Origin of the sequence: Mariniphaga sp. (assembly GCF_041687215.1) — a bacterium.
Classification (GTDB): Bacteria; Bacteroidota; Bacteroidia; order Bacteroidales; family Prolixibacteraceae; genus Mariniphaga.
Map to the genome: position 1 here is coordinate 1 of NZ_JAWLCI010000041.1, position 45,325 is coordinate 45,325.

Annotated in this window: 29 protein-coding genes; 13 read left to right on the forward strand and 16 right to left on the reverse strand. The window is 41.7% G+C overall.

All coding sequences use genetic code 11. From position 1 onward, the window contains the following. From ACESMA_RS14040 to ACESMA_RS14115, 16 genes are all read right to left on the reverse strand, one after another. A partial coding sequence (locus ACESMA_RS14040; protein ID WP_372949475.1) for a sulfatase-like hydrolase/transferase occupies positions 1–693 on the reverse strand: 693 nt, incomplete at its 3' end. 31 nt (positions 694–724) lie between these two features. Further along, positions 725–2,113 carry a sulfatase gene (locus tag ACESMA_RS14045; RefSeq protein WP_372949476.1) on the reverse strand — a complete coding sequence of 463 codons (1,389 nt, stop codon included), beginning with the start codon at positions 2,111–2,113 and terminating at the stop codon, positions 725–727. Between the two features lie 60 nt (positions 2,114–2,173). Further along, positions 2,174–4,015, reverse strand: a complete 1,842-nt coding sequence (locus tag ACESMA_RS14050) for an OmpA family protein (protein WP_372949477.1) — start codon at positions 4,013–4,015, stop codon at positions 2,174–2,176. Between the two features lie 26 nt (positions 4,016–4,041). After that, the gene (locus ACESMA_RS14055) at positions 4,042–4,974 is read right to left on the reverse strand and encodes a type IX secretion system membrane protein PorP/SprF (protein ID WP_372949478.1); all 933 of its coding nucleotides are present in this window, start codon (positions 4,972–4,974) and stop codon (positions 4,042–4,044) included. 30 nt (positions 4,975–5,004) lie between these two features. Continuing rightward, positions 5,005–13,080 (reverse strand): gliding motility-associated C-terminal domain-containing protein, encoded by an 8,076-nt coding sequence (locus tag ACESMA_RS14060; protein ID WP_372949479.1) that lies wholly within the window; start codon positions 13,078–13,080, stop codon positions 5,005–5,007. A 238-nt stretch (positions 13,081–13,318) separates the two neighbouring features. Then, positions 13,319–14,806, reverse strand: a complete 1,488-nt coding sequence (locus ACESMA_RS14065) for a sulfatase (protein ID WP_372949480.1) — start codon at positions 14,804–14,806, stop codon at positions 13,319–13,321. Positions 14,807–14,869: 63 nt separating this feature from the next. Beyond that, positions 14,870–17,299: a family 78 glycoside hydrolase catalytic domain gene (locus ACESMA_RS14070; protein WP_372949481.1), complete on the reverse strand. Its 2,430-nt coding sequence runs from the start codon at positions 17,297–17,299 to the stop codon at positions 14,870–14,872. 173 nt (positions 17,300–17,472) lie between these two features. Further along, positions 17,473–19,104: a RagB/SusD family nutrient uptake outer membrane protein gene (locus ACESMA_RS14075; protein WP_372949482.1), complete on the reverse strand. Its 1,632-nt coding sequence runs from the start codon at positions 19,102–19,104 to the stop codon at positions 17,473–17,475. An 18-nt stretch (positions 19,105–19,122) separates the two neighbouring features. Continuing rightward, positions 19,123–22,395: a TonB-dependent receptor gene (locus ACESMA_RS14080; protein WP_372949483.1), complete on the reverse strand. Its 3,273-nt coding sequence runs from the start codon at positions 22,393–22,395 to the stop codon at positions 19,123–19,125. A gap of 264 nt (positions 22,396–22,659) precedes the next feature. Continuing rightward, positions 22,660–23,658 (reverse strand): FecR family protein, encoded by a 999-nt coding sequence (locus ACESMA_RS14085; protein ID WP_372949484.1) that lies wholly within the window; start codon positions 23,656–23,658, stop codon positions 22,660–22,662. A gap of 51 nt (positions 23,659–23,709) precedes the next feature. Then, positions 23,710–24,300 (reverse strand): RNA polymerase sigma-70 factor, encoded by a 591-nt coding sequence (locus ACESMA_RS14090; RefSeq protein WP_372949485.1) that lies wholly within the window; start codon positions 24,298–24,300, stop codon positions 23,710–23,712. 81 nt (positions 24,301–24,381) lie between these two features. After that, positions 24,382–25,107 carry a DUF1080 domain-containing protein gene (locus ACESMA_RS14095; RefSeq protein WP_372949486.1) on the reverse strand — a complete coding sequence of 242 codons (726 nt, stop codon included), beginning with the start codon at positions 25,105–25,107 and terminating at the stop codon, positions 24,382–24,384. Between the two features lie 4 nt (positions 25,108–25,111). Next, positions 25,112–26,542, reverse strand: a complete 1,431-nt coding sequence (locus ACESMA_RS14100) for a Gfo/Idh/MocA family protein (protein ID WP_372949487.1) — start codon at positions 26,540–26,542, stop codon at positions 25,112–25,114. A gap of 14 nt (positions 26,543–26,556) precedes the next feature. Continuing rightward, complete coding sequence (locus ACESMA_RS14105) at positions 26,557–27,627, reverse strand: PmoA family protein (protein ID WP_372949488.1); 1,071 nt, start codon at positions 27,625–27,627, stop codon at positions 26,557–26,559. A gap of 59 nt (positions 27,628–27,686) precedes the next feature. Next, positions 27,687–27,821, reverse strand: a complete 135-nt coding sequence (locus tag ACESMA_RS14110) for a hypothetical protein (protein WP_372949489.1) — start codon at positions 27,819–27,821, stop codon at positions 27,687–27,689. Positions 27,822–27,952: 131 nt separating this feature from the next. Then, positions 27,953–29,227 (reverse strand): MFS transporter, encoded by a 1,275-nt coding sequence (locus ACESMA_RS14115; RefSeq protein ID WP_372949490.1) that lies wholly within the window; start codon positions 29,225–29,227, stop codon positions 27,953–27,955. 228 nt (positions 29,228–29,455) lie between these two features. Between ACESMA_RS14115 and ACESMA_RS14120 the strand changes: the two genes are divergently transcribed. The 13 genes from ACESMA_RS14120 (at position 29,456) to ACESMA_RS14180 (ending at position 45,222) form a co-directional block, all read left to right on the forward strand. Further along, on the forward strand, positions 29,456–30,268 hold the full coding sequence (locus tag ACESMA_RS14120; protein ID WP_372949491.1) for a 2-oxo acid dehydrogenase subunit E2: 813 nt from the start codon (positions 29,456–29,458) through the stop codon (positions 30,266–30,268). A 173-nt stretch (positions 30,269–30,441) separates the two neighbouring features. Beyond that, positions 30,442–31,479 (forward strand): substrate-binding domain-containing protein, encoded by a 1,038-nt coding sequence (locus tag ACESMA_RS14125; RefSeq protein ID WP_372949503.1) that lies wholly within the window; start codon positions 30,442–30,444, stop codon positions 31,477–31,479. Beyond that, the gene (locus ACESMA_RS14130; RefSeq protein WP_372949492.1) at positions 31,476–32,330 is read left to right on the forward strand and encodes an SDR family oxidoreductase; all 855 of its coding nucleotides are present in this window, start codon (positions 31,476–31,478) and stop codon (positions 32,328–32,330) included. Before ACESMA_RS14125 ends, ACESMA_RS14130 begins: the two co-directional genes overlap by 4 nt. Positions 32,331–32,465: 135 nt before the next feature. Beyond that, positions 32,466–33,866: a Gfo/Idh/MocA family protein gene (locus ACESMA_RS14135; protein WP_372949493.1), complete on the forward strand. Its 1,401-nt coding sequence runs from the start codon at positions 32,466–32,468 to the stop codon at positions 33,864–33,866. Between the two features lie 94 nt (positions 33,867–33,960). Further along, entirely contained in the window at positions 33,961–35,040 is a 1,080-nt protein-coding gene (locus ACESMA_RS14140) for a sugar kinase (protein WP_372949494.1), read from the forward strand. Positions 35,041–35,153: 113 nt separating this feature from the next. Next, on the forward strand, positions 35,154–36,440 hold the full coding sequence (locus ACESMA_RS14145; protein ID WP_372949495.1) for a lactate racemase domain-containing protein: 1,287 nt from the start codon (positions 35,154–35,156) through the stop codon (positions 36,438–36,440). 81 nt (positions 36,441–36,521) lie between these two features. Then, complete coding sequence (locus tag ACESMA_RS14150) at positions 36,522–37,577, forward strand: Gfo/Idh/MocA family protein (RefSeq protein ID WP_372949496.1); 1,056 nt, start codon at positions 36,522–36,524, stop codon at positions 37,575–37,577. Positions 37,578–37,607: 30 nt separating this feature from the next. After that, positions 37,608–38,021: a GxxExxY protein gene (locus ACESMA_RS14155; RefSeq protein WP_372949497.1), complete on the forward strand. Its 414-nt coding sequence runs from the start codon at positions 37,608–37,610 to the stop codon at positions 38,019–38,021. Between the two features lie 77 nt (positions 38,022–38,098). After that, positions 38,099–39,229, forward strand: a complete 1,131-nt coding sequence (gene pdxB, locus ACESMA_RS14160; RefSeq protein WP_372949498.1) for a 4-phosphoerythronate dehydrogenase PdxB — start codon at positions 38,099–38,101, stop codon at positions 39,227–39,229. 83 nt (positions 39,230–39,312) lie between these two features. Then, the gene (gene gnd, locus ACESMA_RS14165) at positions 39,313–40,767 is read left to right on the forward strand and encodes a decarboxylating NADP(+)-dependent phosphogluconate dehydrogenase (RefSeq protein ID WP_372949499.1); all 1,455 of its coding nucleotides are present in this window, start codon (positions 39,313–39,315) and stop codon (positions 40,765–40,767) included. 157 nt (positions 40,768–40,924) lie between these two features. Beyond that, entirely contained in the window at positions 40,925–41,542 is a 618-nt protein-coding gene (locus tag ACESMA_RS14170) for a hypothetical protein (protein ID WP_372949500.1), read from the forward strand. Beyond that, positions 41,539–41,844, forward strand: coding sequence for a winged helix-turn-helix domain-containing protein (locus ACESMA_RS14175; protein ID WP_372949501.1), 306 nt, complete (start codon positions 41,539–41,541; stop codon positions 41,842–41,844). The genes ACESMA_RS14170 and ACESMA_RS14175 overlap by 4 nt, the downstream gene beginning before the upstream one ends. Before the next feature lie 96 nt (positions 41,845–41,940). Next, the gene (locus ACESMA_RS14180) at positions 41,941–45,222 is read left to right on the forward strand and encodes a S41 family peptidase (protein WP_372949502.1); all 3,282 of its coding nucleotides are present in this window, start codon (positions 41,941–41,943) and stop codon (positions 45,220–45,222) included. Positions 45,223–45,325 lie beyond the last annotated feature (103 nt).

The window sequence follows — 45,325 nt, forward strand, 5'->3', positions numbered from 1 at the left end:
ATCTGCCCATTCCGGTGAATCGGGTGTGGGAACAAACGGATCGTGCGGCAACAGCATAGGATAGTAAATAAAAAACGGTTTCCCTGCTTTCCGTTCTATATAATCGGTTAAATAATCAGCGACAACCTGCGGGCCATATTCCTGCGGGTTCCGGGGCAAGTCGTTTCCATTTTGCGTCAATAACGGGTTCGCATATCTTTCCCCCTCGGCACGTGTTCTGTTCAATTGCCACAGGCAATATTCATCAAATCCAAAATGATTTGGCCGGGTTACATCCTGGTTTCCGGGATTATTTCTGTTTAAACCGTTCAATTGCCATTTTCCGGCAATAAAAGTCTCGTAACCCGCTTCTTTCATCAAATTTCCGAATGTTTTTTCAGCCGGATTCAGGTATCCAAAATCCTCATAGTTTCTGAAATTGTATTTTCCAGTCATTATTTTTACCCGTGAAGGAGTGCAAAGCGGTTGTGAATAGCAATGTTCAAAACGTATCCCCGAAGCTGCCAACCTGTCAAGATTTGGGGTTTCATATTCTGTATTTCCATTGGCGCCAACACATTCATAGCCCATGTCATCCGCCATAATCAGCACAATATTGGGGCGTACAAATGTTGATTCCTTTTCTCCACATCCTGTTATAAATATGGATGTTACTCCTAAAACAAAAACCAATTTTAAAATTTTGATAACCATTTTATCTATTCTTTTTCTAATTTTCAACGTTTTAATCATTTGGAACCGGCATCTGAGCGCCTACATCTTCCCGCCATTTTTGCAAGTCACCGGCCAGTTCTGTCGTTTTTGCTTTCAGGCTGTCTGCCAGGTTTTTTGTTTCCCCTATATCCGTTTCCAAATCGTACAATTCGTAAGCCGATTCCTGTTCGCCCAACAAACTTTTTTCGTACCATTCAATCAGTTTCCAATTGCCACTTCTGATGGCGCCTGCCGGAACCATTCCCGATCCCTGATGATAATGCGGATAGTGCCAGAAAAGTGTTTGATGAATTTCTGTCTGCGGATTTTTTAATATAGGAACAAAACTTTTTCCATCAGTATTTTCAAAAGCAGGTTCTCCTATTCCAGCCATTTCCCGAAATGTGGGAAAGAAATCGTATGAAATGACTAACGATTCTGATGAAGTACCTGGTTTTACAACATCTTTCCACTTCACAATCAACGGTTCCCTGATGCCGCCTTCATACAACCATCCTTTGCCAGCACGAAAAGGAGTTTGTGCTGCATAGGCATGTTTTCCGCCATTGTCGGCATAATAAATAACAATGGTGTTGTTCTCCAATCCGAGTTCCTTTATCTTTTCGAATATTTTTCCACAACTTTTGTCGAGCCGCTCAACCATAGCTGCAATTATTGGATGATTTTCCGGTTCGCTTGAAGCGGACATGTTTTCATATTTCCGGATTTTTTCTGCACGTTCTTTCAGCGGATCATGAATGGTATTATGCGAAACAAACAGGAAAAACGGATTTTTCCGGTTTCTTTCCATAAAATTAATAGAAAGGCTGGTAATGGTATCCACATTGTGCGCATCCATTTCTGCATCCTGCCAGGTTTGCGCCAAATCTCCGGAAGGTTTGTAGGTAACAAAATGCTCGTCGAAACCCTGTCTATCAGGATTAAATGGCAAACTTTCAGGCGGTGTTTTTTCAGGGCTCAAGTGCCATTTCCCGAAATGTGCTGTTTTGTATCCGTTTTCTTTAAGTACCTCGGCAAAAGTTATTTCTTCGAGCGGTAAAAACTTCTGCCATTCGGGCTGGCTTAACGGATAATCGTCGCGGTTATTTCCGGCAATAAAATCGGTTAAATGCAACCGGGCCGGATATTTTCCGGTCAATATACTGGCTCGCGTTGGAGAACAAACGGCAGCAGCGGCATAGGCGTTTGTAAAAAGTATTCCTTCGCTTGCCAAATGATCAATGTGGGGTGTTTGGTAAAAATTACTGCCATAACAACCGAGTTGTGCGCAACCCATGTCATCGGCCAGAATTAAAACAATATTGGGTGGTTTTTGATTATGGTGCATTTCTTTGTTGCAACCGATAAAAACAGATGTTAAGCCCATTGCAAATACTGAAATGATAGTTTTGTGGTTCATAATAATAAAATTGTAGTTTTTATTTCTCAGGTCCGATTCTTCATTTCCGTTTTATTTTTGCTAATATTCCAAAATTACAAATTCAGTTCGCCGGTTAACCAGATGTTCTTCTTCGGAACAAATAACTCCATTGGCACAACGATTCAACAGCCGGGTTTCGCCATAACCTACTGCATTTATTCGATCCTTGGCAATCCCTTTTTGAACCAGGTATTCCAAAACCGAATCAGCCCGTTTCTGACTAATCCATAAATTGTAATAGTCTTCCAATCTGCTGTCTGTATGCGAACTAATTTCAATTTGCAAGGTTGGATTGTCTTCCATTAGTTTCGCCAATTGGTTCAGTTCTGGTTCTGACTTTGGCATTATCATCCACATATCAATATGAAAATCAATTGATTTCATTAAAAAAGCTCTACCAGTTTCTTTTCTGAAAAGCCAGAGGGTATCTGTAATTTCAGAGCCGGGTACGAATCGTTTCGGATTAAGATCAAATGTATAGTCAAAATAACCTGTTTTACTTACCCGAACCGGGCAATTAAAAATGCTGTCGAATTCAATTTCAATAACACCAGATGAATCCGACTTCCAGTTCGAATCATTGCAGAACAATATCGCATCATTTACAGCATTTCCATTTTCAAAATCTTTTACAACAACCTGGTAATTAAAAATTTGTTGCAAGGTCAATTCAATAAATCCATCTCCTGAAACAGGAACTTTTTCTGACACAAAACCTTCTTTATCAGCATATACCTGATAGCATTTTCCTATTGGAACAGCAAATTCGAAATTGCCATCATTTCCAGATACTATTGATTGTATTCTATTCCCATTACAATCTTCCAGGTAAACCATTGCATCTTCCACTTCTTGTTGATTATGAATTGTAATGACTTTTCCACTTACATGTATAAGTTGGGGAATTAATTCAATAAAATAAATATCATCTTTTCTTCTGAAATCTCGATTGGATGAAAAGTAGCCAAACCTTCCGGAGGGATGAATGGTTAATCCAAAATCATCAGAAGGTGAGTTAACCTTCTCCCCCAGGTTTACTGGTTTATTTTCGTTGGAAATTTTTATATAATAAATATCAAGCTGCCCGAAATTGGGTTCCAACGCATCGGATGAAAACAGTAGCATTCCGCCGGGCCCAAAGGTAGGAAACATTTCATTGCCAGCCGTATTTATTTCTTCACCCAAATTTACCGGCTCACTCCACTGCCCTTCTTCCCGGATTGACATATACAAATCGGATTTTCCAAATCCACCATCCATATCGCTTGAAAAAACCAGGGTATCTCCCGTTATACTTATGGCAGGATGAGCAAAATTATACTCAGGACTATAAAATGGAAAATCCTGTGTCACTACCCATTCTATTTCATTTAAATCATTTACTTCAATATTGGTTCTTGGCCGTCGGAAATGTGTAATCACCCATTCTCCGTTAAACTCTTTCATAATAACCAATCGTAAATTAACTTTACGCCTCGCCGACAAATTTGACCCTTCAGACCTGTTGTTGAGAGTAACAAATAATTCACCTGTTTTTTTACACCACGCAGCGGGCCCTTCGTGAAACAATTCTCCAAAACCGGGAACCAATTCACGTTCAGTTACCGGATTACCTTTATCGTCGATTTCTGCACGATAGATATCATAAAACATGGCATTTTGTTCCTGGCGCTTTTCATCCCCAAAAAACTCTTCCCTTACAGAAGAAAAATACAATTCACCTTCAACAATCAGAGGCGAAATATCACTTTCAACAGAATTTATTGAAGCAAGGGGTGTAATCCGGTAATCAATATAATCGAAAAATCCTGATGACTGACCATTTAAGACATCGGGGAGTCCAATACAAACCAAGAGTATAATTGCAAAAATTCTTATCATATTCTGAAATTCTTTCATTTTCCGGGCTAAAACATTCTGGGCGAACTAAACCTACGACGAGTCGGCAATTCGTATGAAACCATTACTTCGTGCGTGGCGTTATGAAACGATTGCAACGGTGTAGTTGAATAATCAAATCCGTATCCTAGCCTTAAATTCTCGAAAATCCACTGTCCTACAAAACCAAAAGAATCGCCGGTACGGTAATTGGCGCCCAGCCAAACTTTTTCACCCAGTAAAAAATTAGCCGTAAAATCGAAAACTGCTGGTGCGCCCCAAACAGTTCGGGCCAAAAAGGTTGGCTTAAACTGCAGGTAATCCGAAAGTTCAAAAACATAACCGCCAATAAGGAAAAAATGTCGCAATTCAGCCGTTGTGGAAAAGTTGCTGAAATTATTCTGAAAATCTGTTTTTAATATTTTGGGAGAAGAAATCCCCACATAAAATATTTCGTTGGAAAGAAACGCACCAATACCAAAATTGGGCATAAATTTCGTCTCAAAATCCGTCATAAACATCGGATCTTCAGGGTCGCCCGGATAACCAGTGTATTCGGTCAGGTTATTGGTATAAGTTGTTACACCAGCTTTAATTCCCAAACGTAGATTCGTTTTATTTGTAATTCTTAACCGGTAAGAATAATCGAAATTTGCACCCAGTCGTTTTTCAAAACCAACTTTGTCAGCAATAATATTCATACCCAAAGCAAAATTTTGAAATTTTACAGGTGTTTGAAAAGAAAGGGTATATGTTGTTGGAGCCCCCGACATGCCTACCCACTGGTGGCGCCCCAGAACTAAAAACCCTGCATTTTCCCATGTTCCAACATAGGCTGGATTATAGGATTGAATATTGAAATTATACTGTGTAAACATGGGGTCCTGCTGTGCTTCACTTCTGTTTGTAAAAAGCAACAGTAAAAGAAACAGGTTCCATGTAATTTTCCTTATGTAGCTCATATTTTCTCTCGTTTTCATATCGCTCCAAAATTATCTGTTCAGGAACAAGTGACCGGTATGTGGCTCGTTTCCATCTTTCAAATCTAAAATAAAAAAGTAGGTACCGGCTGGCATTTTATCGTTACCGAATGTCCATTTTTTTGAGGAGTACCCGTCCCACCAGGCATCGGTGCCATGCACTTCTGAATTTCCAAAATTGTCTTTTTCAAATACCAGATTTCCCCAGCGGTTGTATATTTCAACTCTTGCATCGGGATAACTTTCCAAACATGTAATTCTCCAGTTATCCTGTATTCCGTCGTCGTTTGGAGAAAAACCTGTTGGAATAACCAACTCACATCGTTCAACCTGAACCGTTACAGTGGATGATGCTTCAACCAGCGAACCGTTGAGCGTACTGGCAGATACCATGGCCACATTATTGAACTGTCCTTCTGTTTCGTCGGCTATCTGAACGGTATATTCTGTTGTAAAACTTAATGATTCGCCCGCAAGAAGTTGCTCTGTTTCCTGTTCAAAACCAGTTAAAGGGTCTTCAACCAAAACATTAAATAAGGTTACATTTCCGGTATTTTCAACACTTATACTGAAACTGACCACATCGCCCAAAGCTACTTCGTCAACAGATAGAACAGCCTCTTTTTCAATATAAACCGATGGATTTTGTTCGAAGGAAGTAACTGTGGGATCGTCATTGTCAGGTTCACTTCCTGAATCATCTTCTACCGAATCTCCTCTCAAATTAAAACTCCTTACTCTCGCAGAATTGGTTACCCCTCCGGCATCAATGTCGGCCTGTGAAATTTTATAGGTAGCGGTTGCGGTTCCCATTGAACCCGGCAAGAGGGTATCGGGAACTACTTCAAGGCCGGTAATTCCAATTCGCTCATCATCAATTTCAACATCCCAAAGTGCTGTTTCACCGGTATTTATGACTTCAAAAGAGTATTGAATTGTTCCGCTGGCGGGATTGTATTGTTCCCTTTTTACCAAACTAACAGATGATGTTAGCATTGATTGATTGATAAAAATGAAAACGGATGCTTCGGCATATAACCCTGGATTTTCCTTTGCAGATAAACGGTAAACCAACGGCGTAGGATCTGAAAAGAAAAATGAAAGCGGTGTAAATGTAATAACGCCGGATACCTCATCAAAAACCCAGCTTCCTTCATCCTCAACCGATATTTCAATCTGAATTCCATCTGTCAATGGATCAATATCAACAATAACCTGCTCAGGTAGTGCGGGTGAGCCATCGCTTAGTTTATCGTTCGACAGAATATTAACGGAAACAGGTTCTCCCGGAGTATTATCGGTACTCGTATCATTAACTGCTTCAGGTGCTTCTTCATTATAACCAAAGGTAATTAATGCATTATCGTTCAAACCGGTAAGATTCTCCGTAAGTGTATATGTTACGGGGTCAGGATCAGTTGTAAAACCATCTTCAGGATTAAATGCAGCAACCCCGGTTAAAGTGTTATAACCCCAGGTTCCCTGTCCTTCCACAATCAATTCATTTTGATTCCCTTCTGTTGTTTGATCGATATCTACGGTTACCAGGGCAGAAATTGCGGGAGTACCGTCGCTTAACCTGTCGTTGCTCAAAATATTGACAGAGGCCCTTGAACCCGGAGAGTTTCCGGGGCTAAAATCATCATTGGCAACAGGTGGTTCTTCGTTGTATGAAACAGTAATATTTGCTGTATCACTTAAACCAGTAAGATTTTCAGTTAAAATATATGAAACTGGCGAAGGAGATACAGTAAATCCTGTTTCAGGGGTAAAAGTTACAAATCCCGATTCAGAATTATAATTCCACGTGCCCTGGTCTGCAACAACAAGTTCAGATTGAATTCCACCATTCTCCGGATTGAGATCAACAGTCACATGTGTGGGCAATGCAGCAATGCCGTCGCTAAGATTGTCATTTGCCAGAATGTTGATATCTACAGTTTCGCCCGGATTCCCTCCCGAAATAATATCATCCGAAGCAACAGGGGGTTCCTTATCGTATTTAATTATTACAATTCCTTCATCGCTAAGTCCAGTCAAAATTTCAGTTAGTAAATAAGTTAGCGGCGTTGGATCGACCGTATAACCAGGTTCGGGGGTAAACGAAATTATTCCGGTTAACGCATTGTAATTCCAGTTTCCTTCACCTTCAACCTTTAGTTCTGCTTGAACTCCTTCTACAAGAGGCTGAATATCAACGGAAACCAAAATAAGCAGAGCCTGTGTACCATCACTTAGCATGTCATTGTCCAAAATATTTAAAGAAGCGCTGCTGCCGGGTTTATTACCTTCACTGGTATCATTGATTGCAAAAGGCTCTCCCTTATTATATTGAACTGTTATTGTTGCATTATCGTTCCTGCCCGTTAAATTTTCTGTTAATCTATATGTAATTGGCGATGGATCGGTAGTAAAACCGGCAACAGGATTAAATATAACCTGCCCGGAAGTTGAATTATATGTCCAGCTTCCTTCACCATCTGCAATTAATTCATTTTGTACGCCAGACTGTCCTGTATCCAGATCAATAGTCACCAAACCGGGTGTTGCATTTCCGCCGTCATGGAGTTTGTCATTGGCCAGGATATTTAGAGTAACACTATTCCCTGAAATATTATCTGAACTGGCATCATTAGCGGCGACAGGAGGTCCCAGCGCATTTATAGTTAACGCAAACTCTGCATTCACCTGTGTATTGTCAGGTGCGGATCCGGAAACCGTAACGGTATTAATAACACTTCCAATGTTATAATCTGATTGAGTAACCTCATAGGTTTCCTTGTAAGTAATAGTGTCTCCGGGAGGTAAAGAAGGGGAAACGTCATTCAAACCAATCAATAAATCGATTACTTCTATATCTGAAACAGTAACATTCCCAGTATTCTCAACTATTATTGTGTATTCAATTTCAGAACCCACATTTGCAAAATTCTCCGGCAAAGCGGTTTTAGTCACAACCAATTCAGGATTTTGTTCTGCCTGAATGGTAATTGAACCATTTCCTTCCACTGTCTCGCCATTCGGATCTTTCCCTGAGCCAGTTGCACTATTGGTTACAAAACCAGTGTCCAAATCTTCCTGTGTAATAGAGTATGAAACAGAATAAGAAACTGATTCTCCCGGCAAAAGAACTGAAATCAACTCATTAAAATCAAGAACAGCATCCACTAATGCGATTTCGGAGATGCTTACATTTCCTGTATTTTCTGCTTCAATATTGTAAGTAATAACATCGCCAACTGCACTGTATGTTAAGGGTTCTGCTGTTTTAGACACAATCAGACCGGGTTGCTGGCTGGCAGTAATAGTTTCCGAATCGCTGGCAGTAACCGTGGAATTGTCCAGTGTGGTTCCCGATGCATTAGCGGTGTTGGTTACACTTCCCGAATTCAAATCAGACTGTGTGATGGTGTAGATTTCAGTAAAAGTCTGTGATGCACCGGGTGCTAAACTGGTTATGGTTGAATTCAAACCTGTTAGCGGATCGGTAACTGAAATGTTGCTAACGGTAACATTTCCGCTGTTTATCACTTCAATGTTATAACTGATTTCCTCCCCCACAGAAGTGAAGGTTTCTGCTGTAGAAGTTTTGATGACAGTCAACCCGGGTTGCTGGCTGGCAGTAATAGTTTCTGAATCGCTGGCAGTAACCGTGGAATTATCAGGAGTAGTTCCCGAAGCATTAGCTGTATTGGTTACACTTCCCGAATTCAAATCAGACTGTGTGATATTGTAGATTTCAGTAAAAGTCTGTGATGCACCGGGTGCTAAACTGGTAATAGGTGAATTCAAACCTGTAAGCGGATCGGAAACTAAAATATCGCTAACGGTAACATTCCCGCTGTTTATCACTTCAATATTATAACTGATTTCCTCTCCCACAGCAGTATAGGTTTTTGGTGTAGCAGTTTTGGTTAAAGTAAGCCCTGGTTCCTGACTGGCAGTAATCGTTTCCGAATCGCTGGCAGTAACCGTTGAATTGTCCGGTGTGGTTCCCGATGCATTAGCTGTGTTGGTTACACTTCCCGAATTCAAATCAGACTGTGTGATATTGTAGATTTCAGTAAAAGTCTGTGATGCACCGGGTGCTAAACTGGTAATAGGTGAATTCAAACCTGTAAGCGGATCGGAAACTAAAATATCGCTAACGGTAACATTCCCGCTGTTTATCACTTCAATATTATAACTGATTTCCTCTCCCACAGCAGTATAGGTTTTTGGTGTAGCAGTTTTGGTTAAAGTAAGCCCTGGTTCCTGACTGGCAGTAATCGTTTCCGAATCGCTGGCAGTAACCGTGGAATTATCAGGCGTGGTTCCCGATGCATTAGCGGTGTTGGTTACACTTCCGGAATTCAAGTTGGATTGGGTGATAGTGTAGGTTTCAGTAAATGTTTGGTCTTCTCCCGGAGCTAAACTGGTTATGGTTGAATTCAAACCTGTTAGCGGGTCAGTCACCTGAACATTTGTGAGGGTTACATTTCCCGTGTTTTCAACTATAATATTATATGTAATTTGCTGACCTGCTGAGCTAAAAGTTGAAGGTGTTGCATTTTTTGCAATGGCTAAACCAGGTTGTTGATTTGCGGTGATGGTTTCAGAATCACTCGCACTTACGGTTTCGTTATCGGGATTGGTTCCTTCAGCAGTTGCAGTGTTGGTAACACTTCCCGAATTCATATCGGTTTGAGTAATGGTGTACGTTTCAGTATATGTCTGTTTTTCATCTGGCGAGAGGCTGGCAATATTTTCAGCCATTCCTGTCAACGGGTCAGTTACTAAAACATCCGAAAGGGTAACGTTTCCAGTGTTTTCCACTTCAATTGTATAAGTGATTTCTTCACCGGCTGAATTATAGGCCGATGATGAAGCATTTTTAGTTACAATTAATCCTGATTGCTGACTGGCGTTTACGGTTTCAGTATCACTGGCATTTATTGTGTTATTTTCCGGGTCGGTGCCCGAAGCACTTGCGGTGTTGGTTAAACTTCCAGCATTTATATCGGATTGCTTAATCTCATAAGTTTCAGTGTAAGTTTGTTTAACTCCGGGTTGCAGGGTGTTGATGCTGGAACTCAAGCCGGTTAAAGGATCACTGATAGTGATATCGGAAATGGTAATATTCCCGGTATTTTCAATCACTATTGTGTAGGTGATAATATCTCCTCTGGCACTGTACGAAGAAGGTGAAGCGTTTTTAGTTAAAGTTAATCCGGGTAGCTGATTGGCAGTAACAGTTTCAGAATCAGATGCTGTTACTGTTACATTGTTGGGATCGGAACCCGAAGCAGTGGCCGTATTGACAACACTTCCCAAATTTAAATCAGCCTGGGTAATTGAATAGGAAACATTGTAAGTCTGTAATTCTCCCGGGGCGAGATTATTTATGGTAGTGTTTAATCCCGTAAGTGGGTCAGATACATTAATACCGGAAATAGTTAAATTTCCTGTGTTTTCCACTTCAATTGAATAGGTAATTTCTTCACCAACTGAACTGTAAGTTGAAGATGTTGCAGTTTTGGTTACAGTTAATTCAGGTTGCTGACTGATAGTTGTGATCGCATTATCCTCATTTGTGTTGGTTTGGTCGGTGTCAACAGATGCAATGTTTCCCAAATCAGTTCCGGCATCAATGTCAGCCTGTGTAACTTCATAATCGGCTGCGTAAATCCACGTTTCATCTGTATCCAGCACTCCGTCGGTATTGGTGTCGCCGCTGTCAAGCGTGGCACCACCGGCAAAAGTATCGGTCAGCACTACATTCGTCAGGTTTACATTTCCTGTATTGACAACTGTAATCGTATAATTAATGGTTTCTCCGGCTGAACTCACACTGGATTTGTCGGCTTCCTTGGTTATCGTTAACGACGCTTCCTGGCTGATGGTTGTTATTGCATCATCTTCTTCCGGGTCGGTCTGGTCGGTATCTACTGAAGCAACGTTAACCAGGTCAGTTCCGGCGTCAATGTCATCCTGAGTGACTTCATAATCGGCTGTGTAAATCCACGTTTCATCTGTATCCAGAACTCCGTCCGTATTGGTGTCGCCGCTGTCAAGCGTGGCACCACCGGCAAAAGTATCGGTCAGCACTACATTCGTCAGATTTACATTTCCTGTATTGACAACTGTAATCGTATAATTAATGGTTTCTCCGGCTGAACTCACACTGGATTTGTCGGCTTCCTTGGTTATCGTTAACGACGCTTCCTGGCTGATGGTTGTTATTGCATCATCTTCTTCCGGGTCGGTCTGGTCGGTATCTACTGAAGCAACGTTAACCAGGTCAGTTCCGGCGTCAATGTCATCCTGAGTGACTTCATAATCGGCTGTGTAAATCCACGTTTCATCTGTATCCAGAACTCCGTCCGTATTGGTGTCGCCGCTGTCAAGCGTGGCACCACCGGCAAAAGTATCGGTCAGCACTACATTCGTCAGATTTACATTTCCTGTATTGACAACCGTAATCGTATAATTAATGGTTTCTCCGGCTGAACTCACACTGGATTTGTCGGCTATCTTCTCTACTGTAAGTGTGGCATCCTGGATGAAAAAAGTAATTGCATCGTCTTGCTGAACATCCGTCTGGTCGGTATCTACTGTTGCTACATTAACCAAATCCGTTCCGGCTTCAATGTCTGCCAGAGTGACTGAATAATCAGCACTGTAAACCCAGGTTTCACCAACATCAAGTACACCTGTATTCGTGTCATCACCACTTTCGAAGGTAGCACCACCTGCAAATTCATCGGTCAGCACCACATTGGTAAGTTCCACTGTGCCTGTGTTTTCTACTTCGATGGTATAGATAATCTGCTGGCCTGCTGAATTGAAATCTGTTGGCGATCCTGTTTTGGTAATTGACAAAGCAGGTTGCTGGCTGCCTGGAATGGCTTCAATGGTTTCTGTGTCGGTTGTACTTATTGTAGAATTGTCAGGGGCAGTGCCTGAAGCTGTTGCCGTATTTTCCACACTGCCTGCATTTAAATCGGCTTGAGTGATGGTGTAGCTTTCTGTGAATGTCTGTTGCTCACCGGAGACAAGACTGGGTATCGTGGTATTTAATCCTGTCAACGGGTCGGTTACTGTAACATTGGTAAGATCAACATTTCCTGAATTTTCTACAACAATGGTGTAAGTAGTTTCCTGCCCTACTGAATTAAAGGTAGTTGGTGATGCAGTTTTGGAAACAGCCAAATTGGGTTGCTGGTTGGCATTTACCGTTTCGGAATCACTATCCGTAACGTCAGTATCGCCAAGACCGTCGCCGTTAGTGTCCGCAGAACCAGAACCTTCAGCAGTATTCGTATAAAAACCGCGATTCAGGTCAGATTGTGTTATTTCATAACTTGCTTCATATACCCAGGTTTCAGTGCGGTTCAATATCCCGTTATTATTTCCGTCACCGCTTTGGTAAGTAGGACCACTGGTTGCTCCAGCATCAATAACCAACGGATTGTAAACCGGGACATTCCCATCATTTAACATGGAAATCCGGTAGGTTATTACATCTTCTACTTCATCAAAAACCTGACCTAAAGGGTTAAGTACTTTTTGTACCTTTATTGAAGGATTTTTTACAACTGCCAAGGCTATGACATCTTCGTCCGAAGGACCCTCAGATACAGAAACTATGGCCTCAATGACAATATCCTCCAAAAAGATATCGTCCTGTTTAACCTCGTAAATAGCATTATATGTCTTTGAGCTATCGGGTTCCAGTAAGTTTTCATCGTACACAACTGTACCTAAAAGGTTATCTGTTATCTCAATTCCTGACAAAGGTTCATCACCGTTGTTGGTAACAGTATAAAATAAGGTAATTGTTTCACCTTCCTGAGTAACCATTGATTTGTCTGAATCCAAAGCAATGGTTACCGAAGCCGCCTGCGCGTAATTTTCGTTTAAGGTCACATTCCTTAATCCTGCAGTTATTGGAAAGATTCCCAAAAAAATAAATAAACTAATCAGCCACAAATTGCCATAACTGATTTTCTTTAAGATGAAAGGTGTATTATGATTTTTATTGCTAAGGAAAAACCGGAAACTTCTGATGAACTTTGAAAAATATTCCCCGAACATATATGGTCTCATAGCGCAGATATTAGTCTTTTTTATAGTATATAGAAATACCAGTGAAACCCTGTAATTGTTTAGAAAAACTCAAAAAGAATTTTCACTTTCTTTTTTCTTGTTGATTGCACCTGGTAAAATTACCTAAAAAATAGTAAGAATTTTTGTCAAACAAACATCTTAAGACGTAATATCTGTGTTCGCCTGTGAAATTCTTTATACACTAATATATTTTAACACAAGACCAATAAACTGAAACCTAATCGAATAAGCCGGTATTCCCCCTCTCCCAAATTGGCAGTAAACTTTCCACAATTTCAGGATATTCTTCTGCAACATTTTTGGTTTCATTAGGATCTTTTTGGTGGTCATACAATTCAATTACCGGTTTCTCATTTCTGAAATATTTGGTAACCCTGTACCGGTCAGTTCGAAGTGATATGCCGTTTCTGAAGTAACCGAAAGAAGCATCTTCCCATTCGGCAACCGGATTAGCGAGCAATGGCATTAAACTTTTCCCATCTGTTTCGTGAGGCATTTCCACATGGCACAAATCCATCAGCGTGGGATAAATATCGACTGCGCTAACAACTTTTTCAACTGATTTCCCTTTTGTTTTTCCGGGAATATTTACTATGAAGGCACTTTTTAACGCCCGCTCGAAAATGGTATGTTTTCCCCACACCAGGTGATCGCCCAAATGCCAGCCGTGGTCGCCCCAGATGACTACAACTGTATTTTCTGCCAACCCTTGTTTTTCCAGTTCATCCAGCAATTTGCCCACCTGAGCGTCGGTGTAACTCACACAGGCAAAATATGCATGGCGCAGTTTCCGGGCATATTCATCAGAGACGGGTCCATCAAGTGTGGCTTCTTCATCGCCCAACTGGTAACCGTTAAATTCGCCACTTCCGTGCAAACTTGCCTTGTTTACATTTTCGGGAATATACGGATTGGGTGACAAAGGAATCTCATCTTCATTGTACATATCCCAGTATTTTTTTGGCGCGTTAAACGGCAGGTGAGGTTTAAAAAAACCAACACCCAAAAAGAATGGTTCCCCTTTTTTAGCCAGTTCGCCCAGTTTGTCCAATGCCTGTTCCGCAATGAGTCCGTCAGGATATCCGGTATCGGGCACATCAGCCATTTCATAGGGTTTCACTTGTTTGTTCATGCTTTGCCGGTTTTCACCGTCGACATACCCGAAAAAGGCATTCCAGCCCGTACCCCATTTGCCTGAGTTCAAAAGCATTTCATCCCAACTGTGTGGCAGTTCGTATTCCGTGCCAACCGGATCAGTATAACCGTACAGCAATCCATCAACATAATGACTGATTTTTCCAATTCCTACCGTGTAGTAACCGTTTCGGCGCAAATGATGAATAAAGGTCTCGGGCGTTTCGGTTTCGGGTTTGCCTGCTATTAAATTGTGGCAGGCTTCGTTGCTCAAATGCCCTTTGGTTTTGGGCAACATACCGGTTAACAAACTGTACCGCGATGCTCCGCAGGTGGGAACCTGCACATAGTGGTTGGTAAACACCGCGCCGGTTTCAGCCAGCCGGTCGATGTTGGGCGATTTAATGTAGTCGTTTCCGTAACAACCCAGTTCAGGTCGCAGGTCGTCGATGGCAATAAAAAGGATATTTGGATTTTCCGGAAGATTTTTATCTGCAGATTCCTCAGTGCCTGTGCAGGCAAATAGCGTGCTAACGAGAAGGAAATACGTGTAAAAATTTTTTAACCTCATAGTTCATTATTTTTCAAATTCATATTAATTTTCTTTTTATTTTTCCTGGCATGGTTTTGCACTTTAACTCCTTTCACCTGCTGAAACTATAATGACGTAGTTCCCTTCATCCAGCTTAAAACTTCCGGACTCCAGACCTTCAATTTCCCCTTCTTCGATAGCCCTGTTGTTTTTCTGAACAGAAATGGATTGAAAATCACCAACCGGCAATTTGACGTTTGCAGTGCTCCCGGCAGGAATTTTCATTTCGTAGTGGTAAGAATTCTCTGCAGTGTTTTGCCAGTTCGATACAATTTCGCCGTGGGGAGATTGATAGGTGCATTTTACAAAATCAAGATCTTCGGGAGTTGCAGGTGCCAAAATGAACTCTTTAAAACCGGGATTTTGCGGGTCGGGCCGGATGCCGCCCAGCCACCGGTAATACCACTCGGTTACCGTCCCAAACATGGGATGGCAGTTTGAATAGGTATTGTCGCTTTCTTTCCAGGTTTCCCAGATGGTTGTGGCACCCCGGTCAATCATAAACCCCCAGCCCGGATAAGTTGTGCTGTTAACAATGTTAAAAACCGTTTCCGGGGAATGATGCTCTGAGAGTGTTTCCAGAATGTATTTCGTGCCAAAAATTCCGGTGCTGAAATGGCCCGATGGACCGTTTTTAACCGCGTTCAACAAAGAATCTTTGGCTGCATCTTTTTCATCTTCAGGTACAATCTCGTGATAAAGAAGGGTTGAAAAAAGTGTTTGCCGGTTTATTTTCCCGGTAACAGGTTTATCCCAGAATTCAGCTTTTATCAGGTTTTTCAATTTTTCGGAAAGCTTTTCATATTTCTGTTCATTTTCTTTGTCACCCACCACCCTGGCAAATGTTTCCATAATCCGGGCACATTGCAGGTAATGTGCTGTCCCTGTTAGTTGCACCGGCACCGGTTCCATCGACTCATGGTCGCTCAGCCCGCTTTCAACCATTCCGTCGGGATGAAGCCGGGCCGCTTTTTCCATCCACTTTTTATTCAATTCGTAAAGTTCCTGTACAATTTCAGTGTCGTTGTAATACAAATAAAGATAGTACTGCGTGATAAGAAAAGCAGACTCCCAGCTTATTCCACAATAGGCGATTCCGGTATAGGGAGCCGTGTCCACAAAGGTCGAGTCGTTCATGGCATCCACCCAGTCATAAACGGTTTTGCGGTAAAATTCCTGCATGTCGAAATTGTAAATAAACGATTCGCTGGTTGCATTAATATCACCTCCGTAACCAAACTTTTCGCGGGCCGGGCAATCCGACTGCACGCTGATAAGGTTGGCCAGAAAGGTTCTTTCGGTGGCTTCCTGTATCGAATTTAATAAATCGGAAGAGCAGGTAAAGCTGTTCAAGTCGGGCACATTGGAGTGAAAAAACAGACCTTTAATGTCTTCCGGTTCAGGCTCAACTTCCAGTCCTGAAATCTCCATGTAGCGGTAGGTATGGTAAGTAAATTCAGGGGAAAACCATTCCTCAACTTCTCCTTTAAAAATATAACTGTCCGTTTGCCAGGCTATATCCGGAGCACCAGGGCCGCCAACTCCTTTTCGTTTAATTTGCCCGGCTACTGTAGTCATAGGGTTTAACGTGCCGTCTTCATATACGCGTTCGCCAAACCGGAACACAACGGTATCGCCTTTTTCACCGGTTAATTTCATTTTAAAAGTGCCGGTAAAATTAACGCCCATATCCACGATATAAATTCCTTTTTCGGGGCTATAGATTTCTACTGGGGTTATCTCCTGTGTTACCTGAACAGGTGGAAAAAAAGCTTTTTGAAGCTGTCCTCCCGGGCTTTTTCCCAATTCAGCCGCACTCCAAGAACTATCATCCAAACCGGGAAGGTTCCAGTCTTTTATTTCTCTCTGGGCATCGTAAACCACCCCCAGGTAAACATCGTTTTTAACAATGGGTCCGTAAGCATATTTCCAGGTTTCATCGGTAACTATCTCTTCTGTTTTTCCATTTTTATAGTTGATAATAAGTTTGGCTATGAAGGTGGGTCTGCCAACTTTTTTTAAGTCGTTTCTCAAATTTCTATGTCCCCATTTACGGAGTGGAAGCGGATTATAAAAACCATTTCCCAATGAAACACCCAAGCAATTATTATTCCCCTCCAGCAGCGGGGTCACATCGTATTCCGAATAATAGATACGTTTGCTGTAATCAGTCCAGGCCGGATCGAGCACATTCAGGCCAACCGGGGCGCCATTCATAGTGGCCTGGTAATATCCGGCAGCGGTAATGTAAAGCGTCGCCTTGTCAATTGGGCCGTTAGCAGTGAATTCCTTTCTGAAAACCGGGGCTGGATCATCCAGATAAAACAGCGAATCGCTCTCAGGCAATTCCCTTCCATCCTGAATCCATTGGGCATTGCTGTTTTCACCAAAGACAACAATATCGGATTGTTCTGAAGTTTGGGTACAGGAAAATATAGTCAACAGCAAAAAAAAGATGGTGGATTTTTTCATTTTTGGTCATTTAAAATCCTTATAATACAGTGATGACTAAACAGAGTTTTACAGAATTCATTTTTTACAGTTTTACTTGAATCACAAAATTAAGAAAAACCGCCTCTTAAAAGAAGCGGTTTTGTCTAACTAAACTAAATATATCATTTAAGAAAAAACAATTCACAAAAAATCTAATAACCAGTATTTTGTTTTAATTCAGCTCCTTGATTGGCATCAATTTCAGTTTGCGGAATCGGCCATAAATTATGAAAATCCTGAATGGTTGGCGCTGAAACAGGATTATACATTTTAACACGTTCATCTAAAAGTCCTAACCGCGCCAATGTCAATCTTCTGGGTTCTTCAATAAGTAGTTCACGCGCCCTTTCATCCAAAATATAATGAATATCAACTTCTGCTGCATTAACCGGTGTAGCACCTGCCCTGCTCCTGACTACATTTATATCTGCTGCTGCTTTATCGGTTTCCCCTTTATTCAGATATGCTTCAGCCCTTAAAAGATAGGTCTCAGCCATACGTATAGCATAAACATCGCTGTATAACCTTCCACTGGTATCGTATCCTTGTGGATGACCGTGTGGGTGATTTGCTTTTTGTACATACACAAAATGCCTTCTAACTGTATCACCTGGTGCAGGATTTACTACATTCCCATAATCTGATGAAGCGGGATTATTTACAAAGAACCTTCGCTGCATATTAAATTCAGAATTACGTATATCGTTATCCCAGTCGCTTTGCCAAATAGTATATTCCATGTAAACAGAAGGCCTTATAAAGCCAATTGGACGACCCAAAAATTCATCTTTCAAAATTGCTGCTTTTCCATCGGCTGCTTTTAATTGTTCCAAAAATGGACCCCACTGACGTTGTAATCTGTTTTCAACCATACCACCCGGTACATTGTATTCAACCTGCCAGGCCCAAATGACCTCTTTATTATTGGCATTATTTTGATTTCCCAAACGGAATAGATCCCAGAAAACGTCTCCCGGTTTATCGGTCATGGTTCCAAAACGTTCAGTCATTAACTGGTATTGGGAATCGTTGATGACCCTTGAGGCAGCTTCAATTGATTTATCATATTCACCTGTAGAGATGTAAATTTCAGCCAGCAAATGATCTGCTGCAGCTTTTGAAAGTTTTCCATCGCGGTTATTTGCTTCAGGCAGGTTTTTGCTTGCAAAATCGAGGTCTGCAATTATGAAACTGAAAACCTCTGATTTTGGGTTTCTCGTAAAATCAAGTTTCGGACTTGTAATTTCTTCTTCAATAATGGGAACATCGCCAAAAAGATGAACAAGGTAACGATAGGCTAAGCCCCTGAAAAAACGTGCCTGTGCCTGAATCAATAATTTATCACTTTCGTTGTCCCAGGTCATTTCTTCTGCTTCAGAGCGAGTAATAATAACATTAGCCCCCTTGATCATCGTGTAAAAAATTATCCAATAGTTTTGTGGGGTGGCATTAAATGAATTTATATTTGTATAATCGCTAAAAAAATCAACTTTATTCCAGTACCAGCACAAATCAGTACCAGCTCCATAAAGAGCGGTCATACTTTTATCCCTTTCTGTACCAACCATTCCCGAAAGATTTTCTGAAGTAACCCCAATATTACGAGAAACACGATACAGATCATTTATTCCACTTTCAAACCCCGCTACATCTGTAAATGTATTCTCAGGACTTAAAAATCCCTGTGGTATCTCCTGCAGATAATCGTCGTTACAGGAAGATAAGGACGTGAGTGTAATTGCTATAAATAAAATCCTGATTGTATTAATTATTATTTTTTTCATTTCGTAAATGCTTTAAAATTAAAATTTCAAATCAACCCCTAAAGTAAAAGTCCTCAACATGGGAAAACTTCCGATTGAAGTACTGTTTTCCGGATCGTATCCTGTCCATTTGGTAAAAGTGTAAAGGTTTTTACCACTTACATATAAACGCAACGATTCCAGGAACGTTTTGGCGCTTATATTATCAAACGTATAAGAAAGATTTGCATCCTGAATACGCACAAAACTTCTGTCTTCCAGGTACGGATGACTTCGGTTTGGCATGTAATTGATTCTGGCATATTCATTTGAAGGATTATCAGGAGTCCAGTAGGGAACATCCTGTACATTGAAACGTTCAGTCCAGGTTGAAAATGGATTATTTACATTATGCATGGCCATATTGTTTCCAACATAATAATTATCTTTTCCACCTCCCTGAACAGAATTAATTAATAAATAAAAAGAAAAGTTTTTATATCGCAATGTATTTGAAATGCTAAAAATAAAATTTGGAAGGGTGGTTCCTAAAATTGTTCTGTCTTCGGGTGTCAGTTCACCATCTTCATCAGTATCAACCAGGCGAAAATCTCCGGGAACAAATCCACTTGGTATATCAGTATCATCCAATTGATATATTCCATCAGTTTTATATCCATAAATAACTCCAAGAGGTTCACCAATAAACCATGCATTGGCCAGGTTGTCATCCTCTTTTCCATCGCCATCCAAATCTTCACCGAGTAATTCATCAATCCGGTTTCTGTTCAGACTAAAAGTAAAACCGCTTTCCCACTGAAAATCCCTTTTCTGGATATTTCTGGAATTCAATGCCATTTCAACACCATGATTATGAACTTTTCCAATATTCGTCCAAACAGAATTGTAACCGGAAGTTGAAGGAATATTCCTTTGTAAAAGGATATTATAAGTATTGGATGAATAAACATCAATACTACCATTTAACCTGTTCTCAAGCAGTCCAAAATCAATTCCAAGGTTTTTTACTTTGGTAGTTTCCCACCCCAATTCAGTATTAGCCATCGATTCCAGAAAAACCGTTGTGGTAGTATTTCCTCCATCGCCAAAAATATATTGGGAATCAGCAATTCTTGCCAAAGTCTGGTAACGACTAATGGCCTGGTTCCCATTTTCACCGTACGACAACCTGATTTTCAGAAGATTTATAATTTCCTGATTGCTCATGAAATCTTCATTGGAGATTGTCCACGCAACTGCAACCGAAGGGAAAACAGCATATTTATTTTCTTTAGAGAAACCTGAGAATCCATCTCTTCTCACTGTTGCTGTAAGAGAATATCTGTAATTAAAAATATAGTTTAATCGTGCCATGTAGGCAACACTGTTTTGATCCTGCAAATCAGAATTGGTTTGCTGTACTTTTCCCAACCCCAGATTATTAAATCCAAGCGCCTGATTAAAAAAATCAGATGCCTGTGCAAAAGTGTATTCATATTTTTGATATTCGCGGCTATAAAGCAAAGTCAAATCAACCGAATGTTTGTCCAGGAAGTTTCTATTGTAATTTACAATGTTGTCAAGAGTCCAGTCATAATTGTCGTAAACTTGCTTACGTGCCAAACCATTCGCAGTACTACCCCCTCCTGTTGTATGTTCATTACTCCAGAAATTATTCAATTTGCGGTTTCTCAGGTTCGTGGCATAATTTAATGTCCATTTCAAACCTCTTACAAATGGAACTTCCAATTCACTTGAAACCAGTCCAAAAAAGCTGTTCCTAACGTCTTCATTATCAACAAAAGTGTTAATCATGGGATGTCTGAAATATGGATCTTCCATCGGGTATTCCTTGTAAATACCTTTAGATTCATCTTCCCAATACGATCCATAAGGACTTAACCCATAATACAATCCGGCAGGTTCTCCTGAATAATCAAGCGATGAGAAGGAGGTTCTTAATGAAACCGAATACCAGTCGGTGATATCATTGGTAAAATTTGCTTTTAACGTCAACCGTTCAAAATTGTCATTTTCAACAATACCTTGCTGATCGTAATAAGTTCCTGATAAAAAATAGTTTGTTTTATCAGTTTTTCCAGAAACATTAAGACTGTAATTTTGGGTGATACTGGTTTTAACAATTTCATCGTACCAATCAATGGTTTTTCCATTCCTGTAATTTTCAGCTTCAGTAGTAGTCAAGTAATCTTCAATTTTTGACGGATCGGCTTCCTGACCAATTGATTCCCGAAAATCGAGAATTTTCTGAATGTACCCTGGACCATCCAAAACCGGAATTAAAGAAACAGGATTTGATACACCAACAAATGAATTAAAATTAAATAACGGTTTTTCAGTTTTACCCATTTTGGTAGTTATTATTATAACCCCATTTGAAGAGCGTGAGCCAAATACTGCAGCGGCACTTGCATCTTTCAGGACATCAATTTTCTCGATGTCGTTTACGTTAAAATCGTTTAAAGAGCCATTATAAATAATTCCATCAACAACGATTAAAGGAGCGTTTCCTGCCGAAAGAGAATTAATACCCCTTACTCTTACAGATGGGCTTTCGCCAGGTCTATCGGGTGTGGTAACACTTAAGCCGGGTACGCTTCCCTGTATTGCCTGAAGTACATTGGTATTTGGAATATCCATTGTTTTTTCGGTAGTCACACTCGATACAGTACCGGTTAAATCACTTTTTTTCATGGTACCATATCCAATTGCAACAACTTCTTCAATACCTATGGTTTCTTCTTCCATTGAAACGTTAATGGTAGTTCGGTTTCCTAATTCAATTTCCATGGTTTTCATACCTACAAATGAAAATGTCAGGATATCTGAACTAACAGGAGTTTCCAAATTAAATATTCCATCCGCATTAGTAACTGTTCCAATAGTCGAACCTTTTACAACCACAGTCACCCCGGGTAAAGGTTGACCGTTTTCGTCGGTTACTGTGCCGGTAATGATTTTGGTTTGCTGCTGAGCAACAATGTTGTTTCCTCTTTGTGAGGAAGACCTCGCTGTTCCTTTCGTCACAACAATATCTGTATTTAAAACCCTGTACACTAAACCAGTACCTTCCAAAACTTCATTTAGAATCTGGTCAACACCGGTATTTTCATAATTTTTAGTAATTACCTTGTTTTGGGGAAGATGTTCGTTCTTGTAAAAGAAATCGAACTCGGTCTGGTCCTGTATGGACTTGAAAACGGTTTCAAGTGAAGCGTCTTTCAAATCCAGGTTCACCTTAACTGACTGCGAGTAAACACTGGCCGTTACATTGAAAAGGGTTGCGAGCGTAAGTATCAGCGATAATCTCATAATCAGTAAAATTTTTTTGCATTTTCTCCCTTTCGGAAGAAAACCGTTCATAAATAAATTTTTCATACTTTTGTTACGATTTTGGTTTAAAAATCAAAGTTTTAACTCGGGACGGGGAATGTGTGGCGCATTTCCCGTTTTTTTTGAGAGCCCCTCCTAACCTCTCCGCCAAATGGAGGAAGGCATAAGAAAAGCATCAATTTTTTAAATTTTTCAACATTTTATCATAGGCAAATTCGTTTTAAGTTCAACAGTTGTATTTAGTTATTTTAATGAAACAGTTACCAAATCTGATTCAATTTTATAATTGAATGGTACCAGTCGTTTTATTACGTCAAAATGCTGGTCCAGGGGTTTATGCCGGCGCAGCGTTCCGGTAATCCGTTCATCCTTCAAATCTTTTTCAGGATAATCAATTTTTACATCCCACCAGCGCTCAATAATTTTGAATACTTTACAAACCGATTCGTTATTAAATTCGTAAAAGCCATCTTTCCAGGTAGTATAAACTTCCAGGTCAGTTTCTCCAATGCGTATTTCGGCAGTTCGGGTATTAAAACTCGATTGCTGACCAGGGTATAAATCTTTGATAAAATTTCCTGTAATAATTTTTACTCTTCCTTCTTCGAGTGTGGTTTCTATAATATTACTTTCAGGGTATTCACTAATGTTAAATCGGGTACCGGTTACTTTAACTATATGATCCTGTGTTTTTACAAGAAAGGGTTCTTCTTCGTTGGCGGTTACTTCAAAAAAAGCTTCGCCGCTTAATTCAACTTCACGATTTTCGGCATTAAAACCAGATGGAAAAGAAAGCTTGGATCCTGAATTTAACCAAACGTGGGTACCGTCGGCAAGAAATATTTCTTTTAGCTGACCATTAAATGATTCAACCTGCTTCATTTCAATTTGCTTATTGGCAAAAACTCCGGATGAAACCAAAGAATGCCCAAGCCAACCGGCGCCAAGAGAAAGAATCACAATGGCTGCAGTTCTAAGGACTTCCTTCAGGCGATTTACCTTTTTATTTTGTTGTATGATTTTATCCTGCAACTCAAACCAGTGATTAAATTCTGCTTCATTTAATTTTTGGGTTCCCAACCGTGAGGCTTCCCAAAAGTCTTTTTCTTGGAAAAGTGTTTTGCGGTTTTCAGGGTTTTCTTTTACCCAGAGGTAAAGAATTTTATCTTCATCGGGAGTACTTTTCCCTTGCAGGAAGTTATGAATTATTGGTTCAATATTTGGCATGTTTATGCTTTCCATTTTTAATAAGAGTATTTTGGAAAGCAATTACCCTACCTCTTCAGAAAAAAATTATAAAATATTCTGAAAGAGGATTGCAAGGAAAACGGTAATTAAATCCTGAAACTCTTCCCTAAACAATTTCAATGCTTTTGAAATGTGCTTTTCAACGGCTTTTAATGAAATGTCATATTTATCCGCAATGTCCTTATTAGAAAGCCCGTTAAACCGGCTTTCGTTAAATACTTGGCTGCATTTAGGCGGCAATTGTTCCAACACATTTTTAATTCTGTCTTTCACTTCAAATTCAAGGATACTTTTTTCGGAGTGAATAAAAAAACTCAATTCCTCTTCTTTTAATTTCTGTTTGAAAGTATTCTGATTGTCAGATTTTTTCGATTCTTCCTTTAAATATTTGTAGCACCTGTTTTTCACAACGGTAAAAAACCACGATGAAAAGGAAGAGTTAATTTCTGTTCTATTACGGTTCATCCAAAGTTCCAGAAAACAATCCTGAACCAAATCTTTTGCAATATCTTCTTCCACAAATTTGCAGGCAAACAGAAACAAACGCTGATAATAATAATAGAACAGCCGACGAAATGCAGCGGTATCGCCTTCCCTCAATTTTAGGATTAAGGTTTTATCAGTTAATTGTTCCATAAGGGCACAAAAATGAGAAATTATTTTTTCCCTGCAAGTTAAACTATTTTTGTATGAAAGGTAAAAACATCAAAGTTTTGTTTATAATCTCCTGATTTTAATATCTTTAAAATAAACTTTATCGTTATGGTCAGTCAGCAAAATATGCCCGCTTTCCAGTTCGCCGTAATTCACATCATTTTTGAATTTGGTTTCTGCTTTTCGTTTAAGAAAATTCTTGCTGCCGCGTTTGTATTTCACTACCCTCACTCCATTCAGCCAGTGCTCCACGCTGCCGTTTTTGGCCACAATGCGCCCGGTATTCCACTGACCCGGCGGATTCAGTTTTTTGTTTTCGGGTGCATAAAGCAGATAGGCAGAAGCTGTTGAGCTTAATCCATTGGGATCGTCTTTCACATGAGTATTATTGTAATCATCAATAATTTGATATTCCGGGCCGTTTATTGTTTCTTTTCCGGTTTCCTGATTCACAATAGTTCCCACAAAATATTTGATTCCGCTGTTGGCTCCTTCTGTCAGGTTAAATTGAAAAACCAGTTCAAAATCGCTGTATTTTTCTTTGGTAATGATATCACCACCACCTTTTTCCGCCAGAAATAACTGGCCATTTTCAATTTTCCAACCCTTTTCAGGAAAACCAGGTTCCGATTTTCCTTTCCATTTTTCAACACTTTTTCCGTCGAATAAAACTACCCAATCATCTTTCTGATTTTTGAGATTTCTCTTCTCGTCTTGTTTCTCAACAGGGTTAGCAGAGGTTAGCGATAAAAAGATAAGTGCAAACAATAAACTTAAACTGCTCTTCATAATTTTAAACTTTTTTGGGTAAAACATACGGTTTCCGGTATTCTTTGGTTAGCATCGAATTGGCTTCCGGGTCGTTCAATACAGTAAAAGTTTCCGGATTGATATCCAGCGTTCTTCCCAGTCGGTAAGAAATATTGGCTAGGTGAATGAGGGCGCACGAATAAAATCCTTCTTCGATGGGAGCTGTCAGCATGTTAGGATCGTTTGCCCGGATGGCATCGGTAAAATTCTGGTAATGGTTCCCCAATCCTTTACCCGATTCGCCGGGTTCGCGTCCTTTTCCCATAAATGTTTGCCAGCCATCTACTTCTTTCAACATGTAACCTTTTGAACCGTAAAAAATATTCCCCACCACATTAACTGAACTTGTCATGTAAGTATTGGTTAACGGCGCTCCTGAACCCAAATGGTTTCCTTCGGGATTTGTCATCCAGTGCCTCACTTCAAACTGCATGATTTTCTTTTTGTCTCCACCACCTTCCGGATTGGGAAATTCAAACATGGCCATTTGCACATTGGGCGTTTGCTGGTCGTCGTCGAACATCATGTGACCGCCAATTGAGCTAACCCGGGTCGGGATTTTCACCCCAAGTCCCCAGCGAGCCACATCCATTTCGTGAACTCCCTGGTTTCCCATGTCGCCGTTACCGTAATCCCAGTGCCAGTGCCAATTGTAATGAAAACGGTTGCGGTTGAACGGCCTGTTGGGCGCCGGGCCCAGCCACAAATCGTAATCCACCATATCCATATAACTTTTTGTGAAAGGGCCAATCCACGATTTACTGTCCACCGTACTGGCATATTTTTCATTTTCCTGCATGTAGCCATCGGGATATTTCCCAATAGAATCGCGCCATTTGTAACAAATGCCTTTGGCCAGGTAAACTTCTCCCAGTTTCCCGTCGCGCATAAATTGCATGGCAGACTGCGCCCCGGGATTGCTCCGCTGTTCGGCGCCATCCTGAACCACCACATTGTATTTTTTAGCCGCTTCAATCAGTTTTTGGCCTTCTTCGATGGTGTGACACGAAGGTTTTTCAATACTGGCATGTTTCCCGGCCTGAATGGCCCAGATTCCGGCCAGTGCATGCCAGTGATTGGGTGTTACAATGGAAACCGCATCAACCGATTTGTCTTCAAAAAGCTTTCGCATATCCCGGTAAAGTTTCGGTTCACGCAAGTCTTTATCTGAGAAATGTTTTTTCACCCGTTCTGCAAACAGGTTTTCATCTACATCGCACAAGGCGGTAACTTCCACATTTTTCAGTTTTTGGTATTCCTGAATGTGCGACTGCCCCATTCCGCGAATGCCAATTACTGCCACATTTACGCGGTCGTTGGCGCCCTTCCAGTTTGAGTTGGAAAAAATTAATGGCGCAGTTCCCAATGCCAGTGTGCCTTTGGCTGACTTCTGAATAAATTCTCTTCGTTCCATAGTTGGTTGAATATTTAATTTGACTTGAATTTTAATGCAAAATCATTGGCCAGTTTATCAATTTCCTCTGCCGGCAAATGTTCTCCTGTGGCAATAATTACCCGGTATCTGAAGGTTGCGGATTGTCCCGGAGAAATGGAAAAATTCAGGGAATCTTTATCGTTTGTAAAATCTTTAACGCCCAGTGGATTGGCAGCAAAAAGCCCGTATGTTCGTGCATGCCAGTAGGTGGGGTAATTTGGATTTTCCGGATGATCGCAAATCACCAGTGAGATTTTTTCATCTTCAATATTTCCAAAAAGGTGCATCCATCGGGCGCTTGTTCCCCAAACCTCTTCACCGCCAATTCCTTCACTGCTGGAATAATTCCCGGTAATGCCAATATTCAGTGTATCTTTTATCCGGGAAGTAGTGCCATCTTCATTGTACAATACCACATTCCCACCAACAGGCAATTCCAGTTGCCGGGCTACCCTGATGCCGAACATTCCTTCTTTTGTGTCGGGCATATTCACTACTTTTTGTCCGGCTGTTAAAATAGTCTTTCGGTCGATAATCCGAATGTTTTCCTTTGCAATAAAATGGAATTCAGTCACTTCTTTCAATAATACAACACCTGATGTATCCACCCAGCTTTCAGTGGTTATAAAAAAACCTTCGCCGGTTCCTTCAGTTATTTTTTCCGTTTTCAGATGTTTTATCACTCCACCGTTCTGATTCCGGGTTCCCAATCCTTTCGAACCGTTCCCCCAAAAATCCAGGCCGTTTACATTTCCGTAAGTCAGCCACATGCCAATCTGGTGCGGATGGTCAGCGCGTTCTCCAGCTTTTGGTTTCAAAGGAAAACCGCGGGTTATTTCAGTGCCTTCAGAAGTTAAAATCGGGTAAAACACCGGCTTGGTCACATTTTCTGGCCATTGAAACGTGGTAAACAATTGCCCATCAATTAACACGACTATTTTTTTGACGGCATTATTTTCAATAAAAGTTACTTTTGAAGTTCCTTCCTGATTTCCTTTACCGGAACTGCAGGTAACAGTTGCGACCGCTGCGAAAATTAATACCAAATAATTCAGCTTTTTCATATTTTTCAATTTTTAGTTGAGCTAATATTTTCCATTTTTCTGAAGAGTTTTCCACATGGCTAAATATTTACCGACGACACTTCGCCCTGAATTTTATGCAGCTCGTAAAATACAAAACCACCGCACGGTACAAGTGTCTCAATATTTCTGTGTACACCATCTTTTACTTCCTGAACTGTTCCCGAAGGTAACACTTTTTGAGTATCCACTTACCCGCCCCGGAAAACAAAATCACGTCCAGAATCCTTTTTAAGTTGAAAAGCTTCCATAACGGCTGCATTAATGTAAACCGGATTTAAAATTCTGTCTCTTGAGTTCATGAAATTTATTTTTCTAAAGATACCGGTTTCATTTTGGGCGAAATCAGATGAATGACCAGCAAGCCGGTTAAATAACCAAAAGCGGCGATAACAAACGGAAAAACGTAACCATCGACACCCGATTCGTTGAGCACCCAGCCAATTAACAGAGCGGTTCCCATTCCTCCAAATGAACTTACTGTTGTAGAAAATCCGATAACTGAGCCCACAATTTTTTTGGGAAACAAATCGGAAGCCACCGTAAAAATATTGGCCGACCAGGAATTGTGGGCAGCAGCAGCCAAAGCAATCAATCCTACGCATACCGGCAGCGAATCGATGAATGGGACAAGCATAACAGGAAGCACCAGCAAAGCGGTTCCCAACATGGTAATTTTTCGGGAAAAGTTGGTTGATTTTCCTTTTTTCAGGAGAAATGAAGAAATAGCACCGCCAGCCATTCCTCCGCCCCAGGCAACTACATAAATAATTACCAACGGCAGTGCCAAACCTTTTAATTCTACTCCAAAACGGGCATTTAAAAACTTCGCACCCCAGAAAAGATAAAAATACCACACGGGGTCGGCAAATAGTTTACCCAATGCCACAACCCAGGTCTGACGATATTTTACAAGTCTTTTCCATGGAACTTTCACGTTTTCCAAATCACCATTGTCACTGTCGATATATTCCCTTTCAGAGGAATTGACAAAACGGCTTTCCTGTGGCGATTTAAAAAAAATCAGCCACAAAACCATCCAGATTCCGCTTAAAACCAATGACAAAACAAAAACATATTGCCACGAAACAAAATAATAGAGCACTACCGGAATGAGCAAAGGAGCAATCACCTGTCCGATGTTGGAGCCACCATTAAAAACACCGGTTGCATAAGCCCGCTCCTTTTGCGGAAACCACTCAGCCACAGTTTTTATACTTGCAGGGAAATTAGCAGATTGCCCGATTCCCAACCCAAGCCGGGCAATGGCAAACCCCAGCCAGCTCCTGGCAGCAGCATGAGACAAACTTGCCAGTGCCCAAACAACCACTGCAAGCGAAAAACCCCAACGGGTTCCAAGCCTGTCGATAACATAACCAATAAACAGCGGCCCAATGGCATAGGTAAGTTGAAATGCAAAAACCACGTAACCATATTCCTGTTCGCTCCAGCCAATTTCCTCTGTAATAAAAGGTGCCAGAATTCCCAAAATTACCCGGTCGAAATAAACAATGGTAGTGGAATAAAAAAGCAGGGCAACGATTACCCAGCGGAAGTTGGTTTTTTGATTCGATTTCGGCATAGTTTTTCTCAATATTCCTCAAGTTTATGGATTATTGGATTTTAAAACAAGAATGTACGTTTATTTAAAATGGTTTTAAACAAGTTTCCAAAATAACAAGTAAAACCGGATGGTTTAAGATTGATTTTGGGGGAAAAATTATTCGGTATGTTCATTTCATTTAAAAAGTTACTTTTGCTTTTCAATTTCGTAAAAAAGAAAAATTCAGACTGAAATAAAAACCGAAAAATGGCAGATGCATCGCAGGATTTAAATACCAACTGGCGCAAAGTTGCTTCATCAATTTACCGAAAACCACGCGATTCCAAAATTTATGGATCGGTGGATATTGATGTGACAGAATTGGAAAAATTTGTTGCAAAAAAACGCAAAGAAGGGGTAAAAACAACGCTTACCCATTTAATGACACTCATTATTGGCCGGGCTTTTCGCGATGAAGTTCCGGAACTGAATGCCTACATCAAACGCGGGAAAGTGGTTAAGCGCGAAAATATTGATGCCATGGTGAGCGTACTGCTGAAAGACGATGAAATGGGTTCGGTAAAAATTCCCAATATTGATAAACTAAATGTTGCAGAACTTTCGGACACTATTGCAGAAAAAATAAAAAACTCACGTGCCGGAAATGAAAACAGCGCCATGCAGTCGAAACACATGCTTTCATCCATTCCGTGGCCATTCCGTACCTGGCTTTTTAATTTGTACAAACTGGTAACCATCGACTGGGGACTTTCATTGCCGGGAGTAAATCTTTCGTCTGACAGTTTTGGTTCTTACGTTATTTCAAATATAGGCACATTGGGACTTGATACAGGCTACGGTGCACTTCTTCCCTCCTCAAATGTTTCTATAGTGCTTATTATAGGGAAAGTATATAAAAAGCCGGTGGTAATTAATGATGAAATTGTGATTCGTAAAATATTAATTCTTTCGGCCACATTAGATCACCGCGTGGTTGACGGTTCGCATGGAGGAAAGTTATTCAGGTACATTCGGAAACTGGCAAAAAAACCAGAACTGCTTGATGAAAAACCGGAATAAGAATAAATCCAACTAAAAAATATTCTTAAACATATAACCTAAAATTTTCCGTGTACGTGCACGAAAATATAAAAAATTTCTTTAGCTTTGTATTTCAATACATTAAAACAATTCATTAATCTGTTAAATTTTAGAACATTATAGAAACAAATAAACAAATACGAATTAAAGACATTGCCGAAAAAGCAAAAGTTTCTATTGGTACGGTTGACCGGGTATTGCACAACCGCGGTGAAGTGGCGGAATCAACCAAAAAGAAAATTTTAGCCATTGTTAAAGAACTGGACTACCAGCCCAATATTCTGGCCAGTACGCTTGCTTCAAAAAAATCGGCATTGTTTGCAACACTTTTTCCCGAACCACCTTCGCCCGACGGTTACTGGACAAGACCTGCAATAGGAGTAAAAAAACGTGTTACCGAACTTCGTCAATACGGAATTCAGGTGCAGCCATATACTTTCAGCCAAACCGAACCAAAAAGTTTTTCTGAAAATGCGAATAAAATACTGGAATTAAAACCAGACGGCGTTGTGTTTGCACCATTCTATAAAAAGGAATCGAACGCATTTATTCAGAAATTAAAAGAACTGGACATCCCGTTTGTGTTTATTGATTCAGAAATAAAAAACGCAGGACAACTGGGATACATCGGACAAAATTCGTATCAGAGCGGCCTGGTTTCAGGAAAATTGCTCGATTTGATTCTACCAGAGGGAAATGTACTGATAATTCACTTTGCCAAAGAAATGGACAACCAGAACCATCTGGTGCAGAGGGAAAAAGGATTTTACGATTGGTATTCGAAAAACAAAAGAACCATCCACCAACTTTTTACTACTGAGGTGCCAGATACGTTTGAAGAAAAATGGATGGAAAGAGTCGAAAAAATTATCCGGGATAAAAATATCAAAGGAATTTTTGTAACCAATTCAAAAGTATATAATGTAGGCAGGCTTATTGAAAAATATAAACTTTTCGAATTAAAGGTGATTGGGCATGATTTGCTTAAAGAAAATGTGACGTTCCTGAAAAAGGACATTGTTCATTTTTTAATTTGCCAGAGGCCGGAAGAACAGGGATACAACGCCATCAATAAAATATTCAGGTACGTGGTTCAGAAAAGAGCCACGGCCAGGGAAAACTATACCTCTATAGATATCGTAACAAAAGAAAACGTGGACTATTACAAAGAATTTAAAAAAGAAATATGATGAAGCCAATGTCGTTTGAAGATTTAAATGGAAAAGTTTGTGTAATTACCGGCGGTGCCGGAGTTCTGGGAAGCGCTATGGTGCGTGCCATGGCATCAGTGGGAATAAAAGTCGCAATTGCCGACATAAACAAAGAAGTTGCCGATAAAGTAGCCGAAGAAATTTCGGCAGAAACCGGCACACAGGTTATTGGTGTTGCAGCCAACGTTCTCGATAAGGCATCGCTGGAACAGGCCAAAGCCGAGATCAATCAGCAACTTGGCGAAATAGACATTCTTGTAAACGGTGCCGGTGGAAACAGTCCGCAGGCCACCACCAAAGTGGAACAAATGCTGGAAACCGATCTGGGCAACCTGGCCGACACATTTTACGGTTTGCAAATGGAGGGCTTCGATAAAGTTTTTGCACTGAATTTTAAAGGAACCGTTCTCCCCACTATGGTTTTCACGCAGGATATGCTCAAAAATCAAAAAGGGGTTGTACTAAATATTTCTTCCATGAATTCGTACAAACCGCTTACAAAAATCCCTGCTTATTCAGCAGCTAAATCAGCCGTTAATAATTTTACCGAATGGCTTTCTGTTCATCTGGCAAAAGTTGGCATTAGGGTAAATGCTATTGCGCCCGGATTTTTTATTACCCACCAAAACCGTTTCCTGGTCATGGATGAGAAAACCGGAAACTTTTCTCCGCGCGGACAGAAAATTGTGGACAACACCCCCATGGGTAAATTTGGAGAACCCGAAGATTTACAAGGCGCAACACTTTTTCTTCTTTCCGACATTTCGAGTTTTATTACCGGCATTGTAATTCCGGTTGACGGCGGGTACAGCGCTTTTGGAGGAGTATAAATAAAAGTCTCCCCTAACCCCTCCGAAGGAGGGGAATCCAGAAATGGTCAATCTATTTGGGGTAATAAACCTGCAACTCGAAACCTGAAACTTGGAACTTTGAACTTTGAACTCGAAACTTTAAACTCTTATATTATGAAACGAAGAGACTTTTTATCCACAACAGCCGGCGCTGCAGCAGGAGCTTCCCTTCTTTCCAGTCCGGTTGGAGCTGCAGTTGCCAGCCAAAAGAAAAAAAGAGTAGCCATGGTTGGAACCGGAGTCAGGGGAATTGGATTCTGGGGAAAACGGGTTGTTGACAATTACAACGACATCGTAGATTTTGTCGGACTTTGCGACATCAATCCCGGAAGACTTGAACTGGCCAAATCCCACATGGGAGTGAATTGCCCGGTATTTTCCGATTTCGACAAAATGATGACTGAAACCAAACCGGAATTGGTGATTGTAACTACGATGGATTCCAATCATCATGAATTCATTATTAAAGGTATGGAATTGGGTGCCGATGTACTCACCGAAAAACCCATGACCACCGACGAAGTGAAATGCCAGGCCATTCTGGATGCGGAAAAACGGACCGGTAAAAAATGTACAGTAGGTTTTAATTATCGTTACGGAACACTTTTTACAGCCATCAAGGAACAACTGGCGAAAAAACCCTATGGTGATATTACATCGGTTGATTTTCACTGGTATCTCAATACATATCATGGAGCCTCCTATTTCAGACGTTGGCACGGAGAACGCGATAAAGGCGGAACACTTTGGGTGCACAAAGCCACGCATCATTTCGATTTATTGAACTGGTTTATTGATTCCGACCCGGTTGAAGTGACTGCTTATGGTGCTTTGGAGCACTACGGAAAAAACAATAAGTTCAGGGGAGCCAACTGCCGCAATTGCGCTTATACCGACAAATGCGACTTTTTCTGGGACATTACAAAAAGCCAGCACGATATGAATTTGTACGTTAAAAATGAAAAGTACGACGGATACATTCGCGACAATTGCCTTTGGAGAGAAGAAATCGATATTTACGATAAAATGTCGGCACAAATTAAATACGCCAACAATACAATTGTAAATTACTCGCTTACAACCTATTCACCTTACGAAGGCTGGCGTATTGCATTTAACGGACGAGACGGCCGTATCGAATCGTGGGAAGACATTCCGTGGCGCAGGCAGGTAAAAATCAACCAGGCACAACTCCACGCTGCCGAAATGAATCAGGCAGGTGGTGATGAAGTTCGCTATGATGAAATTTTTATGATGAAAAACTTCGACCGGGATTATGAAATCCTGAAAATTGAAGCAGCCCGTGGCGGACACGGTGGCGGCGACTCGCGCTTACAAGACAAAATTTTCCGCGACCCAAACATGGCCGATCCATACAAACATTCGGCAGGTACACGCGACGGAGCCATGTCGTGCCTTATTGGTGTGGCTGCACGTAAATCAATTGAAGAACAACGTCCGGTAAAAATTGAAGAATTGACAGACATTAAACCTCACCCAACCAGGGGAGCATAAAATATAAACGGGGGAATTCACATTATTTCCCCTTTTTAAAAATATTAACCGTGAACGCAAACGAATTTAGTGAAACTTTAAAAAACAGAATAACATGAGTTTAGAATTAAAAAAAGACGCCAAATACGCTATGCTGGTTCCCACAAGTATGGGAATCCGGATTATTCCTGATAACGGTCAACCGGTTCATGCCAGCGACAAATTTACCATGTACGCCACCAGTGCCGAAACCAATGTGGCCAGCATCTCTTCGTATCTGGGATTACCGGTAAAAGTTTTAACCACTTTTGTGAAAGGCAGTCCCATTGCGCAGTTCATCAAAAGCAACCTCAAAGGCCGTCACATGGATTATGAAGGACCGGAAGTGGACCAGGGCGATCCGTGGGGGTACCGCCACCAGATTAACATTGCCGACAGCGGTTACGGTTTGCGCGGACCACGAGTGTTTAACGACCGTGCAGGCGAGGTAGGTAGAACTCTGAATGCAAAAGATTTCGACCTCGAACGGATTTTCGGTGAAGAAGGCGTTCAAATTGTTCACCTTTCCGGATTAATTGCTGCGCTGTCTCCCGATACTACTCAATTCTGCTTGGAAGTGGCACGGGCAGCCAAAAAACACGGTACAAAAATTTCATTCGACTTAAATCATCGGGCTTCGTTTTGGAAAGGTCGGGAAAAAGAGTTGCGGGAAAACTTCACAGAAATTGCTTCAGTTTCCGATATCCTTATTGGCAACGAAGAAGACTTCCAGCTTTGCTTTGGAATTGAAGGTCCGCCGGCAGGTGGCGAGGGCATCAAAGCAAAAATCGACGGTTTTAAAGGATTGATAGAACGCGTGAAGGAATCTTTCCCCAATGCTTCTGTTTTTGCCACAACCCTGCGTGAAGTAATTAGTGTGAATGAGCATCTTTGGGGCGCTATTCTGCTTGAAGGCGAAAACTGGCAGGTGATTGAACCGCGTCCGATTGTTGTGCTCGACCGCATTGGCGGCGGCGACGGTTTTGTGGGCGGAATGCTTTATGGAATCCTCAAAGGTTGGGAACCGGAAAAATGGCCGCAGTTTGGCTGGGCTACCGGCGCTATGGCCACTACATTCCTCACAGACTATGCCCAACCCACCGATGAAGATATGGTTTGGAGCATCTGGAAAGGAAATGCGAGAGTGAAGAGGTAAAAGCCCCTCCCAGCCTCCCCAAAAGGGAGGAATAAAATCAGCCCCAGACTTCAGTTTGGGGTTTACAATGGAATTTTTTAATACCGGGCTTTAGCCCTTAAAAAACTGAGAGAATGATTTATTTCGAGAACGGTTCAAAAAACACCAGCCTTTCGGCAGACGACCTGAAACAGGGTTTGTTTGAAGCATTGGAGAAAATGGGTGAGAAGAAAAAAGTATTGGCTGTTCCGCCGGACTATACCCGGTTACCGTCCCGTTCAGGTGAACTCACCGAATTTGTCTGGCAGTATTACGGCGAAAAACTCACTGATATTTTGCCGGCATTGGGAACGCACACACCCATGACCGATGTTCAAATCAGCCACATGTTTGGCAAAACACCCCGAAACCTGTTTCGAGACCATGACTGGCGCAACGATGTGATTACGCTGGGTACTGTTCCATCTGAGTTTGTGAAGGATGTTTCCGGTGGGGCGGTGGATTATGACTGGCCTGCTCAGGTAAACAAACTGCTGGTGGAAGGTGGATTCGACCTCATTCTTTCCATCGGGCAGGTAGTACCGCACGAAGTGGTGGGAATGGCCAACTACAACAAAAACATTTTTGTGGGAACGGGCGGTTCCGAAGGCATTAACAAAAGCCACTTTATTGGCGCGGCTTACGGAATGGAAAAGATGATGGGCCGGGCTGATACCCCGGTACGAAAAATTTTCAATTACGCATCGGAACATTTTTCTGCGCATTTGCCAATTGTATATGTTCAAACTGTTGTAGGACTGAACAAGGAAGGCAAACTGCAAACATACGGACTGTTTATCGGTGACGATTTTAGTGTTTTCGATAAAGCCGCAAAATTGTCATTGCTGGTGAATTTCGAAATGGTGGAAAAACCATTGAAAAAAGTGATTGTCTGGCTCGACCCCACCGAATTCAAAAGTACCTGGCTGGGCAACAAAAGTGTGTACCGCACCCGCATGGCATTGGCCGACGGGGGCGAACTCATCGTTCTGGCACCGGCACTGGTGGAATTTGGCGAGGACAAGCAGATTGACAAGCTCATCCGGAAATACGGCTATTTCGGAACACCACATACCCTAAAAATGGTAGAAGAAAATGAAGATCTGCGCGCAAATCTTGGAGCTGCGGCACACCTCATTCATGGCTCTTCCGAAGGCAGGTTCAGCATCACTTATTGCCCGGGCAAAGGCGAAAAAAACCTCACCCGGCAGGAAATAGAAAGTGTAGGATTTCAGTATGCCGATATCGATGAAGTAACAGCAAAATACAATCCGGCAAAACTGAAAGACGGCTTTAATACCATGCCCGACGGAGAAGAAATTTTTTATATCTCCAATCCGGCAATTGGATTGTGGGCTTATAAAGACAGGTTTGAGTATTAAAAAGCCCCTCCTAACCTCCCCAAAGGGGAGGAATTAAAGAAACCCGACATTTATTAGAAGGATTAAAAAAATAACACTAAAATGAATGAGTTCAACGCGGGCAATAAGCCCAATTTCTCCCCCCTGGGGGAGTCAGAGGGGGCCGTTATTCGTTGGGGAATAATTGGAGTTGGAAATGTGACCGAAATGAAAAGCGGTCCGGCGTTTTACAAAACCGAAAACTCGGAACTGGTTGCCGTTATGCGTCGAAATGCTGAAAAGGCAGCAGACTATGCCAAACGCCATAACGTATCAAAATGGTATTCCAATGCTTCTGAATTAATCAACGATCCGGAGGTGGATGCCGTTTATGTGGCTACTCCACCCGATTCGCATGTCCGGTTTGCTATTGAAGTGATGCGTGCAGGAAAACCAGTTTATGTGGAAAAGCCCATGGCAAAAAATTATGCCGAATGCCTTGAAATGCTGAAAGTGTCGGAAGAAACCGGAATGCCGCTTTTTGTGGCTTATTACCGAAGGGCTCTTCCAGCATTTTTGAAAGTTAAGGAAATGATTGAAACCGGTGCCATTGGAAAGCCTCTGGTGGTCAACATTAAACTGCATAAACCGCCACGAACACCCGACCTAAAAAAGGAAGAACAGAGCTGGCATGTTCACCCTGATATAAGCGGTGGAGGCTATTTTTTCGATTTGGCTTCGCACCAGTTCGATTACCTCGATTTTCTGTTCGGTCCGATAACAGAAGTCTCCGGGGTTGCCACCAACATGGCCGGTCTCTATCCTGCTGAAGATACAGTGGTAGGAACCTGGAAACACGAATCGGGAGTAATAGGTTCAGGAAGCTGGTCTTTTGTGGCCGACAAGTCAACAGAAACCGATGAAATTGTGATTACTGGCGACAAAGGCGAAATTGTTTTACCTTGTTTCACCCACGAAAACGTAAAATTTACATCGTATGAAGGGGTAATTGAAATGGGATTCGAAAATCCGGAACATATCCAGCAAAATTTGGTCAGGCAGGTGGTAGATGACCTGCGTGGAGAGGGTAAATGTGTGAGTACCGGAGCTTCTGCTGCGAGGACGAGTTGGGTGCTGGGTGAGATGGTAAAAAGTTATTATCCTAAGAAAACCACATAGGCACATAGGACACAGTAGAATTAAAAAAAGATGATAACACAAAAACAAATAAACGAATTAACATACAAAATCATCGGATATGCCATTGAAGTTCATAAAGAGCTGGGACCGGGATTATTGGAAAGCGTTTATGAAAAGTGCCTTGCCCATCTTTTACAATTGAACGGACATGACGTTAAACGTCAGCAAATTGTTCCCATCGAATTCAGAGGCTTATATCTGGATGCTGATTTGCGGTACGACCTTCTTGTTGATGATTTAATTATTGTGGAACTTGAAACTGTTGATGCATTTCATCCGGTACATGAAGCCAAATTACTCACCTACCTGAATTTACTAAAAAAGCCAAAAGGAATTCTAATCAATTTTAATTGCACCAATATTTTCAAAGAAGGACAAAAAACGTTAGTAACAGAGTATTTCAGAAATTTATCAAAAGAATAACTTATGTGCCCTATGTGCCTATTGTGGTTTGTACTGGAATACCACATAGGCACATAGGGCACAGTAGAAAGGAAAACATGAAAATCGTAATCGACGATAAAATACCATACATCCGCGGGGCATTTGAACCGTTTGCTGAAGTGGTTTACCTGCCGGGAAACAAAACCACTCCCGACGTGGTGAAGGATGCCGATGCTATTGTAACCCGTACACGCACAAAATGTAACCGGGAGTTGCTCGAGGGTTCCAAAGTAAAATTTATTACCACGGCAACCATTGGATACGATCACATCGATACCGAATATTGCAAACAGGCCGGCATTGAATGGACCAACGCTCCGGGCTGCAATGCCGAAAGCGTAAACCAGTACATTGCCTCAGCGTTGTTTTCGTATTCCATGAAAAACCGGTTCGATTTGAAAGACAAAACCATCGGGATTGTAGGCGTGGGGCATGTGGGTTCAAAAGTGGCCCGGCTTTGTGAAACCATTGGGATGAAGGTTTTACTGAATGACCCGCCCCGTGAACGTTTTGAAGGACCGGAACAATTTGTTTCGCTGGAAACGATTCAAAAAGAAGCGGATATCATCACTTTTCATGTTCCGTTAAATTTGAAAGGTGAAGATGCAACTTTTCACTTGGTGGATGAAACATTCCTTCAAAACCTGAATAAAAAACCGTTGCTCATCAACTCCTGCCGGGGTGAAGTGTTTGACTCAGCAGCTATCAAAAACGCACTGAAAACCGGAGCAGTTTCAGGTTTTATTGCCGATTGCTGGGAAAACGAACCCGAAATTGATCTGGAATTGCTGGAACTAGTCGACTACGGAACGCCGCACATTGCAGGTTATTCCAAAGACGGGAAAGCCAACGGTACCAAGATGAGTGTGCAGGCCATCAGCCGGTTTTTCAATCTTGGCATCGACAACTGGGAACCTGAGAACGTGGAACTACCCGAAAAAACAACCATTGAAATCGACGGCAACCAGCGACGTGAATATTCCATTCTGGCTGAGGCCGTTCTTTCAACTTACGACATTGAAACCGATGACGAAGCGCTTCGGGAAAACCCGCATCTGTTTGAAAAACTGCGTGGCGATTATCCTGTACGCAGGGAATTCGGTTCCTATACGATAAAAGCAAAAAATATTGAAAATGAAACTTTGGAGAAACTAATAAGATTTGGATTTAAGATTAAACCACAATAGACACATAGGAAACAATAGGCTCTTATGTGCCCTATGTGCCTATGTGGTTCAAAAAATTAACATCAACAATTAAAATAATAAAAATGAAAAAGTTAGCAGACATTGGCCTCATTGGCCTCGCCGTGATGGGCGAAAACCTGGTATTGAACATGGAAAGTAAAGGTTACACTGTAGCAGTGTTTAACCGGACGGTAGAAAAAGTGGATAAATTTATGGAAGGCCGCGGCGCCGGTAAAAACTTCATTGGCGCCCGCTCCATTGAAGAACTGGTTGCTTCGCTCGAAAAACCGCGCAAAGTTATGATGCTGGTAAAAGCCGGAAAACCGGTGGACGATTTCATAGATTTGGTGATGCCGCATCTCGAACCGGGCGACATTATTATTGATGGCGGAAACTCACACTTTCCCGACACCATTCGTCGTGCGAAATATGTGGAAAGCAAAGGCTTCCTCTATATTGGGACCGGCGTTTCGGGTGGTGAAGAAGGCGCGTTAAAAGGCCCGTCAATCATGCCAGGTGGCTCACCGGATGCATGGCCGCATGTGAAGGAAATTTTCCAGGATATTGCAGCCAAAGTGGAAAACGGTGAAGCTTGCTGCGACTGGGTAGGCGAAGGTGGTGCAGGCCACTTCGTAAAAATGGTGCACAACGGCATCGAGTATGGAGACATGCAGATTATTACCGAAGCTTACCAGTTGATGAAAGACCTGCTGGGTATGAGCAACGATGAAATGCACGAGGTGTTCAAAAAATGGAACGAGGAAGAACTTGACAGCTACCTCATTGAAATTACCCGCGACATTCTGGGTTACAAAGATGTAAATGGCGAAGAAACAGTGGATTTCATTCTGGACACCGCCGGTCAAAAAGGAACCGGTAAATGGACCGGCATTTCGGCACTCGACCTGGGAATTCCGCTAACGCTTATCGGCGAATCGGTTTTTTCACGTTGTCTTTCAGCGCAAAAAGATTTGCGTGTACAGGCTTCAAAAGTAATTAACGGACCGAAACCGAAATTTGAAGGCGACCGTAAACAATTTCTCGACGACCTGAAAATGGCACTTTACGGAGCAAAAATCATCTCCTACGCGCAGGGTTATAACCTGATGATGGAAGCTGCCAAAGAATACGGCTGGAACCTGAATTACGGCGGCATCGCCCTGATGTGGCGAGGTGGCTGTATTATCCGTTCAGTATTTCTGGCTGATATTAAAAAAGCTTTCGAAAAAAATCCCGAGTTGCCCAACTTGCTGCTTGACACATTCTTCAAAGAAAAAGTGGAAAATGCACAGGAAGGCTGGCGCAGGGTAAGTGCAACGGCGCTGTCGAACGGAATTCCTGTTCCTGCAATTACTTCAGCGCTTTGCTATTTCGACGGATTCCGCACCGAGCGTCTGCCCGCCAATCTTCTGCAGGCACAACGCGACTATTTCGGCGCACACACTTACGAACGTACTGACAAACCGCGCGGCGAATTCTTCCACACCAACTGGACCGGCCGTGGCGGCGATACCGCTTCATCTACGTACAACGTGTAATAACAATTTTAATGATACACACAAAACGGGAAGGGCAATTGCTTTTCCCGTTTTTTATTCCCCACCCCAAAAATTGTATCTGAAATCATTGTGTGTTTCATGAAAATACATTAGGTTTGTATTACAAACTTGTTTTGTAAATTAAACTAAAGAAATAATGAATGCAACAATTAGAAACGAAGAGTATCTGGATGAAAATCAGTCACTGAAAGTAATCCGGGAAATGATTCAGGTTTCCAGAAATAAATTAAATAATGACGGAATTCTGTTCATCGTGTGGGGATGGATTTTTTTCATCAACTATCTCTTTTTGAATTACCTCCCTGGCAAAATTTTATTATCGCATCAATTGATGGAGATGATTCGCAGTTTAAAAGTAATTCTGCCTGTTTTCGGGCTTATTTTCACCCTTTATTATATTCTGAAACAACGCAAAAAAGCACAAACCTATATCGGCATTTCGTTACGGTATGTCTGGATTTCTTTATTTGCCAGTATGGTGTTGGTAAATCTGATTCAGATGAATGTTCTGCACAGTATAAATTTTGAACTGCAGCATCCCATTTTTATGGTGTTAATTGCTTTTACCGTAACGGTTACCGGAGGTATTTTGCGCTACAGACTTATTATAGCCGGAGGAATAACTTTTGGACTACTGGCGCTGGCAGCATCTTATTTCGAATTGCAAACCCAGTTGCTGTTTGAAGCCATTGCCTGGCTGATTGCATTTGTATTTCCCGGTCATCTACTTTATGCAAAAAGAAATAAAAAATGACATTCAAAGATTTGGACACTTTGCTTCATTCGCAGGTTCGGCTGGCAATTATGACTGTTTTGGTTACGGTTGAATCAGCTGAATTTTCATTTTTACTGGAAAGCATCAACACCTCCAAAGGGAACCTGAGTTTTCAGCTAAAAAAACTGAGCGAAGCAAATTATATTCAGATAAAAAAATCATTCAGGGGAAGTTATCCGCTTACAACCTGTAAAATAACCGAAACAGGACTGGCTGCTTATGAAACCTATGTGAATTCGATAGATGAGTATTTCAGCGCGTTTAAAAAAGATAAAACTTAATCCTCAATACCTTTCTTTCCTGACAAATGTATTTTTCAATCCCTAACCGAATTTGTATATTCGGCCTTCAAAATTTCTTGACTTAATATTTTATTTATGCAAAAAATAAAACAACTTATTTCAGCCTTTTTCCTCATTACAGGAATGGCTTTTTCTTCTGAAGCAGCCACAAATTCGCGGCTCATGCGATTCCCCGACATTAACGGAAACCTCGTTGCATTTGTGTACGCAGGTGATATCTGGACAGTTAGTTTCAATGGCGGAGATGCAAAGCGACTGACATCACACGAAGGAATGGAACTGTTCCCGAAAATTTCGCCCGACGGCAAATGGATTGCCTTTTCGGGGGAATATGCCGGAAACCGCCAGGTGTTTGTCATTCCGTCGGAAGGCGGAGTTCCCAAACAACTGACCTGGTACAATTCAGTGGGTGTTATGCCGCCCCGCGGTGGATGGGACAACGTGGTGCTAGGCTGGACTCCTGACAGTAAAAACATCCTGTTTCGCTCCAACCGCACCGAGTTCGGCGACCGCAACGGAAAATATTTCACAGTAAGCATTGATGGAGGTTTTGAAAAACCTTTACCCATTATTAACGGTGGAATGGCAACTTTTTCACCCGATGCAAAAAAAATCTGCTTTACCCCGGTTGACCGCGAATTCCGTACCTGGAAACGTTACAAAGGCGGTCGCGCAACCGATTTGTGGATTTACGACCTCGAAAAAAACAGCTCGGAACAAATTACCGACTTTGCAGGCAGCGACCAGTGGCCGGTTTGGTATGGCGATAAAATATTTTTTGCTTCCGACCGCGATTTGAAACTGAACATTTACAGTTACAATACACAAACCAAAGCAACGGAACAAATCACGCACTTTACTGAAATGGATGTGTTGTGGCCTTCGGGACAAAACGGACAACTGGTTTTTGAAAACGACTGTTACCTTTACAAACTTAACCTGCAAACCGGTGAATCAGAAAAAATTACGGTAAATATTCATTTCGACAATCCGAATCTGGTTTCGTACTTTAAAAATGTCAAAGACCATGTTCACAGTTATACCATCTCCCCCACCGGCAAACGGGCGTTGTTTGATGCACGCGGAGATATATTTTCGGTTCCGGCTGAAAACGGCTCCATCGAGAACCTGACCCAAACGCAGGGTGTACGGGAAATTTACCCCAGCTGGTCGCCCAACGGAAAATTCATTGCTTATTACTCTGATGCCTCCGGCGAATACGAAATTTACCTGCTGGAAAATAAAAAAGGCGCTGAACCGATTCAACTCACCTCCGGCTCTTCGGCCTGGAAATACAGCAATGACTGGTCGCCCGACAGCAAATACTTGTTATATTTCGACCGCACCCTGAAATTAAAACTGGTTGATGTGGATTCCAAAAAAGAAATCATCATTGACAAAGCTGAAGATTCTGAAATAAGGGATTATTCGTTTTCACCCGATTCCAAATGGATTACCTACTCCAAAGAATCTTCCAACGGACAACCGGCAGTATGGGTGTACAACATACCTGAAGCAAGGTCTTACCAACTTACAGACCACACATTCAGAGACTATTCACCGGTCTTTTCTGCCGATGGAAACTATATTTTCTTTCTCTCCAATCGCGATTTCAACCTCAATTTTTCAAACTTTGAATTCAACTATGTTTACGACAATGCCACGCGCATTTATGCCATGATTTTAAAAGCCGACGGCCCGGAACTGTTCAAGGATAAAAACGATGTGGAACCGGTGAAAGAAGGGAATTCAGAAGAAAAGAAAAACGGAAACGGAAACGGAAACGACAAAAACACCGACAAAAAAGATGCTGAAGTTTCAGCAAAAATTGATATTGAAGGAATTACCAACAGAATAGTGGCTTTACCGCCAAAAGCAGGCAGTTATCGCAACCTGATTCCGGTGGAAGGCGGATTGCTTTACCTCAGTGGCGGGAAGCTGGAAATGTATGACATCTCAAAAGAAAAGAGCGAGGAAATCATGGACAAGGTTTCGCAGGTTCAGGTTTCGGCTGACAAAAAAATGATGTTATACCGTTCCGGAAGCGATTATGGAATTACCGCCATCAAACCGGGAGCCAAGCCGGGCGATGGCAAACTAAATCTCGATAATCTGGAAATGAAAATTGATCCGGAAAAAGAATGGGCACAAATATTTAAAGACGGCTGGCGCATTTTTAGGGACTATTTTTATGTGGACAATCTGCACGGCGTTGACTGGGAAGTGATTAAAAATAATTATAGCGAATGGGTTCCTTACTTGGGTCACCGGGCAGATCTCGATCACATTCTGAATGAAATGGTTTCGGAAGCAAATGCTGGTCATGCATACGTAAACTGGGGCGATTTTGAAAATGTAAAACGAATTGACGGCGGACTTTTGGGTGCCCGGTTTGAACCCGATGCCAAAGCAAAAAAAATCAGAATTGCAGAAATTTACGACAGTGAAAACTGGAACGAATCGCGCCGCTCGCCGTTAACCATGCCGGGAGTGGATGTAAAGGAAGGCGATTACCTGCTTTCGGTTAACGGAAAAGAAATTCCAATTGATGAAAATCCGTATCTCTACCTGGAAAATTTGGCCGGAAAACGCACGGAAATTATCGTTTCGGCAAATACAGATGGAAGCAATCCGCGCACTTCGGTAATTGAACCGGTTAAAAGCGAGTTGGAACTGATGTACCTTACCTGGGTAAATCAACGGCGCGAGTTGGTGGAAAAACTCTCCAACGGACGGATTGGTTACATCCATGTGCCCAACACGGCAGTTGAAGGCAACCGAGAACTGCACCGCGGTTTGTATGCTTATCACGACAAGGAAGCGCTGATTATTGACGAACGGTACAACGGTGGTGGTTTTATCCCCGATGTAATGGCCGACCTGCTCGACCGCAAAACGCTAAGCTACTGGCAACGCGCCGGATTGAATCCCATGCGTACTCCCGGCGTTGCCCACGACGGGCCAAAGGTGATGCTCATCAACGGATATTCTTCTTCCGGTGGCGATGCATTCCCTTACTATTTCAAGAAAAAAGGATTGGGAACGCTCATCGGCACACGCACCTGGGGCGGACTCATTGGCATTTCGGGCAATGCTTCGCTGGTTGATGGTGGCAGCATTTCGGTTCCACGTTTTGGCGTTTACGACGAAAACGAGGAATGGATTATTGAAGGAATTGGCGTTTATCCCGATATAGAAGTGGTTGACCGCCCCGAACAACTGGCCAAAGGTAAGGACCCGATGATTGAAAAAGCGGTGGAAGTATTACTGAAACAACTGGAAGAAAATCCGGTGAAAAAAATAAATAAACCGAAGTCGCCTGACCGTTCAGGGTGGATAGAAATTAACATCGATTGATTAAAAATGGGTGCAGTTCTCATATTACGCAGTTAATTTTGTATAATACCTTTCAGAAAATTCATTCCAAAATCCTTTCCACCTGTTGGATTTTACGACTGTT

Bases quoted from the DNA above. Each gene is read 5' to 3' on its own strand.
- ACESMA_RS14045 (WP_372949476.1), bottom strand. From the start codon at position 2,113: ATGAACCACAAAACTATCATTTCAGTATTTGCAATGGGCTTAACATCT.
- ACESMA_RS14050 (WP_372949477.1), bottom strand. From the start codon at position 4,015: ATGATAAGAATTTTTGCAATTATACTCTTGGTTTGTATTGGACTCCCC.
- ACESMA_RS14055 (WP_372949478.1), bottom strand. From the start codon at position 4,974: ATGAGCTACATAAGGAAAATTACATGGAACCTGTTTCTTTTACTGTTG.
- ACESMA_RS14060 (WP_372949479.1), bottom strand. From the start codon at position 13,080: ATGAGACCATATATGTTCGGGGAATATTTTTCAAAGTTCATCAGAAGT.
- ACESMA_RS14065 (WP_372949480.1), bottom strand. From the start codon at position 14,806: ATGAGGTTAAAAAATTTTTACACGTATTTCCTTCTCGTTAGCACGCTA.
- ACESMA_RS14070 (WP_372949481.1), bottom strand. From the start codon at position 17,299: ATGAAAAAATCCACCATCTTTTTTTTGCTGTTGACTATATTTTCCTGT.
- ACESMA_RS14075 (WP_372949482.1), bottom strand. From the start codon at position 19,104: ATGAAAAAAATAATAATTAATACAATCAGGATTTTATTTATAGCAATT.
- ACESMA_RS14080 (WP_372949483.1), bottom strand. From the start codon at position 22,395: ATGAGATTATCGCTGATACTTACGCTCGCAACCCTTTTCAATGTAACG.
- ACESMA_RS14085 (WP_372949484.1), bottom strand. From the start codon at position 23,658: ATGGAAAGCATAAACATGCCAAATATTGAACCAATAATTCATAACTTC.
- ACESMA_RS14090 (WP_372949485.1), bottom strand. From the start codon at position 24,300: ATGGAACAATTAACTGATAAAACCTTAATCCTAAAATTGAGGGAAGGC.
- ACESMA_RS14095 (WP_372949486.1), bottom strand. From the start codon at position 25,107: ATGAAGAGCAGTTTAAGTTTATTGTTTGCACTTATCTTTTTATCGCTA.
- ACESMA_RS14100 (WP_372949487.1), bottom strand. From the start codon at position 26,542: ATGGAACGAAGAGAATTTATTCAGAAGTCAGCCAAAGGCACACTGGCA.
- ACESMA_RS14105 (WP_372949488.1), bottom strand. From the start codon at position 27,627: ATGAAAAAGCTGAATTATTTGGTATTAATTTTCGCAGCGGTCGCAACT.
- ACESMA_RS14115 (WP_372949490.1), bottom strand. From the start codon at position 29,227: ATGCCGAAATCGAATCAAAAAACCAACTTCCGCTGGGTAATCGTTGCC.
- ACESMA_RS14120 (WP_372949491.1), top strand. From the start codon at position 29,456: ATGGCAGATGCATCGCAGGATTTAAATACCAACTGGCGCAAAGTTGCT.
- ACESMA_RS14130 (WP_372949492.1), top strand. From the start codon at position 31,476: ATGATGAAGCCAATGTCGTTTGAAGATTTAAATGGAAAAGTTTGTGTA.
- ACESMA_RS14135 (WP_372949493.1), top strand. From the start codon at position 32,466: ATGAAACGAAGAGACTTTTTATCCACAACAGCCGGCGCTGCAGCAGGA.
- ACESMA_RS14140 (WP_372949494.1), top strand. From the start codon at position 33,961: ATGAGTTTAGAATTAAAAAAAGACGCCAAATACGCTATGCTGGTTCCC.
- ACESMA_RS14145 (WP_372949495.1), top strand. From the start codon at position 35,154: ATGATTTATTTCGAGAACGGTTCAAAAAACACCAGCCTTTCGGCAGAC.
- ACESMA_RS14150 (WP_372949496.1), top strand. From the start codon at position 36,522: ATGAATGAGTTCAACGCGGGCAATAAGCCCAATTTCTCCCCCCTGGGG.
- ACESMA_RS14155 (WP_372949497.1), top strand. From the start codon at position 37,608: ATGATAACACAAAAACAAATAAACGAATTAACATACAAAATCATCGGA.
- pdxB (WP_372949498.1), top strand. From the start codon at position 38,099: ATGAAAATCGTAATCGACGATAAAATACCATACATCCGCGGGGCATTT.
- gnd (WP_372949499.1), top strand. From the start codon at position 39,313: ATGAAAAAGTTAGCAGACATTGGCCTCATTGGCCTCGCCGTGATGGGC.
- ACESMA_RS14170 (WP_372949500.1), top strand. From the start codon at position 40,925: ATGAATGCAACAATTAGAAACGAAGAGTATCTGGATGAAAATCAGTCA.
- ACESMA_RS14175 (WP_372949501.1), top strand. From the start codon at position 41,539: ATGACATTCAAAGATTTGGACACTTTGCTTCATTCGCAGGTTCGGCTG.
- ACESMA_RS14180 (WP_372949502.1), top strand. From the start codon at position 41,941: ATGCAAAAAATAAAACAACTTATTTCAGCCTTTTTCCTCATTACAGGA.